The organism is Acinetobacter ihumii, assembly GCF_900625095.1.
GTDB classification, from domain to species: domain Bacteria; phylum Pseudomonadota; class Gammaproteobacteria; order Pseudomonadales; family Moraxellaceae; genus Acinetobacter; species Acinetobacter ihumii.
In genome coordinates, this window is sequence record NZ_LR130760.1 from 2247106 (window position 1) to 2304776 (window position 57671).

57 protein-coding genes and 1 pseudogene (1 of these 58 running past the window's edge) are annotated in these 57671 nt (G+C 38.7%); 33 read left to right on the forward strand and 25 right to left on the reverse strand.

Annotated elements, in window-relative coordinates; translation table 11 throughout:
- Positions 1 to 101 precede the first annotated feature (101 nt).
- Complete coding sequence (locus E0D95_RS10515; RefSeq protein WP_019768104.1) at positions 102 to 584, forward strand: hypothetical protein; 483 nt, start codon at positions 102 to 104, stop codon at positions 582 to 584.
- Between the two features lie 61 nt (positions 585 to 645).
- Here the strand turns inward: E0D95_RS10515 and E0D95_RS10520 are convergent, their stop codons facing one another.
- The 3 genes from E0D95_RS10520 to E0D95_RS10530 are packed head-to-tail and all read right to left on the reverse strand — an operon-like array spanning position 646 to position 5280.
- On the reverse strand, positions 646 to 1098 hold the full coding sequence (locus E0D95_RS10520; RefSeq protein WP_004993232.1) for a hypothetical protein: 453 nt from the start codon (positions 1096 to 1098) through the stop codon (positions 646 to 648).
- Positions 1099 to 1108: 10 nt separating this feature from the next.
- Positions 1109 to 2353, reverse strand: coding sequence for a DUF1173 family protein (locus E0D95_RS10525; protein WP_015060702.1), 1245 nt, complete (start codon positions 2351 to 2353; stop codon positions 1109 to 1111).
- Positions 2354 to 2367: 14 nt separating this feature from the next.
- A complete protein-coding gene (locus E0D95_RS10530) occupies positions 2368 to 5280 on the reverse strand; it encodes an AAA family ATPase (protein ID WP_017480453.1) in 2913 nt (970 codons plus the stop codon).
- Positions 5281 to 5811: 531 nt separating this feature from the next.
- On the opposite strand from E0D95_RS10530, the gene E0D95_RS10535 reads away from it, so the two are divergent.
- Entirely contained in the window at positions 5812 to 6348 is a 537-nt protein-coding gene (locus tag E0D95_RS10535) for a conjugal transfer protein TraD (protein ID WP_015060720.1), read from the forward strand.
- 223 nt (positions 6349 to 6571) lie between these two features.
- On the opposite strand, the gene E0D95_RS10540 is transcribed toward E0D95_RS10535, so the two are convergent.
- From E0D95_RS10540 to E0D95_RS10575, 8 genes are all read right to left on the reverse strand, one after another.
- A complete protein-coding gene (locus E0D95_RS10540) occupies positions 6572 to 6802 on the reverse strand; it encodes a hypothetical protein (RefSeq protein WP_017480467.1) in 231 nt (76 codons plus the stop codon).
- The gene (locus E0D95_RS10545; RefSeq protein WP_015060719.1) at positions 6789 to 7211 is read right to left on the reverse strand and encodes a hypothetical protein; all 423 of its coding nucleotides are present in this window, start codon (positions 7209 to 7211) and stop codon (positions 6789 to 6791) included. Before E0D95_RS10545 ends, E0D95_RS10540 begins: the two co-directional genes overlap by 14 nt.
- Before the next feature lie 160 nt (positions 7212 to 7371).
- Positions 7372 to 7608 carry a hypothetical protein gene (locus E0D95_RS10550; RefSeq protein ID WP_015060718.1) on the reverse strand — a complete coding sequence of 79 codons (237 nt, stop codon included), beginning with the start codon at positions 7606 to 7608 and terminating at the stop codon, positions 7372 to 7374.
- A 61-nt stretch (positions 7609 to 7669) separates the two neighbouring features.
- Positions 7670 to 8497 (reverse strand): DUF3560 domain-containing protein, encoded by an 828-nt coding sequence (locus E0D95_RS10555; RefSeq protein WP_015060717.1) that lies wholly within the window; start codon positions 8495 to 8497, stop codon positions 7670 to 7672.
- Positions 8498 to 8730: 233 nt separating this feature from the next.
- Positions 8731 to 9204: a hypothetical protein gene (locus E0D95_RS10560; RefSeq protein ID WP_015060716.1), complete on the reverse strand. Its 474-nt coding sequence runs from the start codon at positions 9202 to 9204 to the stop codon at positions 8731 to 8733.
- Between the two features lie 230 nt (positions 9205 to 9434).
- A complete protein-coding gene (locus E0D95_RS10565; protein WP_017480466.1) occupies positions 9435 to 10028 on the reverse strand; it encodes a hypothetical protein in 594 nt (197 codons plus the stop codon).
- 310 nt (positions 10029 to 10338) lie between these two features.
- Positions 10339 to 10734, reverse strand: a complete 396-nt coding sequence (locus E0D95_RS10570) for a hypothetical protein (RefSeq protein WP_005000189.1) — start codon at positions 10732 to 10734, stop codon at positions 10339 to 10341.
- Between the two features lie 225 nt (positions 10735 to 10959).
- Entirely contained in the window at positions 10960 to 11265 is a 306-nt protein-coding gene (locus E0D95_RS10575) for a hypothetical protein (protein ID WP_005000193.1), read from the reverse strand.
- Between the two features lie 387 nt (positions 11266 to 11652).
- On the opposite strand from E0D95_RS10575, the gene E0D95_RS10580 reads away from it, so the two are divergent.
- Complete coding sequence (locus E0D95_RS10580; protein WP_005000195.1) at positions 11653 to 12681, forward strand: AcrVA2 family anti-CRISPR protein; 1029 nt, start codon at positions 11653 to 11655, stop codon at positions 12679 to 12681.
- A 640-nt stretch (positions 12682 to 13321) separates the two neighbouring features.
- On the opposite strand, the gene E0D95_RS10595 is transcribed toward E0D95_RS10580, so the two are convergent.
- From E0D95_RS10595 to E0D95_RS10605, 3 genes are read right to left on the reverse strand one after another with little or no spacing between them, the layout of a single operon-like run.
- Entirely contained in the window at positions 13322 to 13726 is a 405-nt protein-coding gene (locus tag E0D95_RS10595; protein WP_005000449.1) for a hypothetical protein, read from the reverse strand.
- Positions 13723 to 14412, reverse strand: a complete 690-nt coding sequence (parA, locus tag E0D95_RS10600) for a ParA family partition ATPase (protein WP_005000446.1) — start codon at positions 14410 to 14412, stop codon at positions 13723 to 13725. Before parA ends, E0D95_RS10595 begins: the two co-directional genes overlap by 4 nt.
- A gap of 16 nt (positions 14413 to 14428) precedes the next feature.
- Positions 14429 to 14668, reverse strand: a complete 240-nt coding sequence (locus tag E0D95_RS10605; RefSeq protein ID WP_005000443.1) for a hypothetical protein — start codon at positions 14666 to 14668, stop codon at positions 14429 to 14431.
- 1621 nt (positions 14669 to 16289) lie between these two features.
- On the opposite strand from E0D95_RS10605, the gene E0D95_RS10615 reads away from it, so the two are divergent.
- The 18 genes from E0D95_RS10615 to E0D95_RS10700 all read left to right on the forward strand — a co-directional run bounded on the left by E0D95_RS10615 (position 16290) and on the right by E0D95_RS10700 (position 31576).
- The gene (locus E0D95_RS10615) at positions 16290 to 16661 is read left to right on the forward strand and encodes a hypothetical protein (RefSeq protein WP_005000442.1); all 372 of its coding nucleotides are present in this window, start codon (positions 16290 to 16292) and stop codon (positions 16659 to 16661) included.
- Entirely contained in the window at positions 16648 to 17067 is a 420-nt protein-coding gene (locus E0D95_RS10620; RefSeq protein ID WP_005000439.1) for a hypothetical protein, read from the forward strand. The genes E0D95_RS10615 and E0D95_RS10620 overlap by 14 nt, the downstream gene beginning before the upstream one ends.
- Positions 17068 to 17074: 7 nt before the next feature.
- On the forward strand, positions 17075 to 18160 hold the full coding sequence (locus E0D95_RS10625; protein WP_005000437.1) for a type IV secretion system protein: 1086 nt from the start codon (positions 17075 to 17077) through the stop codon (positions 18158 to 18160).
- On the forward strand, positions 18160 to 18948 hold the full coding sequence (locus tag E0D95_RS10630; protein ID WP_005000436.1) for a VirB8/TrbF family protein: 789 nt from the start codon (positions 18160 to 18162) through the stop codon (positions 18946 to 18948). The genes E0D95_RS10625 and E0D95_RS10630 overlap by 1 nt, the downstream gene beginning before the upstream one ends.
- A 14-nt stretch (positions 18949 to 18962) precedes the next feature.
- The gene (locus tag E0D95_RS10635) at positions 18963 to 19700 is read left to right on the forward strand and encodes a TrbG/VirB9 family P-type conjugative transfer protein (protein WP_005000435.1); all 738 of its coding nucleotides are present in this window, start codon (positions 18963 to 18965) and stop codon (positions 19698 to 19700) included.
- 1 nt (position 19701) lies between these two features.
- Positions 19702 to 21081 carry a TraB/TrbI/VirB10 family type IV secretion system protein gene (locus E0D95_RS10640; RefSeq protein WP_005000433.1) on the forward strand — a complete coding sequence of 460 codons (1380 nt, stop codon included), beginning with the start codon at positions 19702 to 19704 and terminating at the stop codon, positions 21079 to 21081.
- A gap of 15 nt (positions 21082 to 21096) precedes the next feature.
- Positions 21097 to 22134 (forward strand): P-type DNA transfer ATPase VirB11, encoded by a 1038-nt coding sequence (virB11, locus tag E0D95_RS10645; protein ID WP_015060713.1) that lies wholly within the window; start codon positions 21097 to 21099, stop codon positions 22132 to 22134.
- Positions 22103 to 22432, forward strand: a complete 330-nt coding sequence (locus E0D95_RS10650) for a hypothetical protein (protein WP_004999338.1) — start codon at positions 22103 to 22105, stop codon at positions 22430 to 22432. Before virB11 ends, E0D95_RS10650 begins: the two co-directional genes overlap by 32 nt.
- Before the next feature lie 3 nt (positions 22433 to 22435).
- The gene (locus E0D95_RS10655; protein ID WP_004999340.1) at positions 22436 to 22888 is read left to right on the forward strand and encodes a hypothetical protein; all 453 of its coding nucleotides are present in this window, start codon (positions 22436 to 22438) and stop codon (positions 22886 to 22888) included.
- An 81-nt stretch (positions 22889 to 22969) separates the two neighbouring features.
- Entirely contained in the window at positions 22970 to 24217 is a 1248-nt protein-coding gene (locus tag E0D95_RS10660) for a lytic transglycosylase domain-containing protein (protein ID WP_017480463.1), read from the forward strand.
- Entirely contained in the window at positions 24214 to 25731 is a 1518-nt protein-coding gene (locus E0D95_RS10665; protein WP_015060710.1) for a type IV secretion system DNA-binding domain-containing protein, read from the forward strand. The genes E0D95_RS10660 and E0D95_RS10665 overlap by 4 nt, the downstream gene beginning before the upstream one ends.
- 18 nt (positions 25732 to 25749) lie before the next feature.
- On the forward strand, positions 25750 to 25950 hold the full coding sequence (locus E0D95_RS10670) for a hypothetical protein (RefSeq protein WP_004999346.1): 201 nt from the start codon (positions 25750 to 25752) through the stop codon (positions 25948 to 25950).
- 44 nt (positions 25951 to 25994) lie between these two features.
- On the forward strand, positions 25995 to 26705 hold the full coding sequence (locus E0D95_RS10675) for a lytic transglycosylase domain-containing protein (protein ID WP_017480462.1): 711 nt from the start codon (positions 25995 to 25997) through the stop codon (positions 26703 to 26705).
- A gap of 10 nt (positions 26706 to 26715) precedes the next feature.
- Positions 26716 to 27009: a TrbC/VirB2 family protein gene (locus tag E0D95_RS10680; protein ID WP_017480461.1), complete on the forward strand. Its 294-nt coding sequence runs from the start codon at positions 26716 to 26718 to the stop codon at positions 27007 to 27009.
- An 11-nt stretch (positions 27010 to 27020) separates the two neighbouring features.
- The gene (locus tag E0D95_RS10685) at positions 27021 to 29732 is read left to right on the forward strand and encodes a VirB4 family type IV secretion/conjugal transfer ATPase (protein ID WP_015060708.1); all 2712 of its coding nucleotides are present in this window, start codon (positions 27021 to 27023) and stop codon (positions 29730 to 29732) included.
- Positions 29729 to 30370, forward strand: a complete 642-nt coding sequence (locus tag E0D95_RS10690) for a TrbJ/VirB5 family protein (protein ID WP_004999358.1) — start codon at positions 29729 to 29731, stop codon at positions 30368 to 30370. The genes E0D95_RS10685 and E0D95_RS10690 overlap by 4 nt, the downstream gene beginning before the upstream one ends.
- A 62-nt stretch (positions 30371 to 30432) precedes the next feature.
- Complete coding sequence (locus tag E0D95_RS10695; protein WP_015060707.1) at positions 30433 to 30894, forward strand: hypothetical protein; 462 nt, start codon at positions 30433 to 30435, stop codon at positions 30892 to 30894.
- Positions 30895 to 31093: 199 nt separating this feature from the next.
- Positions 31094 to 31576, forward strand: a complete 483-nt coding sequence (locus E0D95_RS10700; RefSeq protein ID WP_015060706.1) for a thermonuclease family protein — start codon at positions 31094 to 31096, stop codon at positions 31574 to 31576.
- Here the strand turns inward: E0D95_RS10700 and E0D95_RS10705 are convergent.
- From E0D95_RS10705 to tyrS, 3 genes are all read right to left on the reverse strand, one after another.
- Positions 31573 to 32454: a hypothetical protein gene (locus tag E0D95_RS10705; RefSeq protein ID WP_228258850.1), complete on the reverse strand. Its 882-nt coding sequence runs from the start codon at positions 32452 to 32454 to the stop codon at positions 31573 to 31575. The two genes, E0D95_RS10700 and E0D95_RS10705, sit on opposite strands and share 4 nt — an antisense overlap.
- Before the next feature lie 613 nt (positions 32455 to 33067).
- Positions 33068 to 33331: a hypothetical protein gene (locus E0D95_RS10710; protein WP_130803785.1), complete on the reverse strand. Its 264-nt coding sequence runs from the start codon at positions 33329 to 33331 to the stop codon at positions 33068 to 33070.
- A gap of 356 nt (positions 33332 to 33687) precedes the next feature.
- Entirely contained in the window at positions 33688 to 34920 is a 1233-nt protein-coding gene (gene tyrS / locus E0D95_RS10715) for a tyrosine--tRNA ligase (RefSeq protein WP_130803786.1), read from the reverse strand.
- A gap of 61 nt (positions 34921 to 34981) precedes the next feature.
- On the opposite strand from tyrS, the gene E0D95_RS10720 reads away from it, so the two are divergent.
- Positions 34982 to 36112 (forward strand): anhydro-N-acetylmuramic acid kinase, encoded by a 1131-nt coding sequence (locus E0D95_RS10720; protein WP_130803787.1) that lies wholly within the window; start codon positions 34982 to 34984, stop codon positions 36110 to 36112.
- A gap of 62 nt (positions 36113 to 36174) precedes the next feature.
- Here E0D95_RS10720 and erpA read toward each other — a convergent pair whose 3' ends face one another.
- The 4 genes from erpA to E0D95_RS10740 form a co-directional block, all read right to left on the reverse strand.
- On the reverse strand, positions 36175 to 36510 hold the full coding sequence (gene erpA, locus E0D95_RS10725; RefSeq protein WP_130803788.1) for an iron-sulfur cluster insertion protein ErpA: 336 nt from the start codon (positions 36508 to 36510) through the stop codon (positions 36175 to 36177).
- A gap of 122 nt (positions 36511 to 36632) precedes the next feature.
- Positions 36633 to 37637 carry a putative solute-binding protein gene (locus tag E0D95_RS10730; protein WP_130803789.1) on the reverse strand — a complete coding sequence of 335 codons (1005 nt, stop codon included), beginning with the start codon at positions 37635 to 37637 and terminating at the stop codon, positions 36633 to 36635.
- 279 nt (positions 37638 to 37916) lie between these two features.
- On the reverse strand, positions 37917 to 38921 hold the full coding sequence (locus E0D95_RS10735; RefSeq protein WP_130803790.1) for a putative solute-binding protein: 1005 nt from the start codon (positions 38919 to 38921) through the stop codon (positions 37917 to 37919).
- A gap of 289 nt (positions 38922 to 39210) precedes the next feature.
- Positions 39211 to 40218 carry a putative solute-binding protein gene (locus tag E0D95_RS10740; RefSeq protein ID WP_130803791.1) on the reverse strand — a complete coding sequence of 336 codons (1008 nt, stop codon included), beginning with the start codon at positions 40216 to 40218 and terminating at the stop codon, positions 39211 to 39213.
- A 255-nt stretch (positions 40219 to 40473) separates the two neighbouring features.
- On the opposite strand from E0D95_RS10740, the gene E0D95_RS10745 reads away from it, so the two are divergent.
- A complete protein-coding gene (locus tag E0D95_RS10745; RefSeq protein WP_130803792.1) occupies positions 40474 to 42408 on the forward strand; it encodes an ATP-binding cassette domain-containing protein in 1935 nt (644 codons plus the stop codon).
- Between the two features lie 406 nt (positions 42409 to 42814).
- Positions 42815 to 43051, forward strand: a complete 237-nt coding sequence (locus E0D95_RS10750; RefSeq protein ID WP_130803793.1) for a DUF2171 domain-containing protein — start codon at positions 42815 to 42817, stop codon at positions 43049 to 43051.
- 87 nt (positions 43052 to 43138) lie between these two features.
- Here the strand turns inward: E0D95_RS10750 and gyrB are convergent, their stop codons facing one another.
- The 4 genes from gyrB to dnaA form a co-directional block, all read right to left on the reverse strand.
- On the reverse strand, positions 43139 to 45607 hold the full coding sequence (gene gyrB, locus E0D95_RS10755; RefSeq protein ID WP_130803794.1) for a DNA topoisomerase (ATP-hydrolyzing) subunit B: 2469 nt from the start codon (positions 45605 to 45607) through the stop codon (positions 43139 to 43141).
- 46 nt (positions 45608 to 45653) lie between these two features.
- A complete protein-coding gene (recF, locus tag E0D95_RS10760; protein ID WP_130803795.1) occupies positions 45654 to 46736 on the reverse strand; it encodes a DNA replication/repair protein RecF in 1083 nt (360 codons plus the stop codon).
- A gap of 13 nt (positions 46737 to 46749) precedes the next feature.
- Positions 46750 to 47898, reverse strand: coding sequence for a DNA polymerase III subunit beta (gene dnaN / locus E0D95_RS15865; protein WP_130803796.1), 1149 nt, complete (start codon positions 47896 to 47898; stop codon positions 46750 to 46752).
- Between the two features lie 89 nt (positions 47899 to 47987).
- Positions 47988 to 49379, reverse strand: coding sequence for a chromosomal replication initiator protein DnaA (dnaA, locus tag E0D95_RS10770; protein WP_130803797.1), 1392 nt, complete (start codon positions 49377 to 49379; stop codon positions 47988 to 47990).
- A 655-nt stretch (positions 49380 to 50034) separates the two neighbouring features.
- On the opposite strand from dnaA, the gene rpmH reads away from it, so the two are divergent.
- From rpmH to E0D95_RS10815, 9 genes and pseudogenes are all read left to right on the forward strand, one after another.
- Positions 50035 to 50169, forward strand: coding sequence for a 50S ribosomal protein L34 (rpmH, locus tag E0D95_RS10775; RefSeq protein ID WP_000831329.1), 135 nt, complete (start codon positions 50035 to 50037; stop codon positions 50167 to 50169).
- A gap of 35 nt (positions 50170 to 50204) precedes the next feature.
- Complete coding sequence (rnpA, locus tag E0D95_RS10780; RefSeq protein WP_130803798.1) at positions 50205 to 50597, forward strand: ribonuclease P protein component; 393 nt, start codon at positions 50205 to 50207, stop codon at positions 50595 to 50597.
- Between the two features lie 9 nt (positions 50598 to 50606).
- Positions 50607 to 50928: pseudogene (yidD, locus tag E0D95_RS10785) on the forward strand (membrane protein insertion efficiency factor YidD).
- 5 nt (positions 50929 to 50933) lie between these two features.
- Positions 50934 to 52682: a membrane protein insertase YidC gene (gene yidC / locus E0D95_RS10790; protein ID WP_130803800.1), complete on the forward strand. Its 1749-nt coding sequence runs from the start codon at positions 50934 to 50936 to the stop codon at positions 52680 to 52682.
- Between the two features lie 97 nt (positions 52683 to 52779).
- Entirely contained in the window at positions 52780 to 54138 is a 1359-nt protein-coding gene (mnmE, locus tag E0D95_RS10795; protein ID WP_130803801.1) for a tRNA uridine-5-carboxymethylaminomethyl(34) synthesis GTPase MnmE, read from the forward strand.
- A 73-nt stretch (positions 54139 to 54211) separates the two neighbouring features.
- Positions 54212 to 54910 (forward strand): phosphatase PAP2 family protein, encoded by a 699-nt coding sequence (locus E0D95_RS10800; RefSeq protein ID WP_130803802.1) that lies wholly within the window; start codon positions 54212 to 54214, stop codon positions 54908 to 54910.
- Between the two features lie 120 nt (positions 54911 to 55030).
- Entirely contained in the window at positions 55031 to 56683 is a 1653-nt protein-coding gene (locus E0D95_RS10805; RefSeq protein WP_228258852.1) for a phosphoethanolamine transferase, read from the forward strand.
- A 1-nt stretch (position 56684) separates the two neighbouring features.
- Positions 56685 to 57365, forward strand: coding sequence for a response regulator transcription factor (locus tag E0D95_RS10810; protein ID WP_130803804.1), 681 nt, complete (start codon positions 56685 to 56687; stop codon positions 57363 to 57365).
- Positions 57366 to 57397: 32 nt separating this feature from the next.
- Positions 57398 to 57671 carry the 5' end (the start) of a sensor histidine kinase gene (locus E0D95_RS10815; protein WP_228258853.1) on the forward strand. The gene runs 1097 nt beyond the window's last position, so 274 of the gene's 1371 nt are visible here — the first part of the coding sequence; it begins with the start codon at positions 57398 to 57400; the stop codon falls past the right edge of the window.

Here is a 57671-nt window from a genome sequence, read left to right on the forward strand (position 1 = left end):
AAAATCATTTGAATGATTTCTTCTTGGTCTACGTGCCATAAAATACTCCATATATTGATGTTTATAACATCATTTGAGGAGCAGAATATCACTTATAGGAGTTGTTCAAATTTACGGATCCATCTCTTCTAAACATACTGAAAATTTTGATTTTCGTTGTAGCTTTAGTTATTTTTATTAAATTCATTATAAGTGAATACTTAGGTGTAATTTTTAGCAAAGAAATTACAGTTTTTGCGGGGATGTTTTTAGCACTCGCAATTCTTGTTTATGAAATTATTTCAATTTGTATATCTAGACTAATTAATAAAATTCACTATGACGCAGATCAACGTGAAGCTATTGAAACATTTGAAAAGCATCAACTTAATGTTGGCTTTATCGTAGCTGACTTGCCAAAAGATCAAAAAAACAATGAGTTAAAAGATTGTGTTGAAGCTTATATCACTCTAGCGAAACAAAATTTACCATTTGTTTTGATTAATTCAGACAATGTATCTACTTCAGGAATATATTTTTCAGGGCAACGTGGAAAGCGTGACCATAATAAATACAAAATCATCATTAAAAGAAACTTAGACTAAAAACAACCTTTTAGAAAAATAAAAAAGCCAGTATAGAACTGGCTTTTTTTGCTTAGTACGCTTAAAAATAATTTTCTTCAGGATACCTAATTCTTTGTAGAACAACTCCAATTAAGCCCGCTACAAGCATGTAAACCGCTTTCATATACCACATGCCCCACATAACGGTAATTGTGGTCGCTGAAAATTCTTGTACTGGCTGACCAAGAAAATTAGTTGTTTGATTAAATGATTTTTCTGAAGCTTCAAGCGCATAATAATTTAATGCAGGGAATAAGCAGACAACCAATAAAACAGCTACCGTAGGGTAAAGCATAGCTTTAGGTATATCCCATTTGATAGCAAAGTACAGCGCCACTACCAAAGCAATTAAGCCAACACTAGACTTCATTCCAGTGGCAAAATCTAAACCTACGGCACTTGAGCCTTTCCATACTAGAAAGCAAAAAACAGCTATCAGAAAAGCGACAAAGCCCGCAAAAATTTTAAATTGTTCCTGTTCTTGGTAATCCATATATGAATCCTTAACTATTAACTGCGGTGTCAGTATGATTGTTATAGCCTAACAACGGTTTATTTTCAGGTGGTGGAATGTCTACAACGTCCCGATCGACATTGACCAGAATTGATGTGAACTCACTTGAAGCAATCAATTCCTTTGCTTCAGTAATATAAGAATCTTCAGTCTGATCATTGATTAAGTAAAATGCCGTTGGTGGGTTGGTGTCTGTAAGCAATACGTTTGCAATTGGACTTTTAGGGCTTAGATTATATCGCAAGCACTTAATGAATGACCTATTCTGCATTGTAAGCGTGTCTAAGAGTTCTTTTTCACCCAAGCTCTCAAATGGTAGCCAAGTTTGATTTAAAGGCACTAGAGCAATTTCTTCAATCTTTGCGATACCACTATCCGCAAATCCAAAAGTCCCAATTGCTAATAGGTTTACATCGTCTTGATAATGCGCCTGCTCAAGCTCGGCTTCAAAGCGTTTATTAACTCGGCTATACATTTTTGCATCCATAAATAAATGCAAGGTTGGGGCATGTTTTAGAATGATTCTGCCCCCATCAAAACGTGCATCTTCAATAGACTTAATCACACCAATAAATATTTTTAATGGGCGTTTATTGCCTTTAACTTTCAGGTCTGCCAACTCTGCTTTTCTTCGGGCTTCAATCTCATTGTGTTTGGTTTGGTCGTAATATTCAGGGATATAAACCAATCCACTTAAATCATCTTTTTTATTCTTTTTATCATTCAAAGCTACTTTTAATGCCTTGCGAAATTGAAACCAATTATGCTTCATGTTCGGTTGGTGGCGGTTTAACAAAGCTTCTTCAAGCAAGTAATCTAACGTCCCTTTTAAGGTCAATTTTGTTGTTTCAGCTTTTACAGTATCTTTAGGTGTATCACTTGGCGTAGGCGCTTGTTTGGATACATTGCTTTTTGACAAACTGAACTCAAACTTTAAAACACTTGCCCCTGTTTCATCTGTCTTGATAGCTTCCCCAATAACCTCGCCTAGTCCTGAAATTTCAGTAGGTGGCTCATAGCTTAGGCAACTAAAGTCGTGCTGATCTGCGCTGTTAGGCATACGCTTTAAAACAAAGTTTTCGCCAATTTTAGCGATATACATTTCAATGTTTTTTTGTGGCAGACAAGCGCAAATAGGTCTAATCCCTTTTTGATAACACTCTTGCAAAATTGCCTGTGTTAATACTTCATCATCAGGACTAACAATTTTTCCATTATGTATAAAATTATTCATAAAACCGCCCTCATTTAATATTTAGGTGTGTTTCGATTAGGCGTATTTGGGTTTTTAATACGCTGATTAGGTGCATTCAAATTGTCTTTTGGTGCATTCGCTTTTTGCTTTAAAAGCTGTTCTCTAAACTCTGTATAGACTTCAGTTTTATGCCGTGAATCGAATCTAGCTTTTGACTGGTCTTTAAACTCATTAAAGTATTTATCTGAATATTCAAGATTCAATTTATTGAAAGGAATCTCGTATTCTTCATTTTTAATTCGTGCTTTCATTACTGGCTTATCTTTAACTTTATAAGCATCAATAACTTTTAATTCAGTACCTTTTTCAAAAGTTACCTTTTTAAATAGTCCTGTTTTAATCTCAAGATCATTAGTAAGTTTTACAAGCTCACCTTTTGCTATATTCATATTGCCGTTAAACTTAACGATCTCGTCACCAAGTAAGGCTTTAGATTTCAAACTTGCTCTAACTTCAGAAACGATTTCTTCTTTAGTGAATGTTTTATTTTCACTGGTCAATGAATACAGCTTGCTATTTATTCCAAACAATTCACGCTTATTCTCTAAATGCAATCTATGATCATTTAAATAAGACTTCATTAAATTATCTTTAGATTCTACAAGTGTGAAGTCTGTAGAGAACTCTTTAGTTTCTGAACGTCCAAGTACCTTTTTGAAGTTTTCAAAAGCCGTTACTTCTCTTTCTACTGGTTTGTAATTATGGTCATAAGAAACTTTACCGTCAGGGGTCTTAACAGTTTCTTTTTCATTAGTTGCAAAAGTTAAAGCACTATAATTGATTTGAATATTTTGCTTATGTCGAGTTAAAGCAACATAAGTTAAATTAGCATTCATATTTTCACTAGCTACAATATAAGCACTATCTACAGTCATACCTTGTGATGAGTGAATAGTATTTGCATAGCCATGTTTGAACTGGTCATATTCCTTTAAATCAACTCTAACAATTCTGCTATCACTTTCCATTTGAACCATCATAGCTTTAGGATTATTGAATTTATCCTTTTCAAAACCTATTACTTTAGCCAGTTCACCATTACTAACTTTCATCTGTGAATTATTTTGTTTGAATACAATTTTCTCACCGATGGAAATATCTAAATCACCTTGATAGTTTTTCACAGAAACACTTTCAGGATTAAGCTTACCTTGTTTGATAAGCAATGCTCTAGCCATTCGATTTAGTTCATTCACATCACTATTTGAATGAGCAAGCATTAATTTACTTTCGCTAGAATCTTCACTCCATGACTTAACAGTTTTAGCTAAAGCTAGATCATGAGATTCGTATTCATTAACCATATTAATAGATTTATAAATATCTATTGCTTTACCTACTTCATGCTTAGAAAGATATTTAGATGCTTGAATCATCTTGTCAGATTCTTTGGCATGTTTCTGACGTTGAATATCCTCTAGTGAAGCAATATTTTTCTTATCTAAGTTTTCTTGAATATTTGCAAATACATGACCCGCACTTACTGCACTTAACTGGTAACTATCACCAACTAATTTTATTTGTGCATCGTGTTTTTCTACAAGCATAAGCAAGCGTTGCATATCTCTTGAACCGACCATGCCTGCTTCATCCAAGATCAATACAGTTTTATTATTTATTTCTAAATTACCGCTATCATACTTAGACAAGAAAGAAGCAATTGTACTACTTGGAATATCACAATCATTCGCTATAGCCTTAGCTGTAATTGCCTGTAATGCGATTCCATATACTTGATAATCAGATTCTTTATAGGCTTCAGAAACGGCACTTAGAACGTATGATTTACCTGTGCCCGCAGAACCATTCAACAATGTAATCCGATCGGTAGAAGTTAAGGTATAGAATGCTTTTTCTTGCTCACTATTAAATGTTCTTGTTTCAGCAACACGTACCGCATTTAAAGGTAATTTCTCAACTAGATTAAATGGTTTTTGAATACGGCTTTCCTCATTAGCATTATAGATAAATGTTGAGATTGATTCCTCAATACCTACAAGCTCTTTAGAAGAAAATACGACTTTATCTTTACCATATAAAGTAGCCATATCAGGGCAAGTTATTACCGATTCATAAGCTTTTAAATATTGTTCTTCACCATCTGTATGAGCCATTAAAAAACGCTCTAGCTCACGCACTGAAAAAACAGATTGATTAGAAGTTAATGCTTTAATTGCTTCGCTTGGGCGCTCAATTATTATTTCACCATTTTGATGACGTACTTGCTTAATATTTTCATTGATATGGTATTTGTGACTGCTAACGTAATCAGCTCTAAAGTTTTGGCTAGACAATTCAATACCTTGCTCTTTAAAACTTCTATGATCAATACGTGCATCAATACCTAAGTTTTCACAAAAATCATTTACATGGTTAGCCCATTCTAGGCGGGTATCAACCACAAACATTTTAGAAGAAAAATAACGATCTTTACCCGCACCGCCCTTTTCAGGGTTTACTGGATTATAACGCTTAAAATGCTTTACTTCGTCACGCTCTATACCGTCTAATTTTCTTTCAGAAAACATAAGGTGAACATGCGGGTTTTGCTGACCATCACTAGCTAGAGGACTATGAATTGCATAAGAATAAGTGAAGTTTTCACCTAAAGTTTTTTCAACAAATTTCTCTACTAATTCTTCTCTTTGTTCTTTATTAAGTTCTCTAGGTAATGAAATTTCTAATTCAGTATAAACACGCCCATTAATACGCTCATTCTTATCTGCTGACTTCCAAAAGTGTTTTGCATCAGTAGCCCATGACGGTAAATTTCCAGATTTAATATTTTCTAAATCATCTCTTTTATACTTTCCATCACGGTTAATGTAGGCGTAATGATTTGCGCCACGAGTTCCTGTAGAACCGTATTGCCTGCCTGTCTTAACTGATAAGTGATAGATCGCCATTTTATGCCTTTTTTGCTTTTGCTTTTTCTGTTTCTCGGAGAGAAACGCGGAAGCGTGCATTCCTACTGCTATAGTCATGATAACCTCTCTATATATTCGCTACAAGTGACAAAACAAATGCTTGCATTTGTCCGATTTTGAAGCAATGCAAGGCATTGATTTTAAAAGCGGTTTTTGGGGCTGATTTTTGGCTTTTTTTGTAATTTATTTTTATATAGATATGGGGTTTCACCCCAAGCCCCACATAAGGGAATAATTCCCTTATGAATCCCTACACTTCGCCAGTGGGTCATCGGGGGTAGACACTTCGTTTACACCCCCTTTAGGATTAGTGTGTTTTTTTGATTTTTGCTGATCAATATGTTTTCAGATGAGCCGTGAGCCTATGGCTTCCGTTCAGTCTGAAAAATATTGACAGTGCTATTGCCTTTGCGAACTCTTATAGTTTTTTGTTGCTTTGTATTTTTTTGGGATTTTTTAATTTTTCATTGTGATATTATTTGATCACCTTATAACTTTTGGATTAAGAAAATGAATATTGAGGATTTTAAATTTACTGAAGATCAAAAAAAATTCGTCACTGAAGAAATTGATCGTTTAAAAAAACTTGAGAACAAAAGTCAAACTGAAGAAATTATCTTAACTTTAGTTTCTAACATTGAATCAGGTACGCCAACGAAACAGCAAATTAGTTCTTTTGAACGGATTATGAAAAATGAGTTTAAAAAATATAAAGCTCGTTTAGAACTGGAAAAAATCAAGGAGGATGAAAAAAAACTTCTTGCAGGTTTAAAAAAAGAAGTCCAAGTTGCACAAGCTAAAGATCGAAAAAAACGTGAACACAAGCTTATTACAATTGGCGCTCTTTTTGAAATGGTAGACTTCCCATCTGAAGATAAAGGCATTATCACTGGGATGCTTTTAAGTGCTATTGAAAATGCAAAAAATAACCCAAGTTATTTTGATAGTTTGAAAGCTTCAGGTGACAAATTTATTAATGATCGTGAACAAGCAAAAAAATCAAAAAGCACTTTAGTTGATAATTCAGGAAGTGTTACTGCTGAATGACTAAAATTGAAATATCTTATATTTTGTCGCAACCCTGCGGGATTGCTTTGTAAGTCCCGCTTAGGGGCAAAGGGGAGTAGTTGCGGTTCTGCGGTCAGCTCGACAAAATCACAGATTTTGTCGGCTTCGCTTGAACCTTGCAACGGTAATCAGGGAGGGAAGAATTTTTATATTTCTTCAGTTCGCAAAGTAGACACTTTGCTCTATTGATACCGCCTAGAGTTTAGTTTTTAATATCATCTTTAAAAATATATAAGCAGGCAGTACCAAATAGCAAAGTTGTAGCTAGATTAAAAAATATTTTAATCATTTCGTAAAAATCTTGATTTGGTTGTCCAAGATCATTGTACCAGTGGCTACTTATAAAATTCCCAATGTTATACCCTGCCAACATTCCTACAAGTGTATAAATAATTATCATCAGAATTTTAGATTTATACTTAGTGTTTTTCATTAAAATTTTCCATTTGCTCTATGTTCTCATAGTAATCTAATTCAGTTACTTTCAACTCTAACAATATTGAGTGATAAAAGTTTAATGGTAGATTCAAAAGTTCATTGTGTACCGCCCATAAATCAACTTCAGATTTAAAAAGCTTAGTGTATCTTGGTTTGCCTTTTTGGATTCTTTCGCTTTCTTCTGCAATTAGTTCGGCTCTAATTTTATTTAACATATTGATCATATCTATAGCTGTTTGATCTATTGTATAGATATATGAAGTTTTGCCATTCATCCATAATTGAGCATCACGCTTATTGAACTTTGTATTTTCTTCATAGACTACATTATAAAAATCTATAACCTGTTCCCGACTGTATAAGCCATTCTTAAAGCATTCTATTTTGAACTGTGCATTATTCATATTAGTGACCTCAATAACTTTATGTTAGCTCTTACCTGTTAAGACTATGCTTTTTTGCATATCCATAAATTTGATTCGCAATGAACCGCAATTTTTTTGCTTCATTGGAATATCACCCGCAAAAAAATTGCGGGCGACTTTATCACCACTTTTTTGGTTTCTATATTTGATTTAAAACCAGTAATGTTGATTCTAAATCTTCAATATGTACACCTAGTTTTTGGGCTAGTCTGTGCATGTTTTTATCATCAAGTATTCTTAGCGCTTTGTGTAATGATGCATAATTATTTAATGTAGAAAACTCCTCTATTTTATCATCAATGTAAACTTGATCTAACCCAGCATCTTTAAAACACTCGATCACCTTTAGCCCAACAAAAGATAATTTTTCAATCATTTTAACCTTTCCTTAAATTGCTTCATTGATTAGTAAAGAAAGCCCCGCAGGGCTTACTTTATTATATTTGATCTATAAGGCTTATTACTCGTTTAGATGCGTATATCCCATTTGCATTTAACTGGCGTACCCAAGCGCCCCGACTTGGCGACCATTTAAAACCATTACTTTTTAAAATTTGGCGTATTTCTTCCGTAGGTTTACCATCAAATATAAACATGCAACGGTTTTCTATTTTGCATTCTGTATATTTATAAAGATCGTTCTCAACTTCATTTGAAGTTCTATTTTCAAGTGTTTGCAATTCTGCAATACGCTTTTTCAAGCGGTTAATTTCAGCATTATTATTCTGAAGTGAATAGCTTGCAAAACCAATTGAGCCATATTTAGGATTTAATACGTCTATAGCTTTTTCTTCAGAGAATCCAAGTTCAATTAATCCCTCTAAACGTGCATTGTGTTCGGGAAATTTTTTAATTAACTTGTTAGCCTTTTTCATTAACTCTTGCGCCTGCTGTAACTTCTCAAGCTTGCTTTTAAGTTTTTCTATTGCATTAGGGTCGTCACTTGAAATACCGCCCTTGCCTACGCTATCAGCTTTATTTTGATAGTATTCGGCTTTCTTCATTTCCTGAACTGATTTACCCATAATAGAGTGAATTTTAGAACGAAAGTTTCTATCTCGTTTTTCACTATGATGACCAACTAAAACTGGCTGTCCAAACGGTATACATTCAACCATTTGATTTGAACGTGTCGCCAATACTGTGCTTTTTACTGTTGCTTTATCAGCTAAAGCTTCATAACGATCTAAGCGGTTTTGTTGGCGTTCTTCATAACGGTTTAAGCGTTCTGCTTTGATTGCATCATTGTTATTTTGGTCGTTCATAATTCAATACCTTTTTAATTTAAGTCGCCAATCGACTTAATAAAAACATTATACCTAAATTGATTTGTTAGTACAAAACAATATATGTAAACAAGTGTAATTTTTATTGTGTGTCTTGAATGCTTCAGATTTGCGCTGTAGCGGGTTGTTTCTCTTTCCTGTGGTTTTGGTCACTCCCGATCTGAACCAAGCCCGCAGGCATTAAAAAAGCCCCTTGCGGGGCTTCTTTTCTTTTAATAAATCAATTTATAAATTGCTGTAGTATCTAAAACATTCCTATTTTTATGTATAACGTCTTTTATGTAATCACTAAAAAAAACGGCTCTGCGATTGATTGCAGGTTTTGAGCTGTATGTCATCATTGCAATTTTAGACAATGCAAATAAATTTACCACAATTGAAAATTCTAGGGCATTCAGGTTAAACGCTTCGTCCCATCCATTTTCCATATAAAAAATTGAATCAGATTGCAAAGTCCAAAAGCCGTTTTTAGTTTCCCATACTCCCCCGTCATAGCTTTCACATAATCGGCTTGCTTCTTGATATAAGATATTTTCCCATACATAAATTGTATGAGCCATTGCAACTGTATAGCGTGGAAATTCGCTTTCTTGCATTGACTGCATAGCAACTAGGTCGGTTTTATTAAAGCTGTCATAGCTCATGTCTGCGATTTCTTCATCAGTCAACAAAACTAAATCAGTCATTTTTTAATTCCTTTGTATGAGGTCGCCAATCGACCTGATAAATACATTATACCTAAATTGATTTGTGAGTACAAAACAATATATGTAAACAAGTGTAATTATTATTGTGTGTCTTGAATGCTTCAGATTTGCGCTGTAGCGGGTTGTTTCTCTTTCCTGTGGTTTTGGTCACTCCCGATCTGAACCAAGCCCGCAGGCATTAAAAAAGCCCCTTGCGGGGCTTCTTTTAATTATGCGTATGATGAAACATAACTGCGCTTATAAACCTTTGTGCCTGTTGCTAGTGTTTCGTATTCGTGCGGTGTCGCTCTGATATAGCTTGTGATCATGATATAGCCGTCTAAAATTTTCTTTTTAATTGGTTCTCCAATAAATTCGTTTTGCTTTGGTGATACTTCACTTTGCATAAAAGCCGTATCATGTGAGCGTTTAGCAATTTCCCGAACTTCACAAAATGCGCCTTTCTTAGATACCACTTGATAAAATTCTACGTTGGTTTGTTCATAGCCCCAGCATGTAGATAAAATATCGCCTACCTGTAGTTCTTCACGGAATTTTTTTAAACGCTCTGCGGTTTTTTCTTTGTTCTGTAATTTTTGCTCATATCTTGCATTACATGATTGGATACTTTCCCCAACGGCTTGTTTTAAACGCTCAATTGTTCTGTAGTGAGTATTGATAAATGGTTTTTTTGCTTTTGCTCGATACGCCTTACATACAAGCATTTCAGTTGATACAAAAAAAACCGAACCGTCTTTAGCAGTTAAAACCAAACTGCCCTCATAGAACATTTGACCTTTTTCATTTTGAGTAAAATTTTTCATTTTCGAGTACCTTTTGTATGAGGTCGCCAATCGACCTGATAAATACATTATACCTAAATTGATTTGTGAGTACAAAACAATATATGTAAACAAGTGTAAAACTCTAGGCGGTATCAATAGAGCAAAGTGTCTACTTTGCGAACTGAAGAAATATAAAAATTCTTCCCTCCCTGATTACCGTTGCAAGGTTCAAGCGAAGCCGACAAAATCTGTGATTTTGTCGAGCTGACCGCAGAACCGCAACTACTCCCCTTTGCCCCTAAGCGGGACTTACAAAGCAATCCCGCAGGGTTGCGACTAGGGCAGGGGGTTAATAATCCCAACGGCTTGCAACTGATCTAAAGTAAATTGATTTTTCATAGCCTAGTTTTCTTTCTACTGAAAACTTCCAACGGTTTACCGATGGCTTATCTATTCCTGAAAAATAAATAGGGTTAAAATTTGGTACTCGATAAACCTTTCTTTTTTTACAGCTCGGAATGCAATTTAAAATTTCATCTGCAATCATTTCATTATCACATTCAAAAATTGCATCACTGCCCGCTTTAATCACTTTGCTTTTTTCTAGTACCCCATACCAATTAAGGAGAATATAAAAGCGGTATATATGGGAAATATCAACGCTATATAGCCCTTTCATATCTTTGTATGATTGAGCTGTTTCAACTATAGGCAACTCTAACGAAAGTTGTTCTTTACTGGTCATAACTCAAAGCCTTTTTTATTAGATCGCCAATCGACCTGACAAATATATTATACCTATATTGATTTGTGAGTACAAAACAATATAGGTAAATTAATGTAATAGCGTTATGCGCCCTGATTGCTCTTATTTTTCGCTGTAGTGGGTTGTTTCCCTTTCCTGTGGTTTTGGTCACTCCCGATCTGAACCAAGCCCGCAGGCATTAAAAAAGCCCCTTGCGGGGCTTACTTATGTTTGCTTTAGATAGGTAAAGTAAAAGTCTAAAATTTGTTTAAATAGATTAATTGCTTCGTGATGTGCTTCAGCAATATTGGAATGTTCATGGGTGAAATAAAACTCATGTGGTGCTTTATCTATGTAGATAGTAATAATGTTTGCATCTTGCATTTGACAGTTTCCAAAGGACACGCAAAATGTACCTTTTGGACTTTCAAGATAGGCTCTTGAGTAGTAATCGAAGTTTGCTTTTTCAAAAGCATTTAGTAGTTCAATAACTATTTTTTTAGTATCCAACTTTGTGAAAATATTGTTCATAATTAATCACCTATTATTTAAGTCGCCAATCGACTTAATAAATACATTATACATATAATGATTTGTGAGTACAAAACAATATATGTAAACTTTTGAAATTATTATTACTGCTATACTAATTAACATTAATACGCATAATATGATTTGTGAGTACAATACAACTTAGGTATAATATTAGCTCGAAAGTTTACGCACGTATTGGGAATGCTTCAGCATACCCAATGCTAAGTAAAGCTTTGAGCAATCAACCGACTGTAGGCAAGGGCTACCGTTCTCGCAGGCATAGAGGGCGATAGTAGAAACACTATATATAGTGGCTAGTAGGTATGAGATCCGCACTAGATATAGTGTTATAGAATTACTTAATTAAAAGCAGGGCAGGGCTTCATGGCGAACTTATCTAATGAATTTGCAATACCTTTAAAGGTCGTTACTGCACGTTGCCAACACTTGAAAGCAAGTTTTAAGGGTATCTTTAATAAGATTGAATCAAAGGCTATCAAGTATAAAAACGATGATAAAAAAATTAGTTCTTTGGTCACTTGGGATGATTGGATATATGCAGGCTTAGACTGCTATGCTCCAGACTGGCAGAAAGGTTTAAATGTTGGTGATGCAATTCCCGATCATCTAATCAATAATTTGCCTTGTCCTACTGGTGAACTGGTCACGCTCGGTTCTTGGATGCTGACAAAGAATATTTATAGATTTGAAAATGAGGTAGCAACTGAACTAACAAAAAGTAAATTTGAGGGCAATTTGCCAAACTTTTTGATCAATGTTCCTGAGCTGTGCATTTACGTTCAAACTGATAATTTTGATTTGCACTTTCAGCAATCTAAAATTTATGGAGTGATATTTACCTTAACTGAACTTTGCTATCAAAAAGTTTTAGTATCTACGATTTTTCTTGATACTGGTTTAACTCGAACAATCGTCTTATTAGTCAATGAAGAAAAAGCTATAGAAGATTGTTTATCAGATTTCATAGATGAATTTCATGATGACCGTTCAATATTAGATGAAAATGAAATAGATCAATACCAATCCCTACAAAAGCAACTTATCAATATTTTGCTTTGGTTCAGTTTATCTAAGCCTGATTATGTCCCATTGCTTCCTGACAACCATAAGGAAAGGGTAGGCGTTCAGACCGTAAAGCGTGTGCCTAGATTATTTGAAGCCCAAAAGTACAAGCCTTTTATTGCAGGCAAGGAAATGTCTAAGCAGATTAAAGCCGTAAATGATCAATTAACTGAATATTCTAAACAATCATCAAAAGTACACCGCAGACCACATTTAAGGCGGGCGCACTATCACTTGTATTGGTATGGGGCAAAAGGTAGTTATGAACGATACGATTTTAAATGGATACCTATAACTTTAGTTGGCGGTACTATAAAAAATATGGACTGACCTTTTTGACATTTCCCCCGCACTCATAACCCACTTAAATCATTCAATAAAGTAGATGCCTGGTCAAGACTGCATACTTGCAGTTTTGACCAAGCATCGGAATATGATTTTTCACAGTAAGAGTTTTGGCCAAGTATGGACCAAGCAATGAAATTGCAAGTCCATACGTGCTAAAACGGTTTTAATTAATAGGGTAGGGCGGTTTTAATGGCGGGAAAACATAGAAGATAGACTGGCATAAGTAATGCCCAAAAGTAGCAAAATTCCACGTATTCGCAAAATTAGAAAACAGAATACAAGCATACTTAACCAAAAAAACTTAGTCCCAGTTAAGCTAGGGAAAAAGAACATAATAATTGCAGGCATTAAAAAGCCAGTGATGATAAGTACCCTGATTATAATTTTCTGCATGTCAGTCCCTCCAAAGACAAATAAGCCCCACTTATTGGCGGGGCGGTATTTCTAGCAACTTAAAAATATTAGATAGATAGGGTCGCTTATTTTGGCTCTCCAATTCATTTATAGCGTACTCAATTGCAACCTGATCTACCTGTGTAATTAGGTAATCAAAGTTTTTTTGATCAATTTCATTATTTATGATCACCTTATTTTTTAGATCATTTAGGTTCATATCAAGCCCTTAATTTTCATCAAGCTTTAATAAGTTTTCATTGATAAGCCAAGCCGATAATGCCTGTCTAATTTGGTCACTTCGGTTGATACCATGAACAGCCTTAAAGCTGTTTATCTTCACATCATACAAGTGATTAATGGTGTAGATTAATTGCTTAGAATTACCCTTACTTAATTCTTCACTGTATGGCGCACTTGGATTGTTTAAATAGAAGTCCAAAGCCGATCTAGCAATATCTGCTAGTACGACTTTTCTTTTATCCGCTACTTTCTCGATCTTTTTGTATAGATCGGGATTGATCTTAATTTTTTGAATTTTGTCAAAGTTCAAAGAATTAACAATGTGAGCCTTTTCATTTGCAATATGGGCATTGCTACTGGTCACAGTAGCATTGCCTTTAGGTGCTTTCATTCAGTCATTCCCTCACGTTGTAAAATTTCATCAATTAAAGCATCGACTTCGGCAATTGCTTTCTTATCCTGTTTCCCATGATCATCTTTATATTCATAGATAGACAAGCCCTCGCCCAATGAACGTGAAAAAGCAGTTCGTAACGCAATCTTAGTGTCCAAAATTGGTAAAGGGTAACTTTCAGCTAACCACTCTTTAACCTCATTAAAGACCTTAGTTTGTGGGTTTACGCCACTCAATAAAAAGTAAGCTGAAAAATCACGATAGCCCTTAATTTCATTGATTGATTTTAAGGTTTCTTTAGTAGCCCAAGCATCCAATGGACTTGTCGTATTTGGAACGATCGCAACGTCACAAGCTACAATAGCAAGGCGTGTTAATTCTGACTGTCTGCCTGCGCTGTCAGTGATTACAAAGTCATATTTTGATTTAATTTTAGCAATCTCTTTGGCTAAGTTGGTTTTTGGTACACCAATAACAGTAAAGCCTAAATCAATATCTGCTTCTTCACGTACAGTAGCCCAGTCAAGTGAACTAGCTTGCGGGTCACCATCAACTAACAGTACGTCATACCCACGTAGAGATAAGCCCATAGCTAAATTAATTGAAGTCGTTGTTTTAGATACACCGCCTTTCTGATTAACCAATGCTATTACTTTAGATAATTTTTCAGTGTTATTGCTCATGTTCTTTTCCTTTAAATTAAGTATTGTCTGTTGTTTTTACTGATCGTCTGCTTTCAGGAAGAATGCCTTTATCGACCATTGAATTAATTAAAAAATCTGTTTGGCTTAAATTGTTATCTTTGCAGAATTTAATAAGTTTCAACTTATCTTCATGGTTCATACGTGTTTGAAATCTATCTTCTTTGACAACTTCTTTAACACTGTTTTGATTACCAATCATTGTTGATCTTGTCTTACCTTTAGTAGATTTAATCATAGGTATATTCCCTAACTATTTATACATATATTAATTTGTACTCACAAAACAATCAAGGGGTATTTTAGATACTTTTGTAATTGTTCTCTATTGTTCTAATAGTTTGTTATTTAAAGTCTTTATAAGTAAAACTATATATAAGCAATACTTATATATGTACTGGGAATAGGCGCTATTACAATAAGGCGCTTATCTGCTTCAACCTCACAACCTTAGTCGTTTTCGCTTCGCTTCAACCGCCTTGCGGTTGGTGAGATTGAGCAGATTTCGGCAATATTCACCCTAGATAGCCTAAGCAAAAAAAATTGCTTAAAATGGCTATCTTGAATATTGCCGTTGTAGCATTGCTGTCGGAGCCGACATCGCTTTCAATCGACACTGTATGCCAATGTAAGGGCATAACAGCAAGTGAGTATTTAGAGCCTTACAGCTCCCCTGCACACGCATTAGCTCACTCACTAGGTCGGCAATCTCAAGGAGGGTTTCCCCAACGTCTTATTTATGCCAGTTCCTAGCGTATTCCCTGCGTCCCCGCCTATTGTGCGTTCATCAGCAAGCGGGCGTTTTACACTGGCTAGGTGCTTAACTCTTGCGTTGGTGATACTGCCGTCACTTGTATCCTCCTGCTACACCAACCGTCTTTAAAACTCTATGCCATTGTTGACCCATTTAAGGCAATGCACTTACAAACATAAAGTTTTATAAAACACAGGAGTAGACGAAGCTCGGCAAATAAACAATGCGCTTATTTGATACACGAATAGACACTAAATTAACGAAGTTTTTTCATTGTATGACTTGCAAAATCTAATATAAATGCAATAATAGAGTTCAGGTACAAGCCTTTCAGGTGAAATCATAACGGTCGCCAAACCTTATGATCTTCGTTAGATGATGTTTACCGCATCAAATAACTGTGTACCGAAGAATATAGAACATAGCCCCGATAGTTGCAAGACTATCGGGGCTTTTTCTTTGTGCGCTATTTCACAATTTCCCTATAACAATCAAAAACTTTTTTTTGCTATTTATTGAAATATCATAGAGTTATAACTCTAAATCACCCTAAATAAAGGGTATCACCACACGCTTAATTATTATTCATAAAATCAAAATAAATTAACTATCGCCCTCTGTGCCTGCGGGAACGGTAGCCCTTACCTACAGTCGGTTGATTGCTCAAAGCTTTACTTAGCATTGGGTATGCTGAAGCATTCCCAATACGTGCATAAACTTTCGAGCCTTTATACTCAATAGTAAAAAATTACAATTAAGTGATTGAATATGAATACTTAATAATAAGAGTGTTATCTTTTTGTTTACCATTTAAAACAGTTGAAATGGTTAGATTTTAGTAAACTTGTTCTATTTTTAAACTTATAGAGTTATACTGTTATAACTCTATAACCGATAAGGCTAGAACTATGAAAAAAATCTTCGTCACAATGGGCATTTTGAGCCTAACAGCACTTACAGCCTGTGCCACAAATACATCATCACAAAAGGGATTAAAAAAATCACCATGCGCTTGCGTATATCAACCAATCCCAAGCGCTGAAAATCAAATCTCTGACCCATTCGCTCAAGTAACTAAAACGGTAAAAACTGGGGGTAATGTCGTATGAAAAAACTATTACTTCCGATCGCTACGGCTTTAGTTTTGACGGCTTGTTCTGACGAGCCTAAAGCGCCTGAAGTGAAAGGGGATGACTATGTAGGCGTTTGGATGAACCCAATAGGGCAACAATCGCAATCAGCAAATGACGTAATTATCAATGATCGAATCATTATTGATAAAAGCACAACTAAAGACGTTTACACCGTCACTATTTTAGCTAAAGGCGTTTTTACAGACATGAAGTTTAAACCTGATAACGGTTTGCTTTGTGCGCCTAACGATGCTTGTTTTCAGCTTGTAGATGGAAAGCTAAAGCTTGGTAGTGAAAGCGGTGTTCTAACTTATGAGAGAGAACAGCAAAATGGAAATCAATAAAATTAAACTCGGTCTAGCTTCTGCGGTTGTCGCTTTAGGTCTAACTGGCTGTTTCACTTCTAAGCCTGACATTTCAGGCGTATGGGTTCCCGAACACACTCCAAAATCTGAATTTTTTTATTCGTACTATGTGATTTCTGAAGCTGATAAACAGGGCAATTTCCCAGTAAAGAAAGTCAATTATCAAATCCAAAACATGAACCAATATAACCCTGCAAAGTTGCCTAAATTTACTGGTGAATCAAGCGGGGTCTTAACATTCGTTAAAGACGATACATATTGCTATGAAGGCTCTTTGGCTAGTGATTGTTTTGTCTATTCAGACGGAAAATTAAGAAAATCAGATACACAAAACTTTTTCTTAAAGACTTCAAAAAACCCGCCCGAAATTCCAGTAATTCGCTGAGGTCACTATGAAAAAGATTATCTATGCTTTCTTGCTTCTGTTTAGTTTTTTTAGCTTTAGCTCGGCTTATGCGGTCGATAACTTTACCAATCCACAAGATTTAGGCAATGGCAGTACACCTACTGGGACGACTGGCGGTTCTAACGGTGCGTATAACTCTAATCAAATATCGCAGAATGTATCTGAAGTTACCAAAAATGGTATGTCTGAATTAGACAAGGTTGTTGATAGTCTGATTACTGGTGTTGATAAAAACATTAAAGACAATTTGCAAGGTTACTATCAGAAAGTCACAGCTCCAATCATTCCAGTTTTTGCAGGCTTTATCATTATTTGGATTTCGTTCCAAGCTATTAAAATGATGTTAGGCATGGCTGTAGAAATTCAGGGTGTGATAGCCACTTTCGTTATTATGCTGTTGATTTGGTCAATCGTATTTTCATGGGATGCTTTCTTTCCATACGTTGCTGAAGTATTCCTCGATGATGTACCGAACCTGATTACTGAAATGACAGGTACAGATTCAAAAACAACATTGCAGTCTTTTGTATCTATTATCTTTGAATCTATCGCATTAGCTTTTAATAACATTGATACAGGTATTACCAATGTCGTTTCGGGCTTCTTCTTTGTCCTGATCTATAGCTTGATTTTTGGTTTAGCCTGCATTGTCTGCGGTTTATTCTTCTTAATTTGGATTATCTGTAAAGTCATTATTGGCATTCTAATCGCAGTTGCACCGATTTTTCTTGCATGTGCAATGTTCCCTGCAACTCGCAGATATGCCACAAACTGGCTACAAGCAATTTTAACCCCTCTTGTTGTTCTTCTTTTGCTGATTGTGAGCTGTGACTTAGTGCTTACTTCAGTTGTCGCAGGCATTCAAAACCTTAATGAAAACGGCAGTACGTTTACTGGGGCTTTCATCATGGTAATTGTTTTGATCGTTGTTATTGGGCTGTTTTGGCTTGTTCCAAAAATTGCAATTTCTTTGGTCGGCAGTGGCTTTGAAGCTTCAACCAGTGCGACTTCAAGTATCACCAGTTCAGGCACCAATATGGTTAAAAGTTTTGGTCGTGGAGGTAAACGCTAATGACACCACAAGAAAAAGCGCAGTTAGACGCTCAAATTAAAGAGATTCAAGACAATACTAAAAAGTCTGAAAATCGTAACGGTAAAATCACTATTTGGGTTCTTGGTTTGGCGACCGTTCTAGGTATAGGTAATGTTGCTCAAGGTATCGCAATTAAAGGATTAACACCTTTAAAACAACCAGTTCCTATGATTGCTGTAATTGATTCTGAAACTGGAATTATGACCAGTGTAGAAAAGTTTGATTCAACTACTGACCCTAAACTTATTGAAAAATTAGTGACCTCCTACTTTTGGGACACTATCAGCAATCGCTATGGCTATTACGGCAAAGTTGGTAAAGACCAACTTTCTGCACAGTACAGCAAAGCTTCTATTTTCTTAGATAGCCAAGATCGTACCGACTTTGAAAATGAAGTTAGCGGAATGAATCAAAACTCACCTTACAACCAACTAGGTGAAACTGGCTCAATCACTCCTAAAGTTATTGCTGTCAACTTTCTTGGCAACAATAAAGTTCAAGCCAACTTTAAAACAACCGTTATTAAAGGTGCTGAAATTCGCCAGTACAGCTACACAGTGACGGCTGACTATATCACTGACAACTTTGACGATCTCAACGTAAAAGATCGTTGGATTAACCCATTTGGCGTGAAGTTTAAGAACTGGAACTTAACGCAAAACTCATCAAATGATGCGTTAGTTACTCAAAACCCAGTTACTCAACCATTGCCTAAACCTGAAGCAAGCACTGCTTCTGAGCCTGTGGCACAGACTTCTAATAATTAATAAGGTAATCGGATATGAAAAAGACCCTTATAAGCATTTTACTTACAGCAACGTGCATTGCTTCAGCGCCAACTTTTGCTCGTCAAATTCCTGTTGGTTTGAAAACGGATAACCGCATTAAAGTTGTTCCGTATTCTGAAAGCCACGTTGTTGAACTATCAACGACTTTTGGTATTTCAACTACTGTCGAGTTTGGAAATGAAACTATCCAAACTGTTGCTTCAGGTGACACGATTGGATGGCAAATAATCCCACAAGGTAATCGTCTATTCATCAAGCCTGCGGAAAAACCACAAGCAGGCATGAACCGTACAAACTTAACCGTAATCACTGATAAGCGAAATTATTACTTCAATCTATTCAATAGTTCACAACCAGTTTATGTACTGCGCTTTAACTATGCAGATGCCAATAGAACTAATCGTTTATTGGCACAACAAAATGCACCTCGTCCCGCTTTAGGTGAACTGCCTATGACAAGCCAAAAATGGGGAATGGATGCCACTAAAAGCAAATCTATTAAAGTTCTTGGCGTAAGTGATGATGACCAATTCACATTTATTCGTATTGCGAAAAATTCACCTCGTCCCGCAGTTTATGCGGTTAATGGTGAGGGATACGAAGAACTTACCAACTCAAGACAAGAGGGGGATGTAATCGTGATTGAGAAAGTAAACGATGCTTTCACTCTGCGACTTGGCAAAGAATACGTTTGTATTCTCCGTAAACCTGAAGTGATTGGAGGAAAATAAAATGACAAATGAAAATAAAAATTTGGGTAACGATGACTTTAAAACCCAAGATAACTTCAGCACTGAAAATCATGTTTTCCATGATGAAAAAAAAGAACATGGTAAAGATGATTTTGAACGTCAAGATGCTTTTGAGAATAAGCCTAAAACGTCTGTTAAAAATATAGACATAGGCAAATTGGTTAAGTTCGGTGGCTTACTAGCCCTCATTATTGGCTTGGTAATTTTTGGCGTTTATCTGAAATTGCAAAAGAACAAAGAAAGCCGTGTAGAAAGCGGTGTAGAAAGTGCTGTTGCTAAACCAGTAACAGGGATGGACGGCAGTAATTTTAATGGCATGGATAGATTCGGATTCGGAAATCCGCAACCAATCCCAACTGCGACTACCCCTGACCCTGTAAACCCTACTGAAAAAAGCCCTGAACAGCTCGAAATGGAGCGTCAATTAGCTGAACAGCAACAACAACTAGCAATGCAACAAGAGCAGGCTAGACAAGATGCTATGGCTAAAGAACAAGCCCTTTTAAACGCCCGCTACAAGTCTGGAATCATGGTTAATGAGAATGGCGGTAAAGGTGGCGGTGTTAGCCCTAATGGTGATGCTAGTGCAATGGCAGGCATACCGCCTGAACTTGCACCGTTATTTATGGGTATGCAAGCTTCACAACAATCTAATGCCAATGGCAACCAAGCGGGTGCAAGCAATGTAAATCCACGCATTGCAAATAGCACTGCGGGTTCTATGGGTGGTCGTTTTGATTCAAGCACTTCTAATCAAAAAGCGCCTATTGCTCATGCAAGTTATAACGCTGATCGTAGAATGCTTATACAACAAGGCAAGATCGTAGATGCAGTTTTAGAAACTGCTGTTAAAAGCGATTTACCAAGCAACATTATTGCTCGTGTAACTAATGATGTTTATAGCGAACAAGGACGTAATCGTTTACTGCCTGCGGGTACTCGTTTATTCGGTCAATACTCATCAATTGTTAATGACGGACAAGCAGAAATCGGGGCGGTTTGGAATCGTGCAATCACACCTAATGGCGTAGAAATTATGCTCGATAGCCCAAGCACTAACAGTCTTGGTATCGCAGGCTTAGGCGGTAAAGTGAACAACCATTATGGGCGCATATTCGGAACAGCTACTTTACTTAGCATTATTGGTGCGGGTGTAAGTAATGCAGGTGTTAGCAGTAGCGACCAAAACAATGCTTCACAGACTTATCGTACTGAAGTTGCAAACTCATTCGGCAATCAAGCTGACCGTGTTCTACAACGTAACTTGTCAATTCCTCCGACTATTACAGTCGCTCACGGCACACGCATTAAAGTTCTAGTTGCTAAAGACTTGGACTTTTCAACTATTTTAAACCAATAAGAAAGGCGCTTAATTATGTCAATCCTTGTACTTGAAGATTTGAAAAAAGCTTTTGGTGATGATCTTGATAATGATCAAATTACTGAAATTTCAGTTAATAAGCCTTTGGAATATTTCATTGCTATGAAAGGTACAAGGGACATGATTAAAAAAGAGAATCCTAACCTTACCTATGCGCTTTTGAAGCGATTAGCCGAAGGCATTGCAACTGAAACCAATCAAACAATTTCAGAAGCACAGCCTTTGCTTTCTGCTCAAATTGCATCACCGCAACATGAGGGTTTATTTTTCCGTATTCAATTTGTCCGTGACCCTGCCGTAACTGGCGGGTCGATCGGCTTATCTATTCGTAAACCAAGTATTTTAAGTCTGCCATTTTCAGCTTATGAGGAAGTTTTAAATTCTGTTGAACCATTTGCAAAAATCACTGCAAAAGATCAAGAGCTATTCGATTTATACGAAGCCCGAAACTTTCATGAGTTCATTCGTAAAGCGGTGGGTTATGAAAAAAATATCATTATTTCTGCGGGTACAGGTTCAGGAAAAACAACTTTTTTTAACTCCATTATTCATGACTGCATACCACTGGGCGAACGACTAATCACTATTGAAGATGCTAAGGAGTTACGCCCTCCGCATGAAAATACGTTGCAACTTTATTATTCAAGAGGTGGACAGGGTAAAGCTAAAGTCGATGCACAGTCATTAATGGAAGCTTGCCTGCGTTTGTATCCAAAACGCATTTTACTGGGTGAGATTCGAGGTGCTGAAGCATTCACTTATTTAAACCTAATTTCTTCAGGGCATGGCGGTTCAATTGCGACATTACATGCCAATGACCCACTTAATGCTATTGAGCGTTTAACGCTTATGGTTCTTATGGCAGGCACTACATTAACCAGTGACCAAGTTAAATCTTTTGTTAAACAAAGTGTAGACATTATTGTTCAACTTGGAAGAACAGAAACAGGCGGTTATGGCTGTTCAGCTATTTATTTTAAAGCTTATGAGGATTTCAAAAATGAAAAAACACATTTTTCTAGCGTTGCTTAGTTTAGCTAGTGTTGCCTGCTCATCTAAGGGCTTGGACGGACAATACAATCGTATTGATCAAACAGCATTTGAGAAAGAACAAGGCATGAGTAGCGGGCTTATCGTTGCCAATAAAGGTACTCAAGTTACCTTAAAAAACTCATGGGGTGATGTTGCATTATCGGCTGTAGAGAAAGATAAAAAAATGGTTGTTCAATATAACAATCAAGACGCTTTCTTAATGGAACAAAAGGGCGGTGTTATTACTCTGACCGATGTTGATAACCCAAGCCAAGCATACAAATTTAAAAAGGACTAAGCCATGAAAAAAACAACTATTGCTCTTTGCGCCTTAATTAGTTTGTCTGCTGAAGCACAGTTACCGCAGACATTTACCCAAGTTCTTCAGTCATTTGCTCAAAGCAATAAATTAACTTATGTGCCTGAAGCTCCCAATCAAGGGAACTATGTCACTTATAAATTTTCAAGTGATGCCAGTTGCCAAAACGAAGCATGTGCCGATCTTAAAGTTTATTACAGCATTGACCCTGCTTGTGTACCGCAAGAAGTGGGGTTATTTGGTGAATTGCCAGTAAGCATCCCTAACGCAAAAGCATTGTTTGTATCTCCGACCATTTCTGACAATACAAGCCAAGCTCACGACTTCATGCGAGTTCAAGCAAATGGCGGGTGCTATGAGTTATCAATGGGTGAACAAGGCTCACACTATAAAACCTTAGTTGATCTAGCTAACCGTTTGGCTGTGGCTAAGTGATGAAATAGCAACGGGCCAAGTTTAAACAGGTAACGTAGTTCCTGGTTAAACTGTCCTCGTTGCGGTAGAGGAATAATGAAAATGAAATTAAAAAAACTATCGCTACTGGTACTGGTAGGTTTAAGCGGGGCAACTATTGCTTCAAATTTACCTTACAACGATATTGTGACTTCAGCTTCAGCTAAATATGGATATGACCCGCTTTTAATTCATGCAGTAATTCAAAAAGAATCTTCGCATAACAATACTGCTAAGTCAGGCGTAGGCGCTCAAGGTTTAATGCAACTTATGCCCGCAACGGCTCGTTCTTTGGGCGTTACCAATCCCAATGACCCCACACAAAATGTTAATGCGGGTACTCGTTACCTGAAGCAATTAAATCAGCAATTCGGCAACATGCCCCATGCACTCTATGCCTATAACTGGGGTATGGGTAATTTACGTTCGTATCTGAAAGGTAATAAAAAAGTTATGCCTAAAGAAACGCAAGACTATGTGCCTAAGATCGCCCAGTTTTATAGAAATTATGGCGGTACTGGTTCATATTTTGGTGGCAACGTAATTAAAGGCGGGACTACTTCAGGTGGCAAGCCTGCAACGACTGGCATAGAAAACAGTAATCAGAAGAAGATACAAGCCAAGCTAGAAACACAAAGCGCATGTAAGCCTGTAAAGCTACCTGAAGCAGAACAAGTTGATATTGATTCACCTATCAACCTACCGCCTGTTCCCCCTGTAACTGGTGGCGTAGGTAAAACAGTTTTTGACCCGACAAAAAATGCCGATGCAGTTCTACAAGTTCAAGAATTAATGAAGCAGATTCAAGTCTTGAAAGGGCAATATGACAGTGTGACTAAAGGGCTTGCAGGGCTAGGACTTCTTACCAATGTGATGCAAATTGCAGGCTTTGAATTGCCTAATGGCTTTGATGCTCAACCGACTAATATTTTCAATACACCTAAAGAGCAAAACGCCTACAACGAATTGCAACGTCAAATTGCGACCAATACTGGTGTATATGCAAGCAAGGAATTGGCACAGATTCAAAACATAACTGCAAGCCGTGTAAACACAGCTTATGTAGACGCTGAAGTAGCTTGGACACAAGTAAATTGTAATATGCAAAACCTAAAGTCGTTGGCTCAAGTAAGTACCAATACGTTAAAGCAATCAAAAGACTTGGCGAATGCCCTTGCTATTGAAAACAGTATGTTGGTAGCCAATCAAGCGAAGCTTAAAGCTAACATGCTCATGATGCAGTCAAGCATGGATTCTTATAAGGTCGCTTCCCATCAAGCCGTTCAAAAATTCTTGGGGACAGTAAAATGAATGATCAATCGCAAAAAATCTTCGGTCACGCTGTTTTAGCTGTTGTAATCACTGTGATTACAACATGGGCTATTTTTTTACCGAAGTTTTTTATTATCCCAAAAGATCATAAAGTCCAAGCTATTCTTTATGCAATTCCATTGACGTTTAAAACGCCTTTATACGTTTTAATATTGCTGTTGGCTTTGGTTATTAGTAGTGCTTTGGCTTGGTTTTATTTTCAAAACAATAAAACACCTTTTGGGGGCGAAAGATACGTTCGTGTTCTTCGGGGCTTGCAATTAGTAAGCCCATTCAAATTAAGAAGAATGACCAAAGAAAAAGATTACCAAATCCGTTTTTGCGGTATGCCTGTTCCTAAAGATTTAAAATATAAACACTTCCTTTTAACTGGTGGTACTGGTCAAGGTAAGTCAGTTTCAATCAGTGATTTTTTAGATTCTTGTGTTGCTGATTCTCGCAGTAAAACCCGCTTAATTGTGGTTGACCCTAACGGAACTTACGCAAGTTTATTTGCTAAGAAAGGTGATGTTATTTTCAACCCTTTCGATGCTCGATCAGTCCATTGGTCAGTGATTAATGAAGTACAAAATTCTTATGACATTGAAACATATTCAATGACAATCATTCCTAAATCTTCAGACGCAAATCACGAAAATTTTAATACGATGGCTCGTACTATTGTTAAGTCTGCCATGACCAAAGTTTTAGAAATGGATGAACTTACTAGAGAACAGCAGACACAACAATTTTTAGAAATTTTATTAATTTCAAGTGACGATAAACTCAAAGAGTTTTTAGTAGGTACTCAAGCTTACAGCTTACTTGGCAACTCTGAATTAGTCGGTACTTTACGCAGTATTGTTACTACATATTTAAGCCCTCACACTCATTCTAAAATTGGTGATTTTTCGTTTAGGGATTATTTAAAGCATGGTACTGGCAATATTTTTATTACTTGGCGTGAAGATCAATTAACTGCATTGCAACCATTAGTTAGCTGTGCGACTGACGTTATTTGTAGTTCTTTATTATCTGACTTTGATAACTATTCTGATTTTATATTCTGCCTAGATGAACTCGGCTCTTTGAACCGTTTATCGTATCTCGAAGCAGTATTAACTAAAGGACGTAAACATAGACTTATTGCTTTAGCAGGCATTCAAAGTCTGGCTCAATTAATCACGATCTATGGAGAAAAATTCTCTATTACGCTACGTGGTTGTTTTTCTTCTTTTGGTGTCTGTGCTGTCAACTCTCAAGACACTTATACACCCCAAGAATATGAAAAAGCTTTCGGTGCAATTGAAGTATTAAGGAAAATGAAATCTGCAAATAAAGATTCAAGACCTGAACTTGTAAAAGAAAAAGAAAATGTAGTTAAAGCTGAAGAAATAAGCAGTCTTAAACCTCTGCACTTTTATATGAAGTTTTCAGGACATTACCCGCCAACTTTAGTAACGATGAAATACCGCACCTATGCTAAAGTTTCGGATTCTTTTTTGGCTGTATAGAAATTTTAGGGACAAGTTATGAAACGTGAACAACTTTATGTAAGTGATGAATTTTTCGCAGAAATGGACGAACACTTTTTGAGATATAAGCGTGGTGAATTAAAAGTTCCTGAAGAATTTAAGAACCGCAGACTTACCAAAAACTTAATTTATCTTATCGCTTTAGACCAGTTCTTTAAAGAGAAACATAAATTTTCAAATAGACCATTTATTGATTAAGCTAGTAGAGTTATACTGTTATAACTCTATAAGGAATAATGACAATGTTTAAAAAACTTATAATCGGTTTAGCTTGCAGTACGCCACTGTTTGTATATGCGTCACCTTATGATGATCTTATTCACAAACATTCTGTAGCCAATGGTTTAGACCCTAATTTAGTAACGGCAATTATGGCAAGAGAAAGCGCCTTTAAGCCAAATGCTCGATCACATAAAGATGCTAGGGGTTTGATGCAAGTCATTCCCTCTACAGCTCGTTTAATGGGTGTAGACCCTAGCCGATTATATGAACCTGAACAGTCTATTATTGCGGGTACTCGTTATCTCGCTTTCCTGAATAAAAGATTTAATGGTGATCTTACAAAAATGATTGCTGGATACAATGCAGGGCATGGGGCAGTTGAAAAGTTTGGAGGTATTCCCCCTTACCGTGAAACACAAAACTATGTACGCCTTGTATCCAGTAAATACCAAACACTAAATGGGGGTGGTTCATTTAAAACTTACACTGCAAATAATAACCCTACTGAAGCCAGTCGAAAAAGTGACATTCTAGTTCTCGCTTCATGGCAACAAAATCAGTACCCGCAATACTCCGCAAGTCAAAATCAAAGTACAGAAAACAATAGCTATTCAGCACAATCTGAACCTGTGCGCCTGCGTGTAAATAATCAACCAAGCAATCAACCAAACGTGCAACAAGCATCGTTTGTTCAAACTCTTAACAAAGGGCAATACGTCCAAGTATTTTAAGGAATAGATCATGAATCTTTTAAATAAACTCAATCCTAAGCAATACGCAATTGTCTTATTTGCTGTTTTTTATGCTCAATTGGCAAATGCTGCGTTTGGTCAAAAATTTGCTCAAAAGCTTAACCAATTTAATGATGAATTAGTCATTATCGCAGCAGTCGCTTTCGTGACTGGTGTTATTTGTTTGGCAATCACAATGCTTGGCGGTGGTAGTGAGAAAGTTAAGCGTTGGGGTATCGGCTTAATCGTTGCAGGTATCCTTGTTTTCGTTGCCCCTGATCTTGGTAATTTCTTCTTTAACTAAATAGGTGAGCCATGAGCAAAACCACTGAAAAAAACGAAGAAAAAGACTTGCTGTTTGCGGGTCTTGCCCGAACTGCAAGGGTGGCAAATATACCTGTAGATATTTTCACTTACTTTTTCCTAATTTGTGGTTTTGCTACGTGCTTTTTAGCACTAATTGGCAACCTAAAATTAGGATTAATAATATCGGGAATAATCTATTTATTGTTGGTTGTAGTGACCTACCAAGAAGATAGAGGGATTCAATATTTATGGTTTTCGATCAAACGTAGACTTCAGCGAACTAAAGTTTTTGGTGGCTATAGTTTTGATTCTCACGCAAAAGCTGACGATAAAAATATTGAATATAGTCAAAAGAAATTAGCGGGTGCTGAACAAATGGAAATCAATAATTTACCTTATCTAAGCCCAATCAATGAACATGATATTAAGCTAGTTAATGGTGATATTTTTACGGTTTTAAAAATTACTGGCTTTCCGTATGAAACTAAAAGCTATGCTCAATTAAAGACTTTAAAAAAATATCGTGCAGATATGTTTAAACAACTTGGCTCTCGTTTTGTTGTTAGCGTTTATTATGATCGTCACGAAGTTAAAACCGAAATACCGCCTGCAAATGGCAATGAATTTTCAGATAGTTTTAACCAAAAATATTATGAAAAACTATCTAATGAACGCATGTTTCAAAATGATATTTATGTGTCGTTGCTTGTCCGAAAATCTAACCCAAGTGACCCGCCTTTAACTCGTCTTAAAAATCTGTTTTTCAGAAGTGATAATGAAGAACAAATGATTGCCGAATTAAATAATGCAGTAAGTATGTTTAAAGAGTATCTGCAAGATGCGAACCCAAGACAGCTAGGCACTTATTCAAAAGATAGCGTTTTGTATTCTGAAACAGTGAATTTTCTCGGTTATTTATTAAACTTAGAAAAAGCAGAAATTCCACTTCATCCAACTGAAATCAGAAACTACTTAGGCTATACACGTAGAGTTTTTGCGCCTGATGGAACTATTAAATTCTATCACCCAAGCGGTGAATTAACGGCAGGGGCAATCTATAGTTTGCCTACTCCTAGCTATCCAGAGGGTAGCGATCACACCATGTTAGATGAATTTCTAAAAGTTGATCATCCTTTAATTATTTCTCAAACTTTCATGATGATGGACAGACGTAAATCTATCAGCATGAGTACAACTCGTCAGAACCAATTAAAAAATGCTCAAGACAAGTCAGAATCTCAAATTGAAGCGATTAATGTTGCCATTGATGACTTAGCTTCAGGGCGTATCTTAAACGGCATTTATTCATTAAATGTTTTAGTTACCTCTAAGACCCCATCTGAATTTAAAGAAGCAATGCAGAAAACTAGCGGGGCATTTCAGCGCAATCACATGATACCTAAAAAAGAAGATTTAATTTCTGAACCTACTTTTTACTCTATGTTGATTGGCAACTATCACTTACTCCAAAGACCCGCAACTATTAACACGACTAACTTTGCGGGCTTTGCCAGTATGCACAATAGTTCTACTGGCAAAAAAGATGGCAACCATTGGGGTGAGAATGTCATTCAGCTTAAAACGACAAGTAATACGCCTTACTACTTCAATTTCCATGAACATGATGTAGGTCATACTCGTATCACGACTGGTACTGGTGGCGGTAAGACTACTGTAATTAATACGCTTTTGACTGCTTCAGATAAGTTTAAGCCTTATATTTTTCATTTTGATTTTGAATATTCAGCTTCAGTTTGGATTAAAAGCATGGGCGGGCGACATACTGTTTTAAGTGAAATGGTTAAAACTGGTTGGAATCCATTGCAGTTAGATGACACGGAACAAAACCGTTTGTTTCTAAGAAATCTATTTTCTTTTATGGCTCAAGACTACAACGATAATGGTAATCCAAAGCCTTTAAGCACTGCTGAAGAAAACAAGATCAAAGACGTTGTAGATGCTGTTTATAGCTATGAAAAGCACCTTAGACGGCTTAGAAACTTTATTGGCTTGTTTGGTATGGCTGAAGATAACAACATGGCTGAACGCATGTCAAAATGGGTTAATGATGGGGTTTATGCCAATATTTTTGACAATGAAAGTGACAATTTCTCAATTGATGGCGCTCGAATTTTCGGCTATGAAATGAAAAATGTCATTGATAATGATGTGGTGTTAGGCGCTATGTCTATGTATATCTTCCATCAAATTGATATATCCATGTCTGAGGGCAAGCCCTTTATTGTTGTTGTCGAAGAAGGTCAAAGATATATCAGCAATCCGATTAACTTAGCATGGCTTAAAATCATGCTAACCACGTACCGTAGACGTAACGGTATGATGATCTTTGTTACGCCAACGCCTGAAGTCATTACAAGAGATGACGATCTGATCGGGCAGTTTAAAACATCAATTCTATTGCCGAATGATAAAGCGAATGTCGCTACATATATGGGTAATGAGAAAAATAATGGCTTAGGCTGTACTCAAGCAGAATTTGATTGGGTTGTGAATACACCGCCTTATTTACGCCAATTTATGATTAAAAACTCGCATGATTCAGTTATTAGCAAATTAGATTTAAGCAATATGTCTGAAATTATCCCAATACTTTCAGGCAATGAGTTAAGACACAATATTCTTGAGGAAATATTGAGTAAAGATGAAAACTTGACCTACTCCCAGTGGGTACACGAATTTAACGAAAGGGTGAAATCATGAAAATGAATAAAATAAAAATGTCGGCTGTAGCTTTTGCTTTAGCCTTTACTGCCAACACAGCAAACGCTTGGGACGTTGTATTCGACCCGACAGCCGTTGCAAATATGGTCAAGCAATTGGTTCAAATGCAACAGCAATACGAGATCATGAAGAAACAATATGAAAGTACGACTGGTAATACTGGTATCGGAACTTCAGGCGTTAAGAATGTGCAAGACGTTGTTTCAGGCTCTTGGCAAGACGTAGTAGCCAATCAAAAGACTGGCTCATTTGGTAATGCTCAAAAGGCTTATGACAAAGTGCTTACTACCATTGGTTCAGATGGTATGAATCAATTGCTAGGCAATGATCAATACAAGCGAAATTACAACACGGTTAAGACTGGCTTTGCTTTCAGTGATGCTTCCTATAATGCTTTAAATGAGCATGTAGCAAACTTAACCACACTGAAGAACAAAATTAACTCGACCCGCAATATTAAAGAAGCCCAAGACTTAGCAAATGCCATTGCTATTGAACAAGGTTATATCAACTCGATTGGTGCTAAATTGTCGGCTGTTCAAACTAACCTTGCATCTAACAATGCTTCAAGCGGTGTGACCAGTACGCAAAGCTTTAAATCGTGGTTTGGTAACTAATTTCATCACAAGCTAACAATTCAGGTTGTTAGCTTTTTTTTGTCTAAATTTTAGGATTATCTATGAAAAAAATCATAATCCCTGTATTAGCCTTAATCGCTTTCAATACATACGCTGAAACAGCACAGAATGGCACAGAAACGCCAGTTGCTATAGAGGCTAGTCATACATCACTGACCACTAAAAAAGGCGAAATAGAGGTTAAAAAAGACGGAAAAACTGTATCTGTTTCTAAAGTACCTGAAAGCCCTTTAATTAATACAGTCACAACTACACAAACAACTTCAAAAGCGCCTGAAGCTAAAAAAGTAGTAAAAGAGATCCAATCTGAATCAGTCAAAGAACCTGTAGTGATTTATCAAGCCAGTGAAATTATGCCTGAGCTTAGTCAAGCCGATCTTGACTATATCAAGGCTGTAAATTCAAACGATAAAATCAACTCAATTGAAAGCAAGATCGTTAATAACGAAGCGATTAGCAAAGAAGAATTGAAGATTTTACGCCAAAAGAATCCAAACTACTGATTGACCTTTTTGACAATTTCCTCGCACTCATAACCCACTTAAATCATTCAATAAAGTAGATGCCTGGTTAAGACTGCATACTTGCAGTTTTGACCAAGCATCGGGATATGATTTTTCACAGTAAGAGTTTTAGCACGTATGGACCAAGCAATGAAGTTGCAAGTCCATACGTGCTAAAACGGTTTTATGGTGAACCAAAATGAATAAGCTTTTTTGTATTACCCTTTTTTTGTTTTCAGCATACTGTCACGCTGATTATTACGGCAAAGTCACTTACGTTTTAGACGGTGATACTGTGAGTATCACAAAACCAAACAACACTAAATGGCGGGTTAGACTGTCATTCATAGATGCCCCTGAAGTTGCCAATAATGCTAAAAATTCGCCTACACAGCCTTATGGTCAACAATCGAAACAATATTTAATGTCTATGGTCTTAAACAAAACGGTACTCGTTAAAGAGCATGGAACTGATAACAATGGTAGGTTTCTTGGTGAGCTGTACTTGAATAAATTAAATGTGAATAAAGCAATGGTCGCCAGTGGCTACGCTTGGGCTTATCGCTACAATCTTCCTGATAGAACATACATAGATTTAGAGAATAATGCTCGATCAAAAAAAATCGGGTTATGGAAAAGTCCTAACCCGATTAACCCCTATGACTGGCGAAAGAAATATTAAAATTTCATGCCTGAAGTGGGCTTATCCTGCTTTGGGCTTGACTGGCTTAACTCCTGTACCCTTGAAGCAGATAAAGATTTAAATGTTGTTTGCTGTGCTATCACTCTCTGATCTACAGCCTGTTTTACTTCAGGATTGGTTTCATAGCGTTTCACATATTGATCACCATAGCGGGCTTCAACACTTCTGATTTTTAACTCTACATTTGAATTGTTATGAACGCCTGTTGCATAGGTTTCACCTTTTTTAGTTGTGTGACCTGTGATTTTAATTTCAGCGTCTTTAGGTAAATTAGTGGTTTTAAATAAACCATCTTTTTGACTGTATGCTTCATTGAGCTTGATATAGTCACCATGAGCAACGGATAGCCCATTAGCTGACTTAGCAAAATCAGCACCCAATTTCCCCTCTTGCTTTAGCTGTATTCGGACTTCTTTAATGATTTGGTGTTTATCTAGCTCTGGGGCTTTGCTTTGAAATTGAGATACTTCAGCCTTACTATCTCCTTTCACTTCAGGCGCTTTAGGTTTATTTGATAGCTGTTCATCTACTTTCATTAAAATTTTATTTTCAAGGTTATTTAACTTTTCTTTAACCTCCATATAAACCTGTAATGCCGTAGATTCAGGTTGTTTTGAATCATGATTACCGATCGGCTTATCGAGCATCATTTCATTTTTAGTAACATTGATTAACTCAAGATGATCTCGATTTTGACGGAACATAACTAAATTGTCCTCGCCATCAACTTTGATATTTTTAGATAAATAACCATCTTGTTTTTCAAAATCATCTTTGGCAACAAGTAAGTTGCTAGTTAAGTTACTGACTATTTTTACGTCCATTTTCTCACCTGTACTTTCATCAACTTGGGTCACTTCACTAACCAGTTTTTGATTATTCAATTTAAGTCTGTCACTTTCCTGAAGCCCCTTTACAATCTCAACAGAGGTGGTCCCACTTGTTTGAACAACTAAAAGCGTATTTATAAGTGATATTCCGCTCTAGTTAAGCCACCTTGTTTTGTTGGGGTAGCTGATCATAGTAAAACTCATTTGGTGTCATTTTGTCTAGTTTCCTGACTTAAATTTCGCTCAAATAAACTTCGAGTAATTTAAACCAATTCATCAATGATAATTTATCAATCAATCAATCAGTAAAAATCCACACAAGTTGTTCTTCTTCAATTCTTAATGATCTTATTACTACCTCGTCAGTAGTAATTCAACGCAATACTATACCCTCAAATCTTAGCCCTAAACCAAGATCTTCTCGTGTATCGCGTCGGGATGCTGCGTATTCTATACAGTTTCATAACGAACGCAAGCCCTGAAAGCATTTATTTTACATGGTTGTGGTTTTTTTCAGCATTTTTCATTCGCTCGATCAATCTACAAGCAAAAACGAGCTATTTCTTATACAAAAACAGAAAAGTACATCCTCATGATGTACTTTTGCTTTAGGTCAAACTTGATTTATCTCGAATCAGGTTTAGTGAATGTGATAGTTTCCGCGCACATCAATCACTTCTCGAATCATTTGTTGTTTACCCACATAACTTTCGCTTAGAAAAAATAGTTTCGCCCGATGCGGCAATCTTGCCATAATCATGCTAAATAATTGGTAGTGTTCTATTACATCTAATTTATCTAAATAGTAATGTGCCAATAAGCAATGTTCTTGTTCTATGAGATCCGGATCGGTATCGAATAAAAAAGTAATCAGCCAGTTGAGGTGTTGTTGATCAAATCCCATGGATAGGTCTCCTCTTTTTATTTAGCAATCATGAAAGTGAAACAATATGATTTCGTTGGCAAGGGTTAAAGCATTGTATTTTGGTGTTAGCTCGTCTCCTCTCCTTTACGTTTTTAATTTAATCAATTTACTTATACCGTAGTTTTTTATTTTTTACAGGTCTTTGTGGTATTTTTTAAGCTGATTTTACGTGACCTAAAGATTTCAGTTTAACGATTCATTATATTAGAACGTTGTCATGCTAAGCATAGCGTTCATGACGATTGTTGTACAAGTGACCTTCACAATTTTACAAATCAATTCAATGCGATCAATCAAAAGTAGGGTCTTACCTACTTTTGATCTGATTTTTAAACTTAGTCAGTAAATGTGACTCGCGCAATCGCTTTTTTTCCAGCCTGAATAATATGGGTACAATTTTCTTTCACAGAGAAATTTGCATCGACCACATTCCAGTCTACTTTCACTGCCCCACGTGCCACAGCATCTTTGGCTTGTGCTGCATTTTTGGTGAGTCCTGCCAAACGTAGAATAGAGGCAATAAAGATTTCACCGCCAAACTCAGCACGGGAAATAGTGACTTCAGGCGTATCTTCTGGGATTTCACCCTCAGTAATAATATTGCCGGCCCCTTTATGTGCGTTGGCAGCCGCTTCTGCACCATGAAAACGTTCAACAAGTTCAACAGCCAAAATTTTCTTAAGCTCTTGAGGATTACGTCCTTCTGCCATTTCTTTGAGCAGCCCCTGAATCTCATCCATTGATTTAAAGCTGAGGAGTTCAAAATAACGCTCAATTAAGGTGTCAGGCATGGACAACAATTTTTGATACATCGCACCCGGTGCATCAAACACGCCAATATAATTGCCTAATGATTTAGACATTTTATTAACGCCATCCAAACCTTCCAGAATTGGAACAGTGATACAGACTTGTGATTCTTGTCCGTAACGACCTTGTAAGGTGCGTCCCATCAGTAAGTTAAAGGTTTGATCTGTTCCACCTAGCTCTACATCTGCTTCAAGGGCAATCGAGTCATAACCCTGTACCAATGGATATAAAAATTCGTGAATCGCAATCGGTTGATGGTTGTTATAGCGTTTAGTGAAGTCATCGCGCTCTAACATGCGTGAAACCGTTTGCTGACTCGCCAATTGAATCAAATCTGCCGCAGATTTTTGATTAAACCATTCTGAGTTAAAGCGCACTTTGGTTTTATTTGGATCAAGAATTTTAAAGACTTGTTCCTGATAAGTTTTCGCATTGGCCTCAACCTGCTCACGGGTTAACGGCGGACGCGTCGCACTTTTACCCGTTGGATCACCAATCATGGCAGTATAATCACCAATCAAAAACGTCACTTCATGACCCAAATCCTGAAAGGTTTTAAGCTTATTAATTAAAACCGTATGACCCAAATGTAAATCTGGCGCAGTTGGATCAAAACCCGCCTTGATTTTCAGCGGGCGATTTTCTTTGAGTTTCTTAAGCAGATCCTCTACAGAAATAATTTCATGAGTGCCTCGTTGAATGAGGGCAAGCTGTTCTTCAGCAGGCAAGAAATTTGACATCACAAAACCTAAACACATCAGTTATTCAATTTGTGCGATATACTAACACTTTTTCAGCATATTGCAGGTGAAGTTGTACATGACGGCGATCTATATTGGGGTAATGACCGGCACCAGCATGGATGGAGTCGATTTTGTTGCGGCTTCCTTTGATCCACTTCATCTGCATGCAACGCTCACCATTCCTTTTGACCCTGAGCTGCGCGATGAGTTGATGGCTTTGACTTTACCTGAAGATAATGAAATTGATCGAATGGGCAAAGCCGATGTCACACTGGCCAAACTCATTGGTCATGGCATTAATGCGCTGATTGAAAAAAACCATCTTGATCGAAATCAAATTAAGGCGATTGGTTCACATGGACAAACCATTCGACATCGCCCTGAACATGGCTTTACCTTACAAATTGGTGACCCAAATATGATTACTGAAATCACAGGAATTCCTGTGATTTCTGATTTTCGTCGTCGTGATATGGCGGCTGGCGGTCAAGGTGCTCCCCTTGTTCCAGCATTTCATCAGGCTATTTTTCAGCACGCCAGTATTCATCGTGTCATTTTAAATTTGGGCGGCATTGCCAATGTCAGTTTACTGCCTGCCGGAAATCCAGAAGCTGTCTATGGCTTTGATACCGGCCCTGCCAATATCTTAATGGATGCATGGTGTGAGCGTTACACGGGTCATCCTTATGATGAAAATGGCAATTGGGCAGCGTATGGACAACCGATTCGCAGTTTGCTTGAACGTTTACAGTCACATGAATTTTTTTCTAAAGAACCACCTAAAAGTACAGGTCGTGAAGATTTCAATATCGATTGGCTGGATGATCAATTGGCCGACTGGCGTAATGATGAGCTGGAATATGATGAATTGGAAGATGTGCCAGAAAATGTACAAGCCACTCTTTTAAAACTGACCACCCGCGCAATTAAAAAAGCCATTTATCGTTCAGGTCTGGATACAGGTGAAGTCTATGTGTGTGGGGGCGGTGCTTATAACTCACATTTATTGGAACAACTCCGCTGGCGATTACGTAAGCACAACTGGTCGGTTCAAAGTACCAGTGTGTTAGGTTTATCACCTACATGGGTCGAAGCGACAGCATTTGCATGGCTTGCCATGCGCTTTATGACCCAGCAAAGTGGCAATTTGCCTTCTGTGACTGGAGCTCAAGGCTTTCGTGTTTTAGGAACCATGACCAGTGTTTAATTCTATAGCTGTTCGATTCAATTAAAAAAATCCCCTACCGGGGATTTTTTTATAGTCAAGGCTTAGATCGAGAATGAAGATCCACAACCACAGGTGGTGGTTGCATTCGGATTCTGTACGATAAAACGAGAACCTTCCAAACCCTCGATATAATCAACCACTGAGCCCACCAGATATTGATAACTCAATGAATCGACCAGCATGGTGACATCACCATTTTCAAACTTGGCGTCATCTTCATTCATGCTTTCTGCAAAATTAAAGCCATAAGAAAAGCCAGAACAGCCACCACCCGTCACATAGACTCGCAGCATTAAATCCTGATTCCCTTCGCTATCGCGGAGTTGACGCACTTTTTTGGCAGCATTATCTGACATAACAAGAGCTTGGGCATTCATGATGGGCATTCCTCAACCTAAATCTGACGTCTTAAAAAGAAAAAGACCATATATAGTATAACATATACCATATAGGGTCAGTCTTCGAAGTTTAAACTTTATTCAGAGTATTTGTATCAGGATTATTTATAATTTTCATCCTGCAAAGCACATTCAAAGTTCTTCGGATTTTCTTTACAACGGAACTGCCATAGCAGTTTCATCATGCGTTTGTCATAAATGCCTTTACTTGTCAGATTGATTCGTGATTCACGCATTAATTTTTGATAACCCGGTTTATCGGCATCAGGTACTTCCATCCAGTATTTTTGTGGAATGTCCGCTTTCATTTTACCTAAAATAGTAAAGGCTCTTGGCAATTGACCTTTGACCCAGTCACGTGACTTTTGACCAAAACCTGCTGGAAATTTGTCTGGACGAATAATCAAATTACCAGTGACCTGTAAAATGGGATAATTGACAATCGCACCTTTGGTACCTAAACCTTTATGTAACTCCAGTGGTTTAAACGCAGCAGCAGGCGCACCAATAATATCGACCTGACGGTTGTTAAATTTGGCACCAAAATTAGTCACATCCGCACTGACGGCCTGTGCTCCAATTTGCTGCACCATAATCTTTTGTGCTTCGTCATAATCAAGCACTGCAATTTTCTTACCTGCCGCTTTGGCGACTGTATTAATGCTACGATCATTGACCAGCAAGTAAGCATCGCCCACAGGGATGACACCCACCACTTCATATTGACCATGTGTCATATATTTGGCGAAAGCTGGACTGGAGAGACCCTGCATGATTTTAACTGCTAGTTTTAAATCAGTAATCGCACCAATCGCATCCAGTGAACCTGTAAAGGTATTAAACTGACGACCACGCATTCCTGTGATACTGACCCCGTCACATTTTCCTGCCTTGAAGTCATCGGCAATCACGCTTTCATTTTGACCGACTTTCAGCTCAATATCAGCCCCCCAGCTTTTGGCGGCCAGTTGATAATCTTTCATCAGATTATAAACGTCACCATTTTTACCGACTAAATCAAAGACACAAATTGTTTGCTTCGCTTGTAGACCCATTGATGCTGCCATAAACGCAGTACTCAAGGCGAGAGTTTTTGACCATTTCATAGATGATGTTCCATTATCACGTTTATTGTTTTTTTGGCTCATGATTCCATACGATGTTGAATCATATGTTGTCCCAATCCAGTATACCTTTATAACTTCACATACTTCTGTTCAGCATTCATCCCCAATGCAGTAGAGATTCAGTTCACAGATCCATGTGAATATTATAAGTTTTATTTAGCTTAATCTTTTTTGAATTGGCTTCAATGGCTAAATTGACAGTAAGCTAAAAATAAAAAACCCGAAATTAATTTCGGGTTTTTGTGTTAAAAATCAATCTTATTCACCAGCCATCGAACATTCAAAATTGGCTTTATCTACCGAGCAACGTGCTTTTTTCAATACTGACATCATGCTCGCATCATACACACCACGTTTGGTCAAATCGATACGACCATCACGAAGAAGTTTTTGATATTTGGTTTTGTCTTCCGCAGTCAAATTCATTTTGTATTTTGCAGGAATTTGCGCTTCAAGACGGTTAATCATTGCAAAGCTTTTTGGTAACTGTTTAGTGAACCAGTCACGTGACTTTTGACCAAAACCTGCCGGGAATGCATCTGGACGAAGCACCAAATCCGCAGTGACATGCAATACAGGGAAGTTCATCATCGCGCCATTGGCACCCAAACCTTTGTTCAACTCAAGTGGTTTGTAGGCATAAGCTGGTGCACCAACCATATCGACCTGACCATTATTGAATTTCGCTGCAAAGTTTGAAATATCAGAGAGAACGGCTTGAGCACCGACACGTTGCACCATAATTTTTTGTGCATCGTCATAACCCAATACTGCAAATTTCTTACCTGCTGCTTTTTCTACAGAGTTAATGCTTTTGTCACGTACAAAAATGAAGGCTGAACCCAATGGTGCAATTCCTGCGATTTCATATTTCTTGCCGCCGAGATTCGAAGTCAATTTCGATGCGTTACGTGCATCCAGAACATAAGTAATGGCACGTTGTGCAATCTGATTATTCGGTACACCGCCCAACGAGTCGATAGAACCTGCAAACTTGTTGTATTGACGCGCACGCATGGCAGTCATGCTCACCGCATCACACTTGCCTGCTTTAAAGTCATTGTCCGCAACAGCCTCATCCTGACGAGGCACCAAAGTAATATCTGCACCCCAGCCTTTTGCAGCGAGTGCCCATTCTTCCATCATTTTATATGACTCGCCTGATTTCCCTAGCAAGTCAAATACACATACAGTTGCAGCTTGAGCTGTTACCGAAAAACCAGCAAGTGTTGTAGCGGCAAGAGCGAATGCAATTTTTTTCATATTTTTTGTCCTTTGTAACAAATTTCTATTGCGGGTATCCTTACACGGCAAATATTAATCGGGTTATTAAAAAAAAAATAGAGTATTTACTCCACTTTTTGTGCAAATATGGATGTTTATTGTACAAAATCGTGAATGATATCGTGTTTTTTATTGATTATGTTAAAATAAATCGCTTTAAATCTATAAAATTAAAAGGATTTTCCAAAAATATCATTTTAGGTCACAATTTTGAAAAATCCTTTGATATTAACCCTAGATCATTGTTACTAAATTTTTGAACCGCTGTTTATTCGCCCCCTAAAGAACATTCAAAGTTGGTTCGTTCAACCGTGCATCGCGCGCGTTTCAGTACCGTCATCATGTTGGCATCGTAAATGCCTTGTTTAGCCAAATCGATCCGGCCATCACGTAATAGTTTTTGATACTGTATGCTTTCCTCAGCACTTAAATTAATTTTTAATTTTTCAGGAATACCCGCTTCAAGACGACGTACCATGGCAAAGTTTTTTGGTAATTGATTTAAAAACCATTGCCTTGAAGTTTGTCCAAAGCCCGATGGAAATTTACTTGAGCGAATAATCAGATCAGCCGTAATGTTTGCCACAGGAAAATTAATCATGGCGCCTTTAGTTCCTAAACCCTTTTGAATTTCCAATGGTTTGTAGGCATAGGCAGGAACAGGAACAATATCGACCTGTCCATTGTTAAATCGGGTCACAAAATTAGACAGATCAGAAGCAACAGGAACCGCTCCAACACGTTGACTCATAATTTTTTGTGCTTCGTCATACTGTAAAATGGCGATTTTTTTGCCTTTAGCACGTTCCAGATTATTGATATTACGATCACGGACAAATAAATACGCCTGACCAATCTGGACTATTCCGGCTACTTCATATTTATCGCCATCAATGGTGGTGCTTAAACGATGATTATTACGTTTATCCAAAACGAAAGTAATGGCTTTTTGCGCAATCGAATTATTTGGTACAGCACCTAATGCATCGACAGAACCTGCAAATTTGTTATAAGGTCGCGCGCGCATGGAGGTGATATAAACACCATCACATTTGCCTTCACGAAAATCTTTTTCAGCCTGCGCTTCGTCCTGACGTGGAATAAGATTAATTTCTGCGTTCCATGTTTTTGCTGCAAGTGCCCACTCTTCCAGCATTTTATAGGATTCACCTGACTTTCCTAACAGATCAAATGCACACACGTTTATCTTTGCTTGGGTGGCGGTTGCAAAGCTAAAGCTCACAAGTGCTCCCAGTGCCAAAAGTCCCTTTTTCATTGTCGTATTCCTTATCCGACCTAATTTTGCTTAGTTTTTGTTCTCTTATTACTATAATTATCTTGCATCAATAAAAATAGAGTTTTAACTCTAAAAAATTTAAATTGATGCCAATTTTCTGACGAATTGCAGTGTATTTCTCCACATTCATCAAGTTTTTTAATGCTTCAAATGTCTGTATGACTAAAACTTTGTCTTCTGGGACACAACACTTTAAAATAGCCTCCTTTGTTTATCCTGTGTGTGTCAATTTTCATGATCCAGCTTGACCAGTTTTCAATTCGCCGCGGCGGACGTGTTTTATTTCAAAAAGCATCGATGCAACTGCATCCGGGCTGGAAAATTGGATTAACTGGAGTCAATGGCGCAGGAAAATCCACTTTATTTTCAGCCTTTCTGGGTGAGATTGAAGCAGATAGCGGCAGTTTAAGCCGTCCAAATGTCTGGACAGTGGCACATATGGCACAGGAAATTAAAGCCTTAGATATGAAGGCGATTGATTTTGTGCTGTCTGGAGATGAAGAATACTGGACCATTCAGCATCAGCTTGAACATCCAGAACAACTCAGTAATGATGAATTGGCGCATCTTTACAGCCGTTTTGATGAAATTAATGGCTATTCTGCTTCAGCCAAAGCCTCACAACTGATGGCAGGTCTGGGCTTTTTTGAACATCAATCACAATTAGATGTTTCCAGCTTCTCGGGGGGCTGGCGAATGCGCTTGAATCTGGCACGAACCTTGATGAGCCGTTCAGATTTACTCTTACTGGATGAACCAACCAACCACTTGGATCTGGATGCAATTTTATGGCTGGAAGATTGGCTCAATAGTTATGAAGGGACTTTAGTTCTGATTTCACATGACCGTGATTTTTTAGATGCAATTACCGATCATATTTTGCATATTGAAAACCAAGAATTGACGCTCTATACCGGTAATTATTCAACCTTTGAAACCACACGCGCCGAACGCTTGGCTCAACAGCAACAAGCGTTTGAAAAGCAGCAAGAAACTCGCGCACATTTGCAAAAATATATTGATCGATTTAAAGCACAAGCCACCAAAGCACGTCAGGCACAAAGTCGAATTAAGCAACTGGAACGGATGCAGGAACTCGCGCCTGCCCATGTCGATACACCTTTTACTTTTAGTTTTCGTGAACCAAGTAAAATGAGTTCTCCACTTTTGGCACTGGAACATGCTGATATTGGTTATGCCAGCAAACTCATTGTGACCAATGTCAATTTACAAATCACGCCCACCAGCCGAATTGGTCTATTGGGGATGAATGGCGCAGGAAAATCCACCTTGATTAAATCTTTGGTCGGGGATCTTCCGCTGATTCAAGGGCAACGCTATGCCTCAGAATTACTCAATATCGGCTACTTTGCGCAACACCAAATGGACGCACTGGATGGCAATGCCAGTCCAATGCTGCAACTATCCCGTATTGCTGATAAAAAAATCAGTGATGCAACCTTACGCGCCTTTTTAGGCAGCTTTGGCTTTAGTGGCGAACGCATGGACACACCGAGCGAAAGCTTTTCTGGGGGTGAAAGGGCGCGTTTGGCCTTGGCATTGATTGTTTGGCAGCGTCCGAATGTATTGATTCTAGATGAACCTACCAACCATTTAGACCTCGATATGCGTCATGCCTTAACCATGGCCTTACAGGATTTTGAAGGTGCAGTGGTGTTGGTTTCACACGAACGTCAATTGATTGCCAGCGTTTGTGATGAGTTGATTCTGGTTCACAATGGGCATAGCCAAAGTTTTGATGGTGATCTCAATGATTATGCCAACTGGTTGCGTCAAGCCCGTACAGAAATGATTAAAAAAGGTCAGCAACCTGCTGCACCGGTTGTTTCAGAAGTGACTGCTCCACCTGTGACCTCGAAACTGGACAAAGAAGCCTTACGCAAAGAAGCGGCACAACGCCGTGAACAAACCCGTCCGATTCGTAAAAATATTGAAAAATGTGAAGCCCAGATTGAAAAATTTCAGCCACGTTTAGCTGAAATTGAAGAATTACTTGGTGATAGCTCGCTCTATGAAGCCCATCGCAAAGATGATCTGCTTAAACTGATGAACGAACAAACTGAACTGAAACAAAAACTGGAACAAGCTGAAGAGCAACTTTTGGAACTGATGATGCAACTAGAAGAACTGGAAAGCTCTTTTGATTAATTCTCGGTGTGAAAGCATTTCAACCATCTAATTGACAAGTTATTGGGCTGTATTTCGTTACAGCCCGACACATTGCGTTTCCTAAGCTTACAAGCTACTTTTTTTAATCAGATCATTTTAAAAAGATAGCCTTCTCTTTTTATTGAGTTTTTAATTTATTCAAAACTCAATACCTTGATTTTAAATTAAAATATAAATTAACAAAGCTCACCATCAACGCTTGATGTTTTGATCAAACACCTGTAAAGCCTTACAGAAGCACCGCACACCGCTTTAAAAAAATCCTTAGGCTAATAGTTAAGGCACAGCACTGATGCTGTTTTAAGTTTGATTTACTGACTTGCCTACTTGATACCAAGATCAAGTCAATAACATGAAACATCATGAAAATATGAGGGATAATCTCATGGCAACTATCAATGTACAAGATATTCAACATCATGCGGAAGTGGTTGGATCAGATCATCAACATGTCGGCACAGTAGATCATTTAGAAGGTCAGGATAAGATTAAACTGGCTAAAAATGATCAATCTGCACAGGGTCAGCATCATTATATTCCGACGCAATGGGTACAACAAATTCAGGGTAATCAAGTTGTTTTGAATAAAACAGCAGATCAAGTGTTTCAGCAATGGCAATAATTTCAGCCGCAGGACGTTGTATTGAATAAGGACATTCAAAAAAACAGGCGCTTGATGCGCCTGTTTTTTTATATGGCTTGATACAGATTAGGCATCAATATCAGCATTCAAAGCATTTTCTTCAATAAATGCACGACGTGGTTCCACATCATCGCCCATCAAACAGCTAAACATGCGATCTGCTTCAATCGCATCATCAATGGTGACTTGCAGCATATTACGGTTTTCAGGATCCATGGTGGTTTCCCAAAGCTGATCGGCATTCATCTCACCCAAACCTTTGTAACGCTGAATCATCATGCCACGGCGTGAATCCTGCAAGATTTGCTGCCAAACCTGATGGAAATTACTGACATTGATTTTGCGCTCGCCTTTCTGCAAATACGCGCCTTCTTCCACTAGCTTAAACCAGCTCTTGGAGTTTTTCAGTAAACGTGCGTATTCAGCAGAATTGAGCAAGCCTGCATCTAACAAATAATGATGCGGCAAGTTATGTACATACACCGTCATGCGTGGCCAGCAATGAATTGACTTTTCACCCGTTGGGGTTTCACGTTCAAAGCTTTCCAGACTCATTTCTGGACGTAAACTTGGCTGTAATTTTTCAATGGTTGCGCGTAACTGTTCAGCCCACTGTTCCACATAAGGACGATCCTGACTTTGATCTGCCTTAAACGGCTCAACTTCCAACAACGCATCAAGCAAACTCGCAGGATAACGCTGAGTCAGACGTTGTAAGCTTTTTTGCGACACTTGATAATCTTCGATCACTTTTGCCAAAGCTTCGCCATTAATGGCAGGTGCATCGGCACTGATATGCAATTCCAGATCATCAATGGCATTGGAAATCAGGAAGCTTTCCAACGCATCATTATCCTTGATATAGAGCTCTTGCTTGCCTTTTTTCAGCTTATACAGCGGCGGTTGAGCAATATAAATATGCCCACGTTCGACCAGTTCTGGCATTTGACGGAAGAAGAAGGTCAACAATAACGTTCGGATATGTGAACCATCGACATCGGCATCGGTCATGATGATGATTTTGTGATAACGCAATTTGTCAGGGTTATATTCTTCACGGCCAATCCCACAACCCAGTGCGGTAATCAGCGTGCCGACTTCTTGACTGGAAATCATCTTGTCAAAACGCGCACGTTCCACGTTCAGAATTTTACCTTTAAGCGGTAAAATCGCCTGCATTTTACGGTTACGTCCTTGCTTGGCACTTCCGCCCGCGGAGTCACCCTCGACCAGATAAAGCTCAGACAATGCAGGATCTTTTTCCTGACAATCTGCCAATTTACCTGGTAAACCTGCAATATCCAATGCACTCTTACGACGCGTCATTTCACGGGCTTTACGCGCTGCATCACGCGCACGTGCTGCATCAATAATCTTGCCTGCAATCGATTTGGCAGCTTGCGGATTTTCCAGTAGATAAGCTGAAAACTCTTTATTCATGGCCTGTTCGACCGCAGGTTTCACTTCACTCGACACCAATTTTTCTTTGGTCTGTGAAGAAAACTTCGGATCTGGTACTTTGACTGAAATAATCGCGGTTAAACCCTCACGCGCATCATCACCCGTTACTGCCACTTTTTCTTTTTTCAGTAAGCTTTCATTTTCCATGTAGCTGTTTAAGCCACGGGTCAGTGCCGCACGGAAACCTGCAAGGTGCGTACCGCCATCTTTTTGCGGAATATTGTTGGTAAAGCAGCGTACATTTTCCTGATAGCTATCGTTCCACTGTAATGCGACTTCAACGCCAATACCATTATCCGCATCCATGGTAAAGTGGAAAATATCATTCAGATGGGTTTTACCTTCGTTGATGTATTTGACAAACTCAGACAAACCACCCACATAGTTGTAAATATGTTCCAGATTAACCCGTTCATCACGCAGAATAATTTTTACGCCTGCGTTCAAGAATGACAACTCACGTAAACGGCGTGCTAAAATCTCCACGTGGAAAATCGTTTGACTAAAGGTATCTGCACTTGGCCAAAAACGCACCGTGGTTCCTGTGGTATCGGTTTCACCCACCACACGCAATTTGTATTGCGGATCACCATGATGATATTCCTGCTCATGGATTTGACCCGCACGATGAATCGTGAGCTGCAATTTGCTAGAAAGCGCATTGACCACCGACACACCTACGCCGTGTAGACCACCTGAAACTTTATAACTATTGTCATCAAACTTACCGCCAGCATGCAAAATGGTCAAAATCACTTCTGCGGCAGACACCCCTTCTTCAGGGTGAATATCTGTAGGAATACCACGACCATTGTCAGAGACACTGACCGATTCATCTTCGTGAATGGTGACAATAATCTCATCACAATGACCTGCCAAGGCTTCATCGATTGCATTATCAACCACCTCAAAAACCATGTGGTGCAAGCCTGTCCCATCATCTGTATCACCGATATACATGCCTGGACGCTTACGCACCGCATCCAAACCACGCAATACCTTGATACTAGAGGAATCATATGCCTTTTCGTTTGATTGTTCTGTTGGAGAGGCAGATTGAGACTCTGAACTCATGGTTTCTCCCTAGCAAATTATGGATCGATCCCCAGCGGGGAAAAAATCAAATGGGGACAGCACGAACCTGACCATGTTCCACATTGAACAATTGATAAGAAACCGCCAGATCTTGCAGGTGCTGTTGTACCGACTGTTGATCTAAAGTGGTCATAAAAACCTGACTACCTAACTGGCTTAATCGTTCAATTAATCGCCGCTGTGCGGCATGGTCTAATTCTGCTGTCAAATCATCTAATAATACCACAGTTTCCTTATTACTCGCATGTAACATTGCAATCTGTGATAGTTTTAAAGCCATCATCAAGAGCTTTTTTTGCCCCCGAGATAGCACATCATCCGCATCGCCCAATGCGGTTTTTAAACGCAAATCAGCACGATGTGGACCATATTCGGTATAACGCCGTTCCACGTCTTTGGCATGATAATGAATCAGGTCATTCAGCAAGCCTTGTTCTTGATGAAAGCCCGCCTGATACTCTAGTTCAATCTCTAAATCTGGTAATAATTGTTTTAAATCATTTTGAAAAAATACGTTCCATTGCTCAATGATCAAACTGCGCTGATTGTGCATCATTTCACCGTAGCGTGCTAATAGCTGGTTCCATGGTTCGAGTTCGTTTAAGGATATTTGACGTGAGCTTTTAAGGAGGCTGTTACGCTGTTTTAGCGCACGTGAATATTGCTGCCAATTGCGATAAAACTCAGGTTCCACGTGGAACAACAACCAATCCAGCATTTGCCGGCGAGGTTTAGCCCCCTGATCAATAATATCTGAACTTTGTGGATCGAGCAGTTGAAGAGGCAATAATTTGGCCAATTGACCCTGAGTAGCCACGGGATCACCGTTGACCTTAATTAATTGTTCGCCGGTTGCCATTTTACGCATGCCGACTTTTTCAGTGTCTGACTGTGCAAATACAATAGCGTCCTGCATGCCCTGCTGAATATAGTGTTTAGGCGTATAAGTACGGAAAGAACGACCTGTTGACAGTAAATGAATTGCTTCAAGTACTGAGGTTTTCCCTGAACCATTGGCACCAAAAAAAACATTAAACGGCTGCAACCCAGAGAGTGCAACCGTTGTTAAATTGCGCACACGCTCGATGTTTAAACGTGTAATTTGCATAAAATGATCGAATCTATACGCGCATTGGCATTACGACATAAGTCTGGTCACTCTGCGCTGGATCTTGAACCAATACCGACTGATTGGCTTCAGACATGGTCATACTGACATCATCTCCATCCAGCACATTCAAAACGTCGAGCAGATATTGCGCATTAAACGACATTTCCATCGAGGCATTTTGATATTGAATTGCAAGATCTTCAATCGCTTCATCTTGTTCAGGGTTATTGGCACGAAGCTGTAACACATCTGGATTGAAGGTGAGGAAAACACCCCGTAATTTTTCGTTACTTAAAATTGCAACGCGCTGTAAGGATTGCTTAAAGACATCATGCGCAATCTGGGCCTGTTTATCGCCCCCGCGTGGAATCACACGGCGATAATCTGGAAATTTACCATCAATCAATTTGGTGGTGAAACGCACTGTGATTTCACCTTGCTCTTTATCACGACTTGGCGTTTTAATCGTGACATTCAATAGCTCACGACCAATCAACAAACTGAGTTGCTCATCTTCAATACTGAGGAGGCGTTGCAATTCCCCAACTGCTTTACGCGGCACAATCGCCTGTACCAGTTGCGTAGCATTCGATGATGCCAACACTTCACATAACGCCAAACGGTGTCCGTCTGTAGTGACCGCACGGAGTTGATTTTCATCAATTTCCAGTAAAGTTCCGGTTAAATAAAAACGCACATCCTGAACCGCCATCGCGAAAGCAGTTTTTTCAAATAAACGTTTGAGTTCTCGTTGCGTGACCTGAACTTGTGTGCCCTGACTATTTTCAGTATTCAGCAAGGGATAATCTTCGGCTGGCAAGGTGCCTAACACAAAGCGACTGTTGCCTGATTTTAAAATACAACGCTGATCTTCAGTAATTTGTAAATCAACCAAAGCCGCTGACGGCAATGATTTACAAATATCCATTAGTTTACGCGCAGGAACAGTGGTTTCGCCTGCTTGCAAACAGGCTCCTTCGGATAATGTGGTGCTGGCAACCAGCTCGACTTCCAAATCAGAACCTGTAATGGTTAAGGCTTGATCAGTCGCCTGAATTTTAACGTTTGAAAGAATATTTAAGGTATGACGACGTTCCACCGCTCCAACGACATGGGACAGAACATTGACTAAACTTTCTTTAGCGATTTTCAAACGCACAATTCATTCCTCTCACAACTAAAGGCAATTATTTCATTTTTTAGCTGTGTACTATGCGTCAGTTAATACGACTTTGCAACAGCCTCGAGTTAACTTTGCAGCAAGCGTAGCAAGTTTTTATAATCTTCGTTAAAGATCGGATCTTCATCTTTTAAACTTTGTACTTTTTCACAGGCATGCATCACTGTACTGTGGTCACGTCCCCCAAAAGCCATGCCAATTTCAGGAAAGCTATCTCCAGTGAGTTCTCGCGCCAATCCCATTGCCAGTTGCCTTGGACGTGCGTAAATTCGGGTACGTTTGGGTCCAATTAACTCTTTCAGTGGAATACGGAAATATTCACTGACCACACGCTGAATATTTTCCACACTAATGGTACGCGCACGTATGGCAAGCACATCTTTAAGTGATTCGCGAACCACGTCCAGATCAATTTGTGAGCCTTTAAAACGAGCAATGGCGACCACTTTATTTAAAGCACCTTCCAGTTCACGTACATTGGCAACCACTTGTTGAGCAATAAATAACGCACAATTGCGAGGTAAATCCACGCCACTGTTTTCCGCTTTTTTCAGTAAAATCTCGATACGTGTTTCAATATCAGGCGGCTCAACCCCAACGGAAAGCCCCCAGGAAAAACGCGAAACCAAACGCGGATCCAGTTCAGTCAACTCTTTGGGATAACGATCAGAGGTCAGAATAATTTGTTTGGATTCATCGAGTAACGCATTAAAAGTATAAAAAAATTCGACCAGACTGGCTTCTTTACCGGCCAATAAGTGAATGTCATCCACCAACAGTAAATCCAATGATCGACAGTTTTTCTTAAACTCTTCAACTTTGCCCTTTTGTAAAGAGGATACAAAATCTTGTACAAAACTTTCAGCGGTCATATACATGACACGTGCATTGGGTTTGGCTTGCAACAGCGCATTGCCGACCGCTTGCATTAAATGAGTTTTACCGAGACCTGTCGGCCCATATAAAAATAAAGGATTATGCTGTGAAGCTCCCAATTGAGTGAGTACTTTTCGGCAAGTCTCTGCCGCCATTTGATTAGAACGACCTTCAACAAACAGGGAAAAAGTAAATAAAGGATTAAGTAAGCGTTTTTTTGAATTTAAATTTTTGCTGCTCGATGCTGCTGCTTCAGCAGGTTCTTTTTTGATTCGGATTGGAGCTACGACGCTCTCCAAGGCTGCGGTCGTGGTAGCAGGTTGTTCGGCTGGGGATAAAATGGCACCCGGACGTGAATCGACCAAGATATCCACTTGACGGACGCGACCTTCAGACAACTGTTCCGCTAAAATGCAAATCAATTCGAGATGATGTTCCTGAATATAACGCGTCCAATACGGATTTGGCGCATATAGACGTAGCGTCCCCTCTGCCTCCTCAGCAACTAAAGGACGGATCCACATTGCAAAGACATTATCAGAGAGCTCTTGTCGCAAGCGAGTTAAGCAGTCCGTCCAAAGCATGTGATTCCCCTATTTTTTAAATTCAAAACCATCCCTTTGCCAAGTAAAGGGGTCGCCATTCTAACCAAGTTATCCACATCTGTCATGAAAGAAACCGAGGGTTTGTTCAAAAAGAACACGCTCGTGACTTAAATTTAAATTCAAAATCAATTGTGGATAAACTTAACCACAAGCTGTGGATAGTTTAAAACATCAAGTTATCCACAATCTTTCATTGTTTTAAAACCATAGTTATTCACAACATAATTTTATGATTTTTAAATTTAAAATCCCAGTTTCCACAGAAAAAAAGCATCCTAATAACAATAAATTTAAATTTATAAATTTGAATTTATTTAATAGTGCGGCATGTGCTGTGGATAATTTAACGAGATATGAATTTAAATTCAAATCCCGAGCAATCGATGCTTATAAAGTCTAAAGCTGTTGATAAACCTAAGAATAAGCTGTGTATAGTTTAAAAACAAGCGTAAATATAAGACTTTATCTTGTGTATAATTTTTGTTTGATGGAATCTGCTTTGATCGTGGTCCATAGTTTCTAGGCAACATTTCACTGAATAAAATGTAAACTTTCTGGTTTTTGATTGACATAGAAGCATTAGCACAATAAAATCGCGAACCTTTACAGAAAGATCATATTTGGGAGTTTCGATATGAAACGTACTTTTCAACCCTCTGAATTAAAGCGTAAACGCGTTCATGGTTTCCGTGCTCGTATGGCAACTAAAGCTGGTCGTCAAGTATTGGCTCGCCGTCGTGCTAAAGGTCGTCACAGCTTAACTGTTTAATCCTTTAAATAGTTATTACTGCTAGATCGGGTGTTATGGCACTTTATTGCTTCGGTACAGATGTACGTTTGCACTGTGCTGCTGACTTTAAAAGCGTATTTGATGGTGCGCTTTTTAAAGTGCATCAACCCCATTTTTTGTTTTTGGCAAAACCGTCTGAACAGCATAAAAGCCGTTTAGGACTGGTTGTTGCCAAAAAAAAAGTGCGCCGTGCGCATGAAAGAAATCGAATAAAACGACTTGCTCGTGAAAGCTTTCGTTTACATCAACAACAATTAGATGTACTCGATATTGTCGTAATGCCCAAATTAGGTATTGAAACAATATCCAATGCTGAACTTACTCAACAGCTTCAATTTGCTTGGCGTAAGCTAAATCGTATTGCCCAAAAGCATCAAAACACTGTCTCCTCCCCGTTAAAAAAATAGAGATGACCAATGGTATTGATCCTGCATTGGTTGATTCGTTTTTATCAAATTGCCCTGAGCCCTTTGCTTGGACCGCGTTGTCGATATATTCCGACCTGTTCTCAATATGCTCTGGAAGCCATTCATCAGCATGGGGCGATCCGAGGGAGTGGATTGGCGTTTTATCGTGTCTGTCGATGTCATCCTTGGGGCGGGAGTGGTTATGATCCTGTACCTGCCAAAGCAATTCGTTTTATTTCATTTCAGCAAATAGATTCTCAAAAGCCTCGCGTTACTGTACCCTTTCGTGAGCGTTTATTGAACCAAAAACCACTTTAACCACTTGGGATAATTGATATGCAACAATGGGCCAGGTTTGCGATTCTCGGAGCCATGTTTGTCACAGCATATTTGCTTATCTTGGCTTGGCAAAAAGATTATGGTCATAGTAATACTCCAACGACACAAGCTGCACCTGCTGCGGTGGTGTCTCAGGAAGTCTCTGCTGATCTGCCAAATAGCCAAACTGCGGCGACATCGACGGATGTTCCTCAGGCAAATATTGCGACGCAACCGGTGACAGATGCAACTGCATCTGCGAATCAACAGCTTATTTCAGTACAAACTGACCTTTATCATCTTTGGATCAATCCTAAAGGTGGTGATATTGTTCGTATTGAATTACTCAATCATGATAAAGACAAAAATAGTGACCAGCCTTTTGTGATGCTGGAAAGCGATCCAAAACGGACGTATGTGGCGCAGTCTGGTCTGATTGGATTGAATGGTCCAGACAGCAGTCGTCAGGGTCGTCCACAATATGAAGTTGAAAAAGCGACTTATACCTTAGCGGATGCGCAGAGCACCCAGAACAAAGACGGTAAAGCTGAAAAAGTTCTGACTGTGCCAATGGTTTACAAAACGGCTGATGGCGTTGAAATTATCAAACGTTTTAGCTTTAAGCAGGGTGACTATCCTGTGGTGGTCAGCTATCAGGTCGTGAACCGAAGCGCACAAAACTGGCAAGGTCAAATGTTTGGTCAGATCAAACGTGATAATTCAGAAGATCCGGGTAAGTCCGATCAGGGGATTTTCACGCTAGGCACCTTTTTGGGCGGCGCATGGGGAACACCTGATGAACATTACAACAAGCTAAAATTTGCCAATTTTTCTGATGAAAAATTAAGTGTTGATGCTAAAGGTGGCTGGGTTGCCATGGTGCAGCATTATTTCGTCAGTGCTTGGATTCCGGGTCATTTTGGTGATCAGGCCTATACGGCGAAACTGGAATCACGCAAATCTGCCGATAACATGAATATTATTGGCTTTACCTCGCCAACCATTAATGTGCCTGCGGGTAAAACCATGACCGTGGATGCGACGTTCTATTCTGGGCCAAAAATCCAGTCTGAACTGAAAGATCTAGCGGTAGGTTTAAACCAGACGGTTGACTATGGCTGGTTGTGGCCGATTGCGAAATTATTGTTCCTTGGCTTGCAATTTTTCCATAACATCGTGGGTAACTGGGGCTGGTCAATTATTCTGTTGACGATTTTGGTGAAGTTAATTCTGTGGCCACTGTCTTCAAAAAGTTATCGTTCGATGGCGAAAATGCGTGTGATTGCGCCTGAAATGCAGCGCATGAAAGAAGAGTTTGGTGAAGACCGCATGCGTTTTTCTCAGGAAATGATGGCGCTTTACAAACGTGAGCAGGTTAATCCACTTTCAGGTTGTTTACCGCTGTTGCTACAAATGCCGATTTTCCTTGCCTTGTATTGGGTACTCATGGAAAGTGTGGAATTGCGTCATGCACCCTGGATGCTCTGGATTCAAGACTTGTCCGCGATGGATCCATGGTTTATCTTGCCGTTGTTGATGGGTGCGACCATGTTCATCCAGCAAATGTTGAATCCACAACCTGCTGATCCAATGCAGGCGAAAGTATTCCGCATTATGCCGATTATTTTCACTGTATTTATGTTGTTCTTCCCGTCAGGTCTGGTGTTGTACTGGATTGTCAACAACAGTATCACCATTCTTCAACAATGGTTTATCAACAAAAATGTTGAGAAAAACCGTGCGGTAACACCAGAAGTGAGTTCTTAAGCCTTTTGTAGTGCATAAGAGCTGATAAAATCCGCTTAAGATGATAATCTTGAGCGGATTTTTTATTTCCTCATTTTGCACTGTTTAGGCGCTTGTTATGCAGATACATATCCCTACTATCACCGCAATTGCGACCCCTCCCGGACGTGGTGGTGTCGGGGTGATTCGTCTTTCTGGTCCTCAGGCATTTAGCATTGCACAGACATTGACTGGAAAAAGCTTACCTGAACCGCGTATGGCTGGTTTTCGCCAGTTTTATGATGCAACTGGTGAGGTCATGGATGAAGGTTTGCTATTGTGTTTTCCAAACCCACACTCCTTTACGGGTGAAGATGTGGTGGAATTGCAGGGACATGGTGGACCCGTCATTCAAAATGCAATCTTGGGACGTTTATTTGAATTGGGAGCTAAAGCTGCTCAAGCAGGTGAGTTTTCCATGCGCGCCTTTGAAAATGGCAAACTGGATCTGGTACAGGCGGAAGCCATTGCAGATTTGATTGATGCGACCTCACAGGCCGCTGCGCGTTCTGCGGTTCGTTCCTTACAAGGGGCTTTTTCAACTAAAATTAATACCGTTTTAGAACAGCTCATTCATTTGCGTTTACATGTTGAAGCTGCCATTGATTTCCCAGAAGAAGAAATTGATTTTCTGGCAGATGGTAAAATTTTAGCTTTACTGGATGAGGTGAAACGCTCAGTCCAAGCGGTGCAACAATCGGCACGACAAGGTCAGCTACTGCGTGAAGGCTTGCAGGTGGTGATTGCAGGTAAGCCCAATGCGGGTAAATCAAGTCTATTGAATGCTTTGTCAGGCAATGAGCGTGCCATTGTGACCGATATTGCAGGGACGACGCGAGATGTGCTGCATGAAAAAATTAGCTTAAATGGTTTGCCTATTACGTTGACGGATACCGCAGGCTTACGCGAAACAGGCGATGTCGTAGAAAAAGAAGGGATCCGCCGCGCGATTCAGGAAATTGAACAGGCTGATTTGTTGTTATTGGTCTATGACTTAACTCAAGGGGATGATCCTTTACAACTTGCGCAGGGATATTTTAAAGACCATCTGGAACCTCAACGTTTAATTTTAATTGGTAATAAATGCGATTTGCTCGATCAAACTGCACAGTTGAATGAATATCAAGGCTTTCGGCATCTCTCGCTTTCGGCCAAACAGGACATTGGCGTTCAAACACTGATAGAGGCGATTACAGCGCATGCAGGCTTTCAACCTGAGGAAGACACCTTTATTGCCAGAACGCGTCATTTAGACGCAATGAAGCGCACTCAGCACTATCTGGATGAAGCACGTGAGCAGCTTGTGGTGTTCAATGCCGGTGAGTTAGTGGCTGAATCTTTACGTTTGGCACAAAACGCGTTGGGTGAAATTACGGGGGACTTTAGTGCGGATGATTTGCTTGGCAAGATTTTTGGGTCATTTTGTATTGGTAAATAATCGAGCTATTTTCTAAGAAAACCTTAATTTTCTGTGCTTAGGCTGTGATTTATTTTGAGTCGATTGATCTAAAATGAATCGTAGCCTGTCTTGTTTTGACTATGTCAATCTTGCTTTATTACTCTGTTCCGCATTGATTTTAATCTATTTTATACCTGTTGCAGGTCTGGTCGATCAGGGGTTGAGTGCGCCTTGGGTGGATGGGTCAGGCTATTATTTACGTGAAAACTGGCTATTGGTTCGTATTGGACATGAGTTATTAAAATATATCGTGATCACGATCGCTTTGATTCATTTTGTGATTTTTCTTTGTCTGAGTTTTCAAAAATCTTCTTCTGTTTTGCGTGGGATTTCGGGGCGTGTTGTACTCGGCATGCTGCTTTCAGTTTCAGTGGTGGGGCTGCTTAAATCACATTCTATACATGCTTGTCCTTGGTCAATGCTTGAAGTCAGTGGTTCACAATTTAACTGGAACAAACCGATTCATGGTTTAGGCAAATGCTTTCCCGGTGGTCATGCTTCTGCTGGATTTTCACTATTTATTTTATATTTTGCCTATCGCCCATATTATCCAACATTGGCACGATTTGGGTTATGTCTGGCTTTAGTGATGGGCATCAGTATGAGTGCGGTGCAAATGTTGCGAGGCGCACATTTTCTCAGTCATAACCTTTGGGCAGCTTGGTGGTGCTGGTTGATTTGCTATTTGTTTTCTAGATTCGGGCAGCTAAAGCGATTGAAATGGGGAACAGTCTTAAAAACATCTACTTAAATATTAGAAAAATTCAAAAATAGTCTTAATATTTGATTTTTATAACAAAAAAACCTAATCCATTCTTAATGTTCAGGTTTTTAAATAGGTCATCTTCATCCTATCTTGCAGATGACCGACATGATTAGCCTGCCTGCTGTAAAAAAAATCTCCGTTTCACTTCGTGTGTTTAATTTAATTGTTGCCTGTTGGCTGGCGAGTTTCAGTAATTTTAGTTTCTATAATCATCTGATGTCACTGGGTTCATTTTCTGGAATGATGAAATATTCCTTTGCTTTTGTGACATTTTTAATTATTTGTGGGTTTTATTTCTTTGTTTTGCAAATTTTAAGCTGGCGTTATTCGGCCAAAGCCATCAGTGTGGTTTTAATTATTCTAACCGGAATGACTTCTTATTTTGTCAATCAATTGGGTGTCGATGTCAGCCCAGTCCAAATGCAAAACATTGCACAAACCAATTTCTATGAAGCAATGGATTTACTCTCTCGACCGTTTCTGCTGTGGATGTTTCAAACGGTGTTATTGCCCCTTTTGGCTTTATATTTTGTTGAGATAAAACCTGAAAAAAATATTCGATCTTTGCTGCTGAATAAGTGTTCAAATGTCATTGTGTCACTTTTTGTGGTGGGATTGGGCTTGTTTTCATTTTATAGCCAGTATGCTCCAATTTTTCGGGAGCATCGCGAACTCAAGGCACAAATTTCACCTTTGAATATTTTAGCCAGTAGTTGGAGTTATGCGCATAAAAATATCAATCATGTCGATCAATCATTGCTTGCATATGGTCAGGATGCTCATCAGGTGGTTCGTTCAACGCATACACCTGCCAGTATTATGGTGCTGGTGGTCGGAGAAACCGCCAGAGCTGAGAATTTTAGTTTAAATGGTTATTCCAAGCAGACCAATCCTGAACTCAGTCAACTGGATATCATTAATTTTACGCAGGCAGCTTCCTGCGGAACACAGACCTCAGTTTCTGTACCATGTATGTTTTCAGGCATGCCACGTAAACAATACAATGAGTCATTGGCGTCGCATCGTGAAGGATTGCTGGATATTGCACAGCGCGCAGGGTATCAAGTCACTTGGATTGATAATAATTCAGGTTGTAAAGGGACCTGTGACCGAATTAAACATTATATTTCTCCCAAAGACGACGCGCGTTATCAGGCGTGGTGTGACCATGGTGAATGTCGTGATGAAGTCTTGTTAGTCGCCTTAAAGGATTATATGTCGACACTGGATTTAAAGCACCTTCAGCAGAATCAATTGATTGTTTTGCATCAGATAGGCAGTCACGGTCCTGCGTACTATAAGCGTTATCCTGAAGAATTTAAGCGCTTCCTGCCAGTGTGTGAAACCAATAATATTCAAAATTGTGATCATCAACGCTTGATTAATACCTACGATAATACGATTTTATATACAGATCATGTTCTCGCAAGCACGGTGAGCTGGTTAGAACAATTGAAGATGCCGACCAGTCTGGTTTATTTGTCAGATCATGGCGAGTCTACGGGTGAAAACGGATTGTATTTACATGGAACACCTTATTTTATGGCACCAAAACAACAAACTCATATCCCGATGATATTCTGGTTTTCACCGCAATGGCCACAGCAAACTCAAATTCGTAGCTGTTTAAACCGACAAACCAATGCGACTGTTGGTCAGGATAATTTATTCCCTACCGTTTTGAGTTTATTAAATATTCAAACTCAGGTGATTGATCCACGACTGGATATGCTTGCGCAGTGCAAAGGAAATATTTAACGTGATTCGTATTTTGTATATTGAAGATGATCTCATGATTGGCAAATCGACTTGGCAATTGTTACAACATCAGAAGTTTGCGGTCGATTGGGCCCAAACTGGCCTACAAGCATTGGATTATCTCTTTACACAAACCTATCACATTGTATTGCTTGATTTGGGTTTGCCTGAACTGGATGGATTAGAAGTTCTGAAACATATCCGTAAAAAAGCCGACTTAAATAAAATGGGGGTGATTATTATCAGTGCCCGTGACCAAAGTAAGGATAAAATTTTAGGTTTAAAATCGGGTGCCGATGATTATGTTGTTAAACCTTATCATTTTGATGAGTTGATTGCGCGAATTGAGTCGGTATTACGGCGTGGGCAATTTTATGATATGCAACAAGAGTTAAGTTTTAAAATCGGCAATATTCAGCTATTTCCCAGCACTCACCGAGTGATGAAAGGCAGTAAAAAAATTGAGCTGTCCAGCAAAGAATGGGCAATTTTAGAACCGATGATGATGTATCCCAATCAAATTTTTTCAAGGCAAATACTGGAACAAAAACTTTATGATTGGGATGCAGAAGTGAACAGCAATACCATTGAAGTGCATATTCATAATTTACGCCATAAGCTGGGGAAAGACTTTATTCGAACTGTCCGTGGTCTGGGTTATTGTATAGAAACGAAAAAATAGCAGAACCCAAAAAATAAATGAGGATACAGCACATGTCGAATTGGATCATGAAACTTTGGCATGTGTATCGTAGGCAGTCACTCAGTACGCGCATGTCGTGGAGTGTGACCATTTTTAGTATTCTGTTATTGGTTTTAATTGGAATCTCGGCGTATCGTATCGCGCTTGAAGAATCACAGGAAGTCATTGATCGGCAGATGCAGGAAATGGCCAATTTTTTGGATAAAAATAATCTTTCCAATCGTTTGTCCAATTTTGATCCCACTGAAAAATATGATGAAACTGATATTTTTATTGATATTGTTC

Bases quoted from the DNA above. Each gene is read 5' to 3' on its own strand.
- E0D95_RS10520 (WP_004993232.1), bottom strand. From the start codon at position 1,098: ATGGATTACCAAGAACAGGAACAATTTAAAATTTTTGCGGGCTTTGTC.
- E0D95_RS10525 (WP_015060702.1), bottom strand. From the start codon at position 2,353: ATGAATAATTTTATACATAATGGAAAAATTGTTAGTCCTGATGATGAA.
- E0D95_RS10530 (WP_017480453.1), bottom strand. From the start codon at position 5,280: ATGGCGATCTATCACTTATCAGTTAAGACAGGCAGGCAATACGGTTCT.
- E0D95_RS10535 (WP_015060720.1), top strand. From the start codon at position 5,812: ATGAATATTGAGGATTTTAAATTTACTGAAGATCAAAAAAAATTCGTC.
- E0D95_RS10540 (WP_017480467.1), bottom strand. From the start codon at position 6,802: ATGAAAAACACTAAGTATAAATCTAAAATTCTGATGATAATTATTTAT.
- E0D95_RS10545 (WP_015060719.1), bottom strand. From the start codon at position 7,211: ATGAATAATGCACAGTTCAAAATAGAATGCTTTAAGAATGGCTTATAC.
- E0D95_RS10550 (WP_015060718.1), bottom strand. From the start codon at position 7,608: ATGATTGAAAAATTATCTTTTGTTGGGCTAAAGGTGATCGAGTGTTTT.
- E0D95_RS10555 (WP_015060717.1), bottom strand. From the start codon at position 8,497: ATGAACGACCAAAATAACAATGATGCAATCAAAGCAGAACGCTTAAAC.
- E0D95_RS10560 (WP_015060716.1), bottom strand. From the start codon at position 9,204: ATGACTGATTTAGTTTTGTTGACTGATGAAGAAATCGCAGACATGAGC.
- E0D95_RS10565 (WP_017480466.1), bottom strand. From the start codon at position 10,028: ATGAAAAATTTTACTCAAAATGAAAAAGGTCAAATGTTCTATGAGGGC.
- E0D95_RS10570 (WP_005000189.1), bottom strand. From the start codon at position 10,734: ATGACCAGTAAAGAACAACTTTCGTTAGAGTTGCCTATAGTTGAAACA.
- E0D95_RS10575 (WP_005000193.1), bottom strand. From the start codon at position 11,265: ATGAACAATATTTTCACAAAGTTGGATACTAAAAAAATAGTTATTGAA.
- E0D95_RS10580 (WP_005000195.1), top strand. From the start codon at position 11,653: ATGGCGAACTTATCTAATGAATTTGCAATACCTTTAAAGGTCGTTACT.
- E0D95_RS10595 (WP_005000449.1), bottom strand. From the start codon at position 13,726: ATGAAAGCACCTAAAGGCAATGCTACTGTGACCAGTAGCAATGCCCAT.
- parA (WP_005000446.1), bottom strand. From the start codon at position 14,412: ATGAGCAATAACACTGAAAAATTATCTAAAGTAATAGCATTGGTTAAT.
- E0D95_RS10605 (WP_005000443.1), bottom strand. From the start codon at position 14,668: ATGATTAAATCTACTAAAGGTAAGACAAGATCAACAATGATTGGTAAT.
- E0D95_RS10615 (WP_005000442.1), top strand. From the start codon at position 16,290: ATGAAAAAACTATTACTTCCGATCGCTACGGCTTTAGTTTTGACGGCT.
- E0D95_RS10620 (WP_005000439.1), top strand. From the start codon at position 16,648: ATGGAAATCAATAAAATTAAACTCGGTCTAGCTTCTGCGGTTGTCGCT.
- E0D95_RS10625 (WP_005000437.1), top strand. From the start codon at position 17,075: ATGAAAAAGATTATCTATGCTTTCTTGCTTCTGTTTAGTTTTTTTAGC.
- E0D95_RS10630 (WP_005000436.1), top strand. From the start codon at position 18,160: ATGACACCACAAGAAAAAGCGCAGTTAGACGCTCAAATTAAAGAGATT.
- E0D95_RS10635 (WP_005000435.1), top strand. From the start codon at position 18,963: ATGAAAAAGACCCTTATAAGCATTTTACTTACAGCAACGTGCATTGCT.
- E0D95_RS10640 (WP_005000433.1), top strand. From the start codon at position 19,702: ATGACAAATGAAAATAAAAATTTGGGTAACGATGACTTTAAAACCCAA.
- virB11 (WP_015060713.1), top strand. From the start codon at position 21,097: ATGTCAATCCTTGTACTTGAAGATTTGAAAAAAGCTTTTGGTGATGAT.
- E0D95_RS10650 (WP_004999338.1), top strand. From the start codon at position 22,103: ATGAAAAAACACATTTTTCTAGCGTTGCTTAGTTTAGCTAGTGTTGCC.
- E0D95_RS10655 (WP_004999340.1), top strand. From the start codon at position 22,436: ATGAAAAAAACAACTATTGCTCTTTGCGCCTTAATTAGTTTGTCTGCT.
- E0D95_RS10660 (WP_017480463.1), top strand. From the start codon at position 22,970: ATGAAATTAAAAAAACTATCGCTACTGGTACTGGTAGGTTTAAGCGGG.
- E0D95_RS10665 (WP_015060710.1), top strand. From the start codon at position 24,214: ATGAATGATCAATCGCAAAAAATCTTCGGTCACGCTGTTTTAGCTGTT.
- E0D95_RS10670 (WP_004999346.1), top strand. From the start codon at position 25,750: ATGAAACGTGAACAACTTTATGTAAGTGATGAATTTTTCGCAGAAATG.
- E0D95_RS10675 (WP_017480462.1), top strand. From the start codon at position 25,995: ATGTTTAAAAAACTTATAATCGGTTTAGCTTGCAGTACGCCACTGTTT.
- E0D95_RS10680 (WP_017480461.1), top strand. From the start codon at position 26,716: ATGAATCTTTTAAATAAACTCAATCCTAAGCAATACGCAATTGTCTTA.
- E0D95_RS10685 (WP_015060708.1), top strand. From the start codon at position 27,021: ATGAGCAAAACCACTGAAAAAAACGAAGAAAAAGACTTGCTGTTTGCG.
- E0D95_RS10690 (WP_004999358.1), top strand. From the start codon at position 29,729: ATGAAAATGAATAAAATAAAAATGTCGGCTGTAGCTTTTGCTTTAGCC.
- E0D95_RS10695 (WP_015060707.1), top strand. From the start codon at position 30,433: ATGAAAAAAATCATAATCCCTGTATTAGCCTTAATCGCTTTCAATACA.
- E0D95_RS10700 (WP_015060706.1), top strand. From the start codon at position 31,094: ATGAATAAGCTTTTTTGTATTACCCTTTTTTTGTTTTCAGCATACTGT.
- E0D95_RS10710 (WP_130803785.1), bottom strand. From the start codon at position 33,331: ATGGGATTTGATCAACAACACCTCAACTGGCTGATTACTTTTTTATTC.
- tyrS (WP_130803786.1), bottom strand. From the start codon at position 34,920: ATGTGTTTAGGTTTTGTGATGTCAAATTTCTTGCCTGCTGAAGAACAG.
- E0D95_RS10720 (WP_130803787.1), top strand. From the start codon at position 34,982: ATGACGGCGATCTATATTGGGGTAATGACCGGCACCAGCATGGATGGA.
- erpA (WP_130803788.1), bottom strand. From the start codon at position 36,510: ATGAATGCCCAAGCTCTTGTTATGTCAGATAATGCTGCCAAAAAAGTG.
- E0D95_RS10730 (WP_130803789.1), bottom strand. From the start codon at position 37,637: ATGAAATGGTCAAAAACTCTCGCCTTGAGTACTGCGTTTATGGCAGCA.
- E0D95_RS10735 (WP_130803790.1), bottom strand. From the start codon at position 38,921: ATGAAAAAAATTGCATTCGCTCTTGCCGCTACAACACTTGCTGGTTTT.
- E0D95_RS10740 (WP_130803791.1), bottom strand. From the start codon at position 40,218: ATGAAAAAGGGACTTTTGGCACTGGGAGCACTTGTGAGCTTTAGCTTT.
- E0D95_RS10745 (WP_130803792.1), top strand. From the start codon at position 40,474: ATGATCCAGCTTGACCAGTTTTCAATTCGCCGCGGCGGACGTGTTTTA.
- E0D95_RS10750 (WP_130803793.1), top strand. From the start codon at position 42,815: ATGGCAACTATCAATGTACAAGATATTCAACATCATGCGGAAGTGGTT.
- gyrB (WP_130803794.1), bottom strand. From the start codon at position 45,607: ATGAGTTCAGAGTCTCAATCTGCCTCTCCAACAGAACAATCAAACGAA.
- recF (WP_130803795.1), bottom strand. From the start codon at position 46,736: ATGCAAATTACACGTTTAAACATCGAGCGTGTGCGCAATTTAACAACG.
- dnaA (WP_130803797.1), bottom strand. From the start codon at position 49,379: ATGCTTTGGACGGACTGCTTAACTCGCTTGCGACAAGAGCTCTCTGAT.
- rpmH (WP_000831329.1), top strand. From the start codon at position 50,035: ATGAAACGTACTTTTCAACCCTCTGAATTAAAGCGTAAACGCGTTCAT.
- rnpA (WP_130803798.1), top strand. From the start codon at position 50,205: ATGGCACTTTATTGCTTCGGTACAGATGTACGTTTGCACTGTGCTGCT.
- yidC (WP_130803800.1), top strand. From the start codon at position 50,934: ATGCAACAATGGGCCAGGTTTGCGATTCTCGGAGCCATGTTTGTCACA.
- mnmE (WP_130803801.1), top strand. From the start codon at position 52,780: ATGCAGATACATATCCCTACTATCACCGCAATTGCGACCCCTCCCGGA.
- E0D95_RS10800 (WP_130803802.1), top strand. From the start codon at position 54,212: ATGAATCGTAGCCTGTCTTGTTTTGACTATGTCAATCTTGCTTTATTA.
- E0D95_RS10805 (WP_228258852.1), top strand. From the start codon at position 55,031: ATGATTAGCCTGCCTGCTGTAAAAAAAATCTCCGTTTCACTTCGTGTG.